General features: G+C 64.1%; 52 protein-coding genes (2 of these 52 running past the window's edge). 31 read left to right on the top strand and 21 right to left on the bottom strand.

All coding sequences use genetic code 11. From position 1 onward, the window contains the following. The 3 genes from uraD to G486_RS0101430 all read right to left on the bottom strand — a co-directional run. On the bottom strand, positions 1-523 hold the beginning of the coding sequence (uraD, locus tag G486_RS0101440; protein WP_027013923.1) for a 2-oxo-4-hydroxy-4-carboxy-5-ureidoimidazoline decarboxylase. The gene continues 1,331 nt to the left of window position 1, outside the view; only the first 523 of its 1,854 coding nucleotides appear in the window; the start codon lies at positions 521-523; the stop codon falls past the left edge of the window. A gap of 64 nt (positions 524-587) precedes the next feature. Beyond that, on the bottom strand, positions 588-1,547 hold the full coding sequence (puuE, locus tag G486_RS0101435; protein WP_027013922.1) for an allantoinase PuuE: 960 nt from the start codon (positions 1,545-1,547) through the stop codon (positions 588-590). After that, positions 1,544-2,221, bottom strand: coding sequence for a GntR family transcriptional regulator (locus G486_RS0101430; RefSeq protein ID WP_027013921.1), 678 nt, complete (start codon positions 2,219-2,221; stop codon positions 1,544-1,546). The genes puuE and G486_RS0101430 overlap by 4 nt, the downstream gene beginning before the upstream one ends. Before the next feature lie 122 nt (positions 2,222-2,343). Between G486_RS0101430 and G486_RS0101425 the strand changes: the two genes are divergently transcribed. From G486_RS0101425 to G486_RS0101410, 4 genes are all read left to right on the top strand, one after another. Further along, complete coding sequence (locus G486_RS0101425; protein ID WP_027013920.1) at positions 2,344-3,714, top strand: glycerate kinase type-2 family protein; 1,371 nt, start codon at positions 2,344-2,346, stop codon at positions 3,712-3,714. 160 nt (positions 3,715-3,874) lie between these two features. Next, entirely contained in the window at positions 3,875-4,501 is a 627-nt protein-coding gene (locus G486_RS21290; RefSeq protein WP_034386245.1) for a TetR/AcrR family transcriptional regulator, read from the top strand. A 249-nt stretch (positions 4,502-4,750) separates the two neighbouring features. Then, entirely contained in the window at positions 4,751-6,583 is a 1,833-nt protein-coding gene (locus G486_RS21285) for an acyl-CoA dehydrogenase (protein WP_051302981.1), read from the top strand. After that, the gene (locus tag G486_RS0101410; RefSeq protein WP_027013919.1) at positions 6,580-7,356 is read left to right on the top strand and encodes an SDR family NAD(P)-dependent oxidoreductase; all 777 of its coding nucleotides are present in this window, start codon (positions 6,580-6,582) and stop codon (positions 7,354-7,356) included. Before G486_RS21285 ends, G486_RS0101410 begins: the two co-directional genes overlap by 4 nt. A 108-nt stretch (positions 7,357-7,464) precedes the next feature. On the opposite strand, the gene ggt is transcribed toward G486_RS0101410, so the two are convergent. After that, positions 7,465-9,249, bottom strand: a complete 1,785-nt coding sequence (ggt, locus tag G486_RS0101405) for a gamma-glutamyltransferase (protein ID WP_027013918.1) — start codon at positions 9,247-9,249, stop codon at positions 7,465-7,467. A 240-nt stretch (positions 9,250-9,489) separates the two neighbouring features. On the opposite strand from ggt, the gene uraH reads away from it, so the two are divergent. Next, complete coding sequence (gene uraH / locus G486_RS0101400) at positions 9,490-9,840, top strand: hydroxyisourate hydrolase (RefSeq protein ID WP_027013917.1); 351 nt, start codon at positions 9,490-9,492, stop codon at positions 9,838-9,840. Positions 9,841-9,893: 53 nt separating this feature from the next. Here uraH and G486_RS0101395 read toward each other — a convergent pair whose 3' ends face one another. After that, positions 9,894-10,283, bottom strand: coding sequence for a DoxX family protein (locus tag G486_RS0101395; protein WP_027013916.1), 390 nt, complete (start codon positions 10,281-10,283; stop codon positions 9,894-9,896). 407 nt (positions 10,284-10,690) lie between these two features. Between G486_RS0101395 and G486_RS0101385 the strand changes: the two genes are divergently transcribed. Then, positions 10,691-11,275, top strand: coding sequence for a BPSL1445 family SYLF domain-containing lipoprotein (locus G486_RS0101385; protein ID WP_027013915.1), 585 nt, complete (start codon positions 10,691-10,693; stop codon positions 11,273-11,275). A 125-nt stretch (positions 11,276-11,400) separates the two neighbouring features. Here G486_RS0101385 and G486_RS0101375 read toward each other — a convergent pair whose 3' ends face one another. Beyond that, positions 11,401-11,811 carry a hypothetical protein gene (locus tag G486_RS0101375; protein WP_342667313.1) on the bottom strand — a complete coding sequence of 137 codons (411 nt, stop codon included), beginning with the start codon at positions 11,809-11,811 and terminating at the stop codon, positions 11,401-11,403. A 448-nt stretch (positions 11,812-12,259) separates the two neighbouring features. Here G486_RS0101375 and G486_RS24755 point away from each other — a divergent pair, with 448 nt between their 5' ends. The 10 genes from G486_RS24755 to G486_RS0101325 all read left to right on the top strand — a co-directional run bounded on the left by G486_RS24755 (position 12,260) and on the right by G486_RS0101325 (position 24,707). Further along, positions 12,260-12,688, top strand: coding sequence for an XdhC family protein (locus G486_RS24755; RefSeq protein WP_342667315.1), 429 nt, complete (start codon positions 12,260-12,262; stop codon positions 12,686-12,688). A 206-nt stretch (positions 12,689-12,894) separates the two neighbouring features. Beyond that, positions 12,895-14,118, top strand: a complete 1,224-nt coding sequence (locus G486_RS0101365) for a urate hydroxylase PuuD (protein ID WP_027013913.1) — start codon at positions 12,895-12,897, stop codon at positions 14,116-14,118. A gap of 110 nt (positions 14,119-14,228) precedes the next feature. Continuing rightward, positions 14,229-14,864, top strand: coding sequence for a Crp/Fnr family transcriptional regulator (locus G486_RS0101360; RefSeq protein ID WP_027013912.1), 636 nt, complete (start codon positions 14,229-14,231; stop codon positions 14,862-14,864). 82 nt (positions 14,865-14,946) lie between these two features. Beyond that, positions 14,947-17,070: a sensor domain-containing diguanylate cyclase gene (locus tag G486_RS0101355; RefSeq protein ID WP_027013911.1), complete on the top strand. Its 2,124-nt coding sequence runs from the start codon at positions 14,947-14,949 to the stop codon at positions 17,068-17,070. Between the two features lie 348 nt (positions 17,071-17,418). Beyond that, complete coding sequence (locus G486_RS0101350; RefSeq protein WP_027013910.1) at positions 17,419-18,972, top strand: ABC transporter ATP-binding protein; 1,554 nt, start codon at positions 17,419-17,421, stop codon at positions 18,970-18,972. Next, a complete protein-coding gene (locus G486_RS0101345) occupies positions 18,959-20,050 on the top strand; it encodes an ABC transporter permease (protein WP_027013909.1) in 1,092 nt (363 codons plus the stop codon). Before G486_RS0101350 ends, G486_RS0101345 begins: the two co-directional genes overlap by 14 nt. Further along, the gene (locus G486_RS0101340) at positions 20,050-20,967 is read left to right on the top strand and encodes an ABC transporter permease (protein WP_027013908.1); all 918 of its coding nucleotides are present in this window, start codon (positions 20,050-20,052) and stop codon (positions 20,965-20,967) included. Before G486_RS0101345 ends, G486_RS0101340 begins: the two co-directional genes overlap by 1 nt. Positions 20,968-21,124: 157 nt before the next feature. Continuing rightward, the gene (locus tag G486_RS0101335) at positions 21,125-22,267 is read left to right on the top strand and encodes a BMP family ABC transporter substrate-binding protein (RefSeq protein ID WP_027013907.1); all 1,143 of its coding nucleotides are present in this window, start codon (positions 21,125-21,127) and stop codon (positions 22,265-22,267) included. Positions 22,268-22,395: 128 nt separating this feature from the next. Then, positions 22,396-23,544 (top strand): BMP family ABC transporter substrate-binding protein, encoded by a 1,149-nt coding sequence (locus G486_RS0101330; protein WP_027013906.1) that lies wholly within the window; start codon positions 22,396-22,398, stop codon positions 23,542-23,544. A 113-nt stretch (positions 23,545-23,657) separates the two neighbouring features. Next, positions 23,658-24,707, top strand: coding sequence for an adenosine deaminase (locus G486_RS0101325; RefSeq protein WP_027013905.1), 1,050 nt, complete (start codon positions 23,658-23,660; stop codon positions 24,705-24,707). 102 nt (positions 24,708-24,809) lie between these two features. Here the strand turns inward: G486_RS0101325 and G486_RS0101320 are convergent, their stop codons facing one another. Beyond that, entirely contained in the window at positions 24,810-25,250 is a 441-nt protein-coding gene (locus G486_RS0101320; protein WP_027013904.1) for an HIT family protein, read from the bottom strand. Positions 25,251-25,426: 176 nt separating this feature from the next. On the opposite strand from G486_RS0101320, the gene dcd reads away from it, so the two are divergent. Then, on the top strand, positions 25,427-25,993 hold the full coding sequence (gene dcd, locus G486_RS0101315; protein WP_027013903.1) for a dCTP deaminase: 567 nt from the start codon (positions 25,427-25,429) through the stop codon (positions 25,991-25,993). Positions 25,994-26,056: 63 nt separating this feature from the next. On the opposite strand, the gene G486_RS0101310 is transcribed toward dcd, so the two are convergent. Beyond that, complete coding sequence (locus G486_RS0101310; protein WP_027013902.1) at positions 26,057-26,998, bottom strand: delta(1)-pyrroline-2-carboxylate reductase family protein; 942 nt, start codon at positions 26,996-26,998, stop codon at positions 26,057-26,059. 146 nt (positions 26,999-27,144) lie between these two features. Here G486_RS0101310 and G486_RS23865 point away from each other — a divergent pair, with 146 nt between their 5' ends. The 3 genes from G486_RS23865 to G486_RS0101295 all read left to right on the top strand — a co-directional run bounded on the left by G486_RS23865 (position 27,145) and on the right by G486_RS0101295 (position 29,924). Next, positions 27,145-27,477 carry a hypothetical protein gene (locus tag G486_RS23865; RefSeq protein ID WP_169728564.1) on the top strand — a complete coding sequence of 111 codons (333 nt, stop codon included), beginning with the start codon at positions 27,145-27,147 and terminating at the stop codon, positions 27,475-27,477. Positions 27,478-27,499: 22 nt separating this feature from the next. Beyond that, on the top strand, positions 27,500-28,366 hold the full coding sequence (ypfJ, locus tag G486_RS0101300; protein ID WP_027013901.1) for a KPN_02809 family neutral zinc metallopeptidase: 867 nt from the start codon (positions 27,500-27,502) through the stop codon (positions 28,364-28,366). Positions 28,367-28,499: 133 nt separating this feature from the next. Continuing rightward, positions 28,500-29,924, top strand: a complete 1,425-nt coding sequence (locus G486_RS0101295; protein WP_027013900.1) for a DEAD/DEAH box helicase — start codon at positions 28,500-28,502, stop codon at positions 29,922-29,924. Between the two features lie 70 nt (positions 29,925-29,994). Here G486_RS0101295 and G486_RS0101290 read toward each other — a convergent pair whose 3' ends face one another. Continuing rightward, a complete protein-coding gene (locus G486_RS0101290; protein ID WP_027013899.1) occupies positions 29,995-30,843 on the bottom strand; it encodes a symmetrical bis(5'-nucleosyl)-tetraphosphatase in 849 nt (282 codons plus the stop codon). Between the two features lie 24 nt (positions 30,844-30,867). Here G486_RS0101290 and G486_RS0101285 point away from each other — a divergent pair, with 24 nt between their 5' ends. The 3 genes from G486_RS0101285 to G486_RS0101275 all read left to right on the top strand — a co-directional run bounded on the left by G486_RS0101285 (position 30,868) and on the right by G486_RS0101275 (position 33,901). After that, positions 30,868-32,163, top strand: coding sequence for a hemolysin family protein (locus G486_RS0101285; protein ID WP_027013898.1), 1,296 nt, complete (start codon positions 30,868-30,870; stop codon positions 32,161-32,163). 120 nt (positions 32,164-32,283) lie between these two features. Continuing rightward, the gene (locus tag G486_RS0101280) at positions 32,284-32,571 is read left to right on the top strand and encodes an H-NS histone family protein (protein ID WP_027013897.1); all 288 of its coding nucleotides are present in this window, start codon (positions 32,284-32,286) and stop codon (positions 32,569-32,571) included. Between the two features lie 121 nt (positions 32,572-32,692). Next, entirely contained in the window at positions 32,693-33,901 is a 1,209-nt protein-coding gene (locus G486_RS0101275; RefSeq protein WP_027013896.1) for an FAD-dependent monooxygenase, read from the top strand. Here the strand turns inward: G486_RS0101275 and G486_RS0101270 are convergent. The 3 genes from G486_RS0101270 to G486_RS0101260 all read right to left on the bottom strand — a co-directional run bounded on the left by G486_RS0101270 (position 33,896) and on the right by G486_RS0101260 (position 37,186). Then, complete coding sequence (locus tag G486_RS0101270) at positions 33,896-35,101, bottom strand: MFS transporter (protein WP_027013895.1); 1,206 nt, start codon at positions 35,099-35,101, stop codon at positions 33,896-33,898. The two genes, G486_RS0101275 and G486_RS0101270, sit on opposite strands and share 6 nt — an antisense overlap. A gap of 123 nt (positions 35,102-35,224) precedes the next feature. Next, entirely contained in the window at positions 35,225-36,100 is an 876-nt protein-coding gene (gene kynA / locus G486_RS0101265; RefSeq protein WP_034386237.1) for a tryptophan 2,3-dioxygenase, read from the bottom strand. A 51-nt stretch (positions 36,101-36,151) separates the two neighbouring features. Beyond that, positions 36,152-37,186: an AraC family transcriptional regulator gene (locus tag G486_RS0101260; RefSeq protein ID WP_027013893.1), complete on the bottom strand. Its 1,035-nt coding sequence runs from the start codon at positions 37,184-37,186 to the stop codon at positions 36,152-36,154. A gap of 209 nt (positions 37,187-37,395) precedes the next feature. Between G486_RS0101260 and G486_RS0101255 the strand changes: the two genes are divergently transcribed. The 3 genes from G486_RS0101255 (at position 37,396) to G486_RS0101245 (ending at position 40,710) form a co-directional block, all read left to right on the top strand. Then, positions 37,396-38,673: a M24 family metallopeptidase gene (locus G486_RS0101255; protein WP_027013892.1), complete on the top strand. Its 1,278-nt coding sequence runs from the start codon at positions 37,396-37,398 to the stop codon at positions 38,671-38,673. 94 nt (positions 38,674-38,767) lie between these two features. Then, entirely contained in the window at positions 38,768-39,667 is a 900-nt protein-coding gene (locus tag G486_RS21275) for a methylated-DNA--[protein]-cysteine S-methyltransferase (RefSeq protein ID WP_051302977.1), read from the top strand. Between the two features lie 101 nt (positions 39,668-39,768). Beyond that, entirely contained in the window at positions 39,769-40,710 is a 942-nt protein-coding gene (locus G486_RS0101245) for a DNA-3-methyladenine glycosylase 2 (protein ID WP_084454966.1), read from the top strand. A gap of 8 nt (positions 40,711-40,718) precedes the next feature. On the opposite strand, the gene kynU is transcribed toward G486_RS0101245, so the two are convergent. The 8 genes from kynU to G486_RS0101205 all read right to left on the bottom strand — a co-directional run bounded on the left by kynU (position 40,719) and on the right by G486_RS0101205 (position 49,736). Then, positions 40,719-42,026, bottom strand: coding sequence for a kynureninase (gene kynU, locus G486_RS0101240; protein WP_027013890.1), 1,308 nt, complete (start codon positions 42,024-42,026; stop codon positions 40,719-40,721). Positions 42,027-42,168: 142 nt separating this feature from the next. Next, on the bottom strand, positions 42,169-42,798 hold the full coding sequence (kynB, locus tag G486_RS0101235; RefSeq protein ID WP_027013889.1) for an arylformamidase: 630 nt from the start codon (positions 42,796-42,798) through the stop codon (positions 42,169-42,171). Then, positions 42,795-44,204, bottom strand: coding sequence for an amino acid permease (locus tag G486_RS0101230; RefSeq protein ID WP_027013888.1), 1,410 nt, complete (start codon positions 44,202-44,204; stop codon positions 42,795-42,797). The genes kynB and G486_RS0101230 overlap by 4 nt, the downstream gene beginning before the upstream one ends. A 97-nt stretch (positions 44,205-44,301) precedes the next feature. Beyond that, positions 44,302-45,474: an ABC transporter permease gene (locus tag G486_RS21270; protein WP_051302975.1), complete on the bottom strand. Its 1,173-nt coding sequence runs from the start codon at positions 45,472-45,474 to the stop codon at positions 44,302-44,304. Further along, the gene (locus G486_RS0101220; protein ID WP_027013887.1) at positions 45,474-46,673 is read right to left on the bottom strand and encodes an ABC transporter permease; all 1,200 of its coding nucleotides are present in this window, start codon (positions 46,671-46,673) and stop codon (positions 45,474-45,476) included. Before G486_RS0101220 ends, G486_RS21270 begins: the two co-directional genes overlap by 1 nt. A 34-nt stretch (positions 46,674-46,707) precedes the next feature. Further along, entirely contained in the window at positions 46,708-47,766 is a 1,059-nt protein-coding gene (locus G486_RS0101215) for an HlyD family secretion protein (protein ID WP_027013886.1), read from the bottom strand. After that, a complete protein-coding gene (locus G486_RS0101210) occupies positions 47,763-49,214 on the bottom strand; it encodes a TolC family protein (protein WP_027013885.1) in 1,452 nt (483 codons plus the stop codon). The genes G486_RS0101215 and G486_RS0101210 overlap by 4 nt, the downstream gene beginning before the upstream one ends. 201 nt (positions 49,215-49,415) lie before the next feature. Next, positions 49,416-49,736: a YkgJ family cysteine cluster protein gene (locus G486_RS0101205; RefSeq protein WP_027013884.1), complete on the bottom strand. Its 321-nt coding sequence runs from the start codon at positions 49,734-49,736 to the stop codon at positions 49,416-49,418. 312 nt (positions 49,737-50,048) lie between these two features. Here G486_RS0101205 and G486_RS0101200 point away from each other — a divergent pair, with 312 nt between their 5' ends. The 3 genes from G486_RS0101200 to G486_RS0101190 are packed head-to-tail and all read left to right on the top strand — an operon-like array spanning position 50,049 to position 52,508. Next, positions 50,049-50,381, top strand: coding sequence for a FeoA family protein (locus tag G486_RS0101200; RefSeq protein WP_084454952.1), 333 nt, complete (start codon positions 50,049-50,051; stop codon positions 50,379-50,381). After that, positions 50,378-52,306 (top strand): ferrous iron transporter B, encoded by a 1,929-nt coding sequence (gene feoB, locus G486_RS0101195; RefSeq protein ID WP_027013882.1) that lies wholly within the window; start codon positions 50,378-50,380, stop codon positions 52,304-52,306. The genes G486_RS0101200 and feoB overlap by 4 nt, the downstream gene beginning before the upstream one ends. Positions 52,307-52,319: 13 nt before the next feature. After that, on the top strand, positions 52,320-52,508 hold the full coding sequence (locus G486_RS0101190; protein ID WP_027013881.1) for a hypothetical protein: 189 nt from the start codon (positions 52,320-52,322) through the stop codon (positions 52,506-52,508). Positions 52,509-52,617: 109 nt separating this feature from the next. Here G486_RS0101190 and bfr read toward each other — a convergent pair whose 3' ends face one another. Next, the gene (bfr, locus tag G486_RS0101185; RefSeq protein WP_027013880.1) at positions 52,618-53,094 is read right to left on the bottom strand and encodes a bacterioferritin; all 477 of its coding nucleotides are present in this window, start codon (positions 53,092-53,094) and stop codon (positions 52,618-52,620) included. 424 nt (positions 53,095-53,518) lie between these two features. On the opposite strand from bfr, the gene ahpC reads away from it, so the two are divergent. Together ahpC and ahpF are read left to right on the top strand one after the other, a co-directional pair. Beyond that, positions 53,519-54,082 carry an alkyl hydroperoxide reductase subunit C gene (gene ahpC, locus G486_RS0101175; protein WP_027013879.1) on the top strand — a complete coding sequence of 188 codons (564 nt, stop codon included), beginning with the start codon at positions 53,519-53,521 and terminating at the stop codon, positions 54,080-54,082. 233 nt (positions 54,083-54,315) lie between these two features. Beyond that, positions 54,316-55,470: the 5' portion of an alkyl hydroperoxide reductase subunit F gene (gene ahpF / locus G486_RS0101170; protein WP_027013878.1), read on the top strand. 402 nt of this gene lie beyond the right edge of the window; the window shows 1,155 of its 1,557 coding nt (coding positions 1-1,155); it begins with the start codon at positions 54,316-54,318; the stop codon falls past the right edge of the window.

Genomic DNA, 55,470 nt, shown 5'->3' with positions numbered 1-55,470 from the left:
AGTCGAACTTGTCGTTCAGGCGGATTTCGGCAATGCGGTGGATGTTGCGCAGCGCCTCGGCGCGTTCAAAGTCGGGGTGGTTGGCCAGGCGGCGCGCAAAGCTGTCGATGATCTCCTGCTTGGCCAGGCCTGTACCGCGCGGGCCGCGCACGGCCAGGATGAAGGGGAAACCAAAGCGGGCGTTGTAGTCTGCGTTGAGCTGCTGGATGCGGGCGAACTCCTCGGGCGTGCAGGCCGTCAGCCCGGCCTTGTTCTGCTCATTGGTGGATTCGGCCGTGAGTGCCTGGGCCACCATGGCCTTGCCCGCCAGCTCCGGGTGGGCGCGGATCAGCTCCAGCTGCGACTGTGCCGAGGCCTGGGCCAGCACCTGCACCATGGCGTGTTTGAGATGGGCCAGCGATTGGAAGGGGCGCTGGGCCAGCGCGGCGGCGGCAATCCAGGGGGAATGTTCGTACAGGCCATCGAGCAGGGCCACGGCCTGTTCTGCGGGCGCAGCGTTCAGTTGTTCCAGGGTCAAAGCCATGGTGTCTCCTATCAAAATATGAGCATTCAGCGCTTATGTAGAAAGCGCTGGAGGCTGTTTTTATTCAAATCGCCGGAGCGGGAAAGCGCTGGGCCCAGTGGCGGGCCAGGTCGATGCGGCGGCACACCCAGACCTGGCTGTGGTTTTGGATATGGTCCAGAAAGCGCTGCAGCGCCGTGATGCGGCCGGGCCGGCCCAGCAGGCGGCAGTGCATGCCTATGCTCATCATCTTGGGGGCGTTGTCCCCGCTGGGGTCGCCCTCGGCATACAGGGTGTCGAAGCTGTCCTTCATGTACTGGAAGAACGGGTCGGCATGCGAGTAGCCCTGGGGCAGGGCAAAGCGCATATCGTTCACGTCCAGCGTATAGGGCACGATGAGCTGGTGGTGCAGGCTGCCATCGGTTTTTTCCTGCTTCATCCAGAAGGGCAGGTCGTCGCCGTAGTAGTCGCTGTCGTAGACAAAGCGGCCGTCATCGGCCACCAGGCGGTGGCTGTTGGGGCTGTCGCGGCCGGTGTACCAGCCCAGGCCGTGGTCGCCCCCATGACCGTAGAGGTCTGCAAAAATCTCCATGCACTGCGCCATGTGCGCACGCTCGATTTCTTCGGGCACGTTCTGGTAGTGGATCCACTTCAGACCGTGGCAGGCCACCTCGTGGCCCAACTGGTCAAAGGCCTGGGCCAGCTCGCGGTGTTTTTGCAAGGCCGTGGCCACGCCGAATACGGTCAGCGGCAGGCCGCGTTTTTCAAACTCGCGCAATATGCGCCACACGCCAGCGCGGGAGCCGTATTCATAAATGCCATCCATGCTCATGTGGCGGGCCGGGTAGGCGGCCGGGTTGAACAGCTCGGACAGAAACTGCTCGCTGCCCGCATCGCCGTGCAGCACATGGTTTTCGCCACCTTCCTCGTAGTTCAGTACAAACTGCACGGCCACGCGGGCCTGGCCCGGCCATTGGGCATGGGGCAGTTGGCGGCCGTAGCCAACAAGATCACGGGGATAGGGTGCGGTGGCGTCGTAGGTCATGGGGTCAGACTTGACAAGGCCATGGATAAATCGCTGCTGGGCATGTCCCGGTCGAATGTCAGGCCGGCTTCCACATGGACCAGGTGCTGCTGCATGAGTCGCACGGCATGCTCGACATCGTCGCCGGCCAGCGCGGCCACGATCAGCGCGTGCTCCTCGTGGGAGTGTTCTGCGGCGCTGCTGCTCTGGTACATGAGCGTGATGAGCGCGCAGCGCGAGATCAGCTCGCCCAGCAACTGGGCCAGGACCTCGTTGCCCATGAGCTCGGCCATGCGCACGTGAAAGTCGCCCAGCAGCTCGGTGCGCTGGCCCACATCGTTGCGCTCCATGGCTTTCTTCTCGGCTGCCACATGCTGCTTGAGCCTGCGCATCTTGGCCGATGTGCGCTGGGCCATGAAGGCGCGCACCATTTCGGCCTCGAGCATGCGGCGCACTGCAAACACCTGGCGTGCCTCTTGTACCGAAGGTGTGGCCACGAAGGCGCCGCGCGCAGGCTCCAGGCGGATCAGGCGGTTTTGAGAGAGCTGGAACAAGGCCTGGCGCACCAGTGTGCGCGAGACGCCAAAGTGATCGGCCAGCTTTTGCTCGGCCAGCTTGGTGCCTGGCAGAAGCTTGTGCTCGACAATCGCCCGGGTTAGATGTTCGACGATGTAACTGGTGGCTGAGGATTCCATGTTTTTCATGATAGTGTTTGCAGCTGCTATTTGTATACAAAATCTGTCGACTGATTTTGGGGTTTTTCCCTAAAAAACCCTGCGGCCCTGCGCCGTGGGGCGTTGGCACAATGACAGGCATCATGCAAGTCCAGAAATCCGCTTCGGGTACGCGCCAGCCCGCATGGCAAGCTTCTTCGGTGCGCGATGACCCCGCAGGTTTTCTGCGCCATCTGTTCCAGGTGGCCGTGGATCAGGCCTCGCCGGCCCAGGGTCTGGCAAGGCATTTGCCCCAGCCCCCGAAGGGGCGCACGCTGGTGCTGGGGGCGGGCAAGGCTGCCGCTTCCATGGCCCAGGCGCTGGAGGCCTTGTGGCCTGCGGATGCGCCCTTGTCCGGCCTGGTGGTCACGCGCTACGGCCATGTGCCGCCACGCGAACCGCATGTGCGCCAGCACATCGACGTGCTCGAAGCCGCCCATCCCGTGCCCGATGCCGCCGGGCTTGGCGCTGCGCAGCGCATGCTGGAGCTCGCCCAGGGGCTGGGTGCAGACGATTTGGTGCTGTGCCTGATCTCGGGCGGCGGCTCGGCGCTCTTGAGCCTGCCGGCCGAAGGCATGAGCCTGGAGCATAAGCAGGCCGTGAACCAGGCGCTGCTGGCCAGCGGCGCCAGCATTGCGCAGATGAATTGCGTGCGCAAGCACTTGTCACGCATCAAGGGCGGGAGGCTGGCCGCGGCCTGCCATCCGGCGCGCGTGCTCACGCTGGCGATCAGCGATGTGCCCGGAGACGATCCCTCCATCATCGCCAGCGGTCCCACGGTGGCCGATGCCAGCACCTGCGAGGAGGCGCTGACCATACTGCAGCGCTACGGGATTGCGCTGCCCGACAAGGTGCACGCGGCGCTGCAGGCCGGGCAGCTGGAGACGCCCAAGCCCGGCGATGCGCGCCTGGCAGGCCATGAGCTGCAACTGATCGCCACGCCCATGCAATCGCTGAAGGCTGCGGCCGCTGCGGCGCGCAGCGCGGGGCTGGCCGCTTATATCCTCTCGGACGCCATTGAAGGAGAGTCGCGCGAGATCGGCAAGATGCATGCGGCCCTGGCGCGCAGCGCGGCCTGCGAGCAGGCCTGTGCCGATCTTGGCTTCATCCGGCCTTGCGTGCTCCTGTCGGGCGGCGAGACCACGGTGACCCTCAAGCCCGTCGCGCCCGGCAGGCCAGCGGGACGCGGCGGGCGCGCAGGCGAGTTCTGCCTGGGCCTGGCACAGGCGCTGCAAGGCCAGCCCGGTGTCTGGGGCCTGGCTGCGGATACCGACGGCATGGACGGCGTGGAGGACAACGCCGGTGCCAGCGTCAGGCCCGACACGCTAGCCCGTGCCCGGGCCCTGGGGCTGGACGTGGCCGAGCACCTGGATCGCAACAACGCCTATGACTTCTTCGAGGCTCTGGGCGATCTGGTGATCACCGGCCCTACGCACACGAATGTGAACGACTTCAGGGCGATATTGATTTTGTAGCTGGTAGCGCTTGCTATGGCTTGATTACAGGGCTGAATATGTATGAAATCGAGATAGGGCAAGCGCTAGCTGCTCACAAAAAAGAGAATTCCGGTTTCCGGGCAAGGTCTGTCCTGCGGCGGCCCGGTCTGGCGCGGGCTGGCTCGAAAGCGCGGCGGCCATGAGCCTGACCGCAGCCGGGATCCGGCCGCGCCGCAAGCCTTCGCAATCGCGTGCCTGGGCCACCTCCCAGGCGATACAGGATGCGTTTCTGATCCTGCTGCTGGAAAAGGGCTACGAGTCGGTATCGATACGTGATATCGCCGGCGTGGCCGGGGTCGGCATAGGCACGCTGTATCTCTACTACCCGAACAAGGAATCCATTGCCGCCGTGACGGTGCGCAGCCGGGTGCGCCAGCTGGCCAGCGCGCTTGTCAGGGCGCGCGATGCGCACGGGCCGCGCACGGTGCGGGAGATTGCCACCGCCCTGGTCGCGGCCCATGTCGGTTTGATGCTGGGCCAGCCTGCGCACTGGACGGCCCTGATCCTGCTGGAGCGCCGGCTGTCCTCGCTGGAGTCCTATCGCCAGCTCTATCGCCACCATGTGGACATCACGCATGAGGCCCTGGCCGCAGCCATCGACTGGCCGGACGGGCAGCAGCCCGCCATGGCGGCATTTTCGGTCTTCACCATGGCCGACGGGCTGGTGCGCAACGCCTTGCTCACATGGGCGGTTGAGCCCAGGGCGGGCGAGATCGAGGCGCAAGTCCTGCAGGCCGTCTGCGGCTATCTGGCATATCGCGGCTGAAGACTGCCGCAGCGCTGATGGGCGAGCCGGGGCCTGGCTCCAGGTTCTGGGGGACAGCCGAACCTGAACAGCCGCAGGCCGGGGCGGGGCTCTCTTCATGGAGGTGAGTGCACAGCCCCGCTGTCCGCACTTTGCAGGGCTGGCTGGAAACATGAACATGCGGCGGGCCGAAGATTCCTAGACTGAAGCCTTGCCAAGGCCTTGGGCAGGAACCCCGAGGCGGAGCGAATTTTCCGGATCCATACAGCCATGCCACAAGACAAAGACCACGCTGCGCCTGCGTATGCGGCGCCCATCCACGAGCTGATGTTCGTGCTTCACGAATGGCTGGGTGTCGAAGCCGGCCTGCGCGCCCTGCCGCCCCATGCCCACATCGGCGCACAAGACATGGACAGCCTGCTGGTACAGCTGGCGCGGTTCGCGCAGGATGAGCTCGCCGCGCTGAACCTCAGCGGCGATCAGCAGGGCTGCCGCTACGAGGACGGGCTGGTGCATGCGCCAGCAGGGTTCGCACAGGCCTATCGCGACTTCTGCCGGCGCGGCTGGCCGGGCCTGGGTGCGGCGAAAGAGTATGGTGGCCAGGCCTTGCCCACCGTGCTCACCCATCTGGTGACCGAGCTCATGGGCTCGGCCAACCACGCATGGCTGATGTACACCAGCATGTCGCGCGGCGGCTATGCCTGCATCGAGGCCAATGGAACCACTGCCCAGAAGGCCAGGTACCTGCCCCCGCTGACCAGTGGCCACTGGACCAGCAGCATGTGCATTACCGAAGACCAGGCCGGCACCGATGTGGGCCTGCTGCAGACGCGCGCCGTGCCGCAGCCCGATGGCAGCTATCGCCTGTGGGGCCACAAGCGCATGGCGACGAATGCCGAGCACGACCTGTCCGACAACATCCTGCATCTGGTGCTGGCACGCATAGAGGGTGCGCCCGAGGGCGTGCGCGGCCTCTCGCTGTTCATCGCGCCCAAGTTTCTCCCCGATGATGCGGGCCGGCCCGGTGTGCGCAATGCCGTGCGCTGCACCGCACTCGAGGACAAAATGGGCATTCGCGCCACGCCCACCTGTCGCATGCAGTTCGACGGGGCCCGGGCCGAGTTGCTGGGCCAGCCCCAGCGGGGCCTTCAGGCGATGTTCGTGATGATGAACATCGCCCGCCTGGCCACCGGCATGCAGGGCGTGAACCAGGCCGAGCGTGCCTATCAGCTGTCATCGGCCTATGCGCAGCAGCGTCTGCAGGGACGCAGTGCACGTGGGCCGGCGAATCCGCAGGCCGCTGCGGATCCCCTGGTGGTGCATGCCGATGTGCGGCGCATGCTGCTGACCCAGCGGGCCTGGCTGGAGGCCGGCCGCGCCTTTGGCTATTGGGTGGCGCTGCGCGTGGACCAGTCCCTTTGTCATCCCGATGCGCAATTGCGCGATGAGGCCGCAGCGCAAGTGGCCCTGCTCACGCCCGTGCTCAAGGCCTTTGCCACGGACAACGGTTATGCATGCGCCACGTTGGCCCAGCAGGTGCTGGGCGGCTGGGGATATCTGAATGCAAGCGGTGCCTCCCAGTTCATCCGCGATGTGCGCGTGGGCCAGATCTATGAGGGCGCCAACGGCATACAGGGCCAGGATCTGCTGGGGCGCAAGGTGCTTGGCGATGGCGGGCAGGCGCTGCGCTCCTTCGTGGACATGGTGCGCAGCGCGCTGTCGCGTGTGCCGGCGGATTCGGCACTGCAGGCGCATGTGCGGGCCGTGGATGATTTGTGCGAGCGGCTCAACGCCCTGACCGAAGACCTGGCCGCGAGGGTGGTGCAAGACCCGGACCAGCTCGGTGCCAGCGCGAGCAGCTATCTGCGGCTGCTCGGCCATCTGGTCTATGGCTGGATCTGGATAGACATGGCCCGCGTGAGCGAGGCGGCGGCCGGCAGCTCGGTCTTTCATGCGGGCAAGGTCTCGTGCGCGCATTTCTATTTCGCCCATCTGTTTCCCGAAGTCGAGCATCTGCTTCGGGCCGCCATGGCTCCTGCCGGTCTGCTGGCGCTTGCCGGATGTGCAACACAGGAATTCACTCACCCAGGGCAGAACGCATGAACTCCATCGCATCAGATCTCTTCGACCTCGGCGGCAAGGTTGCCGTCATCACCGGTGCCAGCCGGGGCATAGGGCGGGCCAGCGCCTTGCAGCTTGCTGCGCGCGGCGCCTCGGTATGCGTATCGAGCCGGCACCTCGGCGCTTGCGAGGAAGTGGCGGCGGTCATACGCGCCGCAGGCGGGCAGGCCATGGCCTGCGAGGCGAATATCTCCAGCCAGGAGCAGCTCGCGCACCTCATGAGGCAGGTGAACGAGAAACTGGGGCGCATCGACATTCTGGTCTGCAATGCAGCCACCAACCCGTATTACGGGCCGATGGAGCAGATGGACGACGAGATCTTCCTCAAGATACTGCGCAACAACGTGCTCAGCAATCTGTGGCTGATCAAGCAGGTGGCACCGCAGATGCGCGAGCGCCGCGATGGCAGCATCATCATCATCTCCTCGATCGCCGGGCTCAAGGGCTCGTCCACCATAGGCGCCTACGGGGTCTCCAAGGCAGCCGACATGCAGCTGGCGCGGGATCTGGCCGTGGAGCTGGGCCCGCACAACATCCGCGTGAACTGCATTGCGCCGGGCCTGATCGAGACCCGGATGGCTCAGGCCTTGGTCGACGATCCCAAGATGCAGGCCTTTACGCAGGGCAAGTTGCCGCTGCGCCGCCTGGGCCAGCCTGACGATATCGCGGGCGTGGTGGCTTTTCTGGCCTCGCGTGCGGGAGCCTTCGTCACGGGCCAGACGCTGGTTGCCGATGGCGGAGCCGTGATCGCATAGTCTGGCGCCAGCGGCGGCATGGGGCCGGATGTGCGGCAGCCATGAGCGCGAAAAAAAGCCGTGGCCAGGGCCACGGCTTTTGCATGGGCAGGCTTTTGCGCGGGCCGGTCAGTACCCGAGCGTCTGTCCGTCGGGGTTGCGCGGATCGGATGCGCCATACAGCTTGCCGTCGCGGATCTCAATGGTCTGGGTGCGGCCCATGGCCGGCTTGACGGCAACGTGGTGGCCGCGCGCCTTGAGCAGGTTGATGGTGTCCTGGCTGAAGCCCTTTTCCAGGCGCAGCTCGTCGGGCGTCCACTGGTGGTGAAAGCGCGGCGTGGCCGCAGCCTCGGCAGGGTTCATGCCGAAGTCGATCACATTGCTCACGGTCTGCAGCACGGTGGTGATGATGCGCGCGCCGCCGGGGCTGCCGGTGACCAGCACGGGCTTGCCGTCCTTGAGCACCAGGGTCGGGGTCATGGAGGACAGCGGGCGCTTGCCCGCAGCCACGGCATTCGCCTCGCCGCCCACGAGACCGTAGGCATTGGCCACGCCGGGCTTGGCCGAAAAGTCATCCATCTCGTTGTTCAGCACAATGCCCGTGCCCTTGGCGACGATGCCGGTGCCGAAGTTGGTGTTCAGCGTATAGGTCACGGCCACGGCGTTGCCGGCCTTGTCCACCACGGAGTAGTGCGTGGTCTGGTCGCTCTCGTAGGCTTGCGGCTTGCCGGGCTTGATGCTCTGGGCCGCACGCGCCTTGTTGCCGTCTATGCCGGCCGCGAGCTGGTCGGCATAGGGTTTGGAGACCAGGCCCTTGAGCGGAACCTGCACGAAATCCGGGTCGCCCAGGTATTCGGCGCGGTCGGCATAGGCGAGCTTCATGCTCTCGGCCATGTAGTGCACGCTCTGGGCGCTGTTCACGCCCCACTGGTTCATGGGCCAGCGCTCCATCATGTTGAGGATCTGGATCAGATGGGCTCCGCCCGAGGACGGCGGCGGCATGGTCGCGACCTCATAGCCTCGGTAGCTGCCGCGCACGGGCTGGCGTTCTATGACCTTGTAGCTCTTCAAATCGGCCAGCGTGATGGCGCCTTTGTAGGGGGCCATCTCGGCAGCAATCTTCTGGGCGATGGCTCCTTCGTAGAAGGCCTTGGCACCCTGCTCGGAGATCAGGCGCATGGACTGGGCCAGGTCTTTTTGCACCAGCAGATCGCCGCGCTTGAGTGGCTCGCCATTCTTCCAGAAGATGGCCTGGGTGGCAGGCCAGCGGCCCATGCTCTGCTTCTCCTGCTGCAAGGTCTTGGCCAGGGTCTCGCTGACCGGATAGCCCTTGTCGGCCAGGGCAATGGCCGGCGCGATCACCCTGGACAGCGGAAGGCTCCCCCATTTCCTGAGCGCGTGCTCCATGCCGGCCACGGTGCCGGGCACTCCCACGGCGTAATGCGTGTACAGCGACTTGCCGTCGATGAGCTTGCCCTGGGCGTCCAGGTACATGCCGCGAGAGGCCTGGGAAGGCGCGACCTCGCGAAAGTCCAGCGCCACATCCTTGCCCGACCTGGCGTCGTGCAGCAGCATGAAGCCGCCGCCGCCGATGTTGCCCGCATTGGGCAGGGCCACGGCCAGCGCAAAGCCCATGGCCACGGCTGCATCCACGGCATTGCCGCCCGACTTGAGGATCTCCAGGCCGATGCGCGAGGCCAGCTCCTGCTCGCTGGCGACCATGCCGTTTTCGGCGACCACGGGGTGGAACACGTCCATGTCGAAGTCATAGGCCGCGCTGGCGGCCTGCGCGGCGCTGCTTTGCTCCACAGCCGGTGCGGCAGCGGCCGGGTTGGAGGGGGGATGGCCGCAGGCGGTGAGGCTGAGAAGGGCCAGGGCCAGGCTGCTGGCCAGCAAGCTTGAGCGAAACGGCATCGATACTCCTTGGCTGGTAAAAATTTCGGCCCCTAGTTTAGAAGCTGAAAACACCATGGAGAATCTGAGCTGGAGAAGAGAAAACGGGTATTTTCAGCCCTCCGGTCTCAGGCATGGGGCAGGGACTGTATACACTTTGTCTGCAAGAGTCCTGCATGATGGCTTCGACGACAGGCCCGGTTGCAGGGCGATTGTCAATCCCGCCGGCAGTCTTGCCGCCGCCGTACAGGAGAGAAGCTCATGGGCTTGAGTACCCACGTTTTGGACACCATGCACGGATGCCCGGCCGCCCGTATGGCCGTAGCCTTGTATGCGACCGAGGGTGAGCAGGCCAGGCTCATCAGGCGCTTGCTGCTCAACCACGATGGCCGGGCCGATGAGCCGCTGCTGGACAGCCAGACCCTGAAGTCGGGCACTTATCGTCTGAGCTTCGATGTCGCGGGCTACTTCGATGCCCGTGGCGTGGATCTGCCGCAGCCGCGTTTTCTCAACTGGGTGCACCTGGATTTCGGAGTGGCCCACGAAGGGCGGCACTACCATGTGCCACTGCTGGTCAGCCCCTGGAGCTATTCGACTTACCGAGGCTCTTGAGCCAGGAGTGCATGCCTGCAGGCCAGGCACCGCAACAGGCCCGCTGCAGCTTGCTACTTCCCCGGGGAGTGGCTCATGGCCACGACCAGGGCGCAGACAAAGAAGAAGGCCTGCAGCTCCAGCATCCAGCCGCCGGAGCTGTTGAGCTGGAGGACCTGGCTGGTGTGCACGAGCACGAAGGCCACCAGCATGTTGCCGGCCACGACCAGGGCTGCAGGGACGACCCAGAGGCCGACGAGCAGCAGCAGGGGAGCGACGACTTCGCCGATGTAAACCCCGTAGGCCAGCCAGCCGGGCAGGCCCGTGGCGGAGACCATGCTCTCTATGCCGCCGATGCCATGGCGGATCTTGGCCCAGCCATGAAAGAGCAGCAGTATGGCCAGAGTGGCGCGCAACAGTGCGAGTGCGGCCTTGGGGTGATGAAAGTGGCTCCAGATTTTCATGGGCTGTCTCTGTGTCGATGCGGCAAGTGGCCTGTGCCTGATTTTTGGGTGCGGCGAAAACCTTGAGCATGCATTGTCTCGCTGAATGCTCGCAGCTACCTGTGGCAAGGCGCTTGATCTTGGTCACATGCTTTGCAGCGGGGGGCTGGTACGCTGCTCCAAGTGCCTGTGCAAGAGCCTTGGGTAGGGCAAGATTTCCAGAGTTTGGCGCCTGCTCTTGTAGGCCTGCTTCCCGAGTTGCGCGATATGCGTGTTCAACCATGGGAAACGATCTAGCATGAATACATGTCGCTCAATGGCCTGTGCAACCGCAGGCCCTATCAGCAGGCAAGACGCCGATGACTGGAAGTGACGTCAAAAGAGTCAAACAAGGGGCTTTCCCAAGAACGATAGAAAGGTAGGTTTTCATGCGCACAACTCCTATTCGTACCGTGATCGTGGCGGCAACCCTCGCCGCTGGCAGCCTGGCCATGGTGGGATGCACGACCACCAAGCCCAGCACCACCTCCGCCCCCAAATCGGACAGGACAACGGTCGATGCACGCGCCACAACGGCGCTGGAGCGCCTGTACCAGACGGCGCCGGGCTCCAAGGACATGGTGGCGCGCGCCAAGGGCGTGCTGGTCTTCCCCTCGGTGATCGGTGGCAGCTTTGTGCTGGGCGTGGAGCACGGTACGGGCGTGCTGCGTGTGGCTGGCAAGAACCATGGCTACTACAGCACCACCGGGGCTTCCATAGGCTGGCAGGCCGGCGGCCAGTCCAAGGCCGTGATCTATGTATTCAACACCCAGGAGGCACTCGACAAGTTCAAGGCCAGCAATGGCTGGTCCGTTGGGGCAGATGCCAACGTGACCGTGGGCAAGGTGGGGGCCAATGGCAGCGTGGACACCACCACCGCCCAGGGGCCGGTGACCAGCTATGTGCTGAGCAATGTGGGCCTGGAGGCCGGCGTTTCGCTGCAGGGCTCCAAGATCACCAAGATCGTGGATTGAGCGCAGAGCGTTTTTACGTCAGAGGAACCGGCCACGAGGCCGGTTTTTTCATGGATGCGGCCTCGCTGCCCATCCATGGCGCTGTGCGTTCAAAGCGCTGAAACAGCGAAACGGCTCAGGCGAGGCTAGTTCTGCCCCTCGCTCAGGGTATCGAGTTGAAAGCGTCCCGACTCGTCCCAAAGCCAGGTATCGGTATAGCTGACCCTGGCCAGCCCATGGGGAACAGGGTAGGGGGCGGCCGAGCGGACCGTACGCTCGATTTCGGCCACAACCTCGGGCGCATGGCGCGGCGCACGTATCCAGTGCAGGCGCTGGACACGGCCGTTGCGGTCTATGTCGACCTGCAGCACACCTATGGCGTAGAGCATGGGGGGCAGCTTGCCGGGGTAGATGCGCGATGCGTTGCGCGCATACAGGTGACGTGCGGCTTCGAGGCGGTAGCCTTTGTCCGCGCCGGGCACCGAAGAGGGGGACGTGCCTGTTCCACGGCCCGGAAGCCCTGAGGGGGTGGTGCAGGCGCTGATCAGCGACGCCATGCCCAAGGCCAGGCAAGTCCAAAGCCATGGCTTGCGGTTTGGGCGAGGAGCGTTATGGTTGCAGGGATTGCGTGGGTCCATCATGGGCGAGAGCGTATCCTGAAATCCAAGACCATTCGAGCTGACTTGAACGCAAAGACGCAGCCCGCTCCAAAGCACCGTGGCCCGCGTCTGGCGCGTGATGAAAAAGGGCCTCATGTGGCGTGAGACGCTTCAAAGAATCCGCCAGGAGCTGGCCCAGGCATCCATGTGCTGGGTCCAGGTGCTGTTGGTTCGAGGCTCAGGGTCGCGAGAGCCCGGGGCCTGGTCTTGGCCAGTATTGCGGCGGTGAGGCCGTGCTTGGTTTTGACTGCTTGCTGCAAGGACGTCTGGGCTTGCTGGCGCAGTGTCTTCTGTCGCCCGAAAGCTGGGTGGCGGTCTTCGGGCGGGTCATGAGGGAAGGGCCTTGGTGCGCGTGCTCTCAAGCCTTTCTTATCGGCTGCTCTGGATAGACAGCCGTGAAAGCGTGTTCGAAGAAGGGCAGCGGTCTGACCTACTGGTGCGGTGTGAATACTCGGACCCAGTGCAGTCTGCGGTGGCTGATCTGCCGGCAGGCTCCCAAGTTTTGATCATGAGCTTCAGTCACGCCGAGGAACTGGAAATCCTGATCCAGTGTCTGAAGCGCCAGCGCCTACATGCGGATCTGCCCTTTATCGGTCTCATAGGCAGTGCCAGCAAGTGGAAGGTGTTTCAGCGGCGTCTTGTGCAGCGCGGGTTTGCCGAGCAGGAGCTCGCCCGGGTGACATGTCCGGTAGGTCTGCCCGGCATTGCAGGCAAGGGGCCCGAAGTCATCGCCGTGGCCGCGGCGGTTCAGTTGTTGCAACGGCGGACTTTTTGAGCGAATCAGGGAAAGTTCTAGGCCGGAAAATGAGCTCGCCAACGCTCGATGCAGGCAGTTTTGCATACACTTTGTGCTTACAGACAGGTCGCAGCGGTGCCCCGGCTCATCAGGTCGGAAAGCGTGGCCATGGTTTCTGCTCAGAGTGCCCGCCGTGGTGAGCAGTTTGTAGAAGGCGGTCCTGAAGACCCCCAGGGCGGAGCACCATGGAAAGCTATCTACTGGACTGGGCCAGCCTGCTGCTGCGCTGGTTGCATGTAATCACTGCCATTGCCTGGGTGGGCTCCTCGTTTTACTTCGTGTTTCTCGACAGCAGTCTCACACCGCCGGTGAACGAGGACTTGAGAAAGCAGGGTGTCAATGGCGAGCTCTGGGCCGTGCACGGCGGAGGCTTCTACCATCCCGTGAAGTTCAATGTGGCGCCACCCAGGCTGCCAACGCATTTGCACTGGTTCTTCTGGGAGAGCTACAGCACTTGGCTTTCGGGTTTTGCGCTGCTCACGGTGTCCTATCTGTGGAATGCCGATGTCTATCTGGTGAATCCGGCCAACCCGCTGATGTCGTCGAATCTGGCAATTGCGGCGGCGCTGGCTTTTTTGCTGCTGTTCTGGCTGCTGTATGACGGCATTTGCCGTATCTTTGGTCAGCGTGAAAAGGGCGAGCCCATTGTTGCTGCCCTGGTGCTGGCCCTGGTCTGTGTTGCCACCTACCTGGCCTGCCATCTCTTTCCGGGTCAGGCTGCATTCCTGCTCATGGGGGCCATGCTGGCCACGTCCATGAGCGCCAACGTGTTCTTCTGGATCATTCCCGGTCAGCGCACCGTGGTAGCGGACCTCAAGGCCGGGCGGACTGTGGATCCTATACATGGCAAGCGCGGCAAGCAGCGCAGCGTGCACAACACGTACTTCACCCTGCCCGTGCTGTTCGCGATGCTTTCCAATCACTATGGCTGGCTCTACAGCCACGAGCTCAATTGGCTGGTGCTGATTCTCATGATGTTTGCCGGTGCGGCCATACGCCAGTTCTTTGTGATGCGCCATGGCTATCTGCTGGGGCGCAACTCCCATCCATGGCCTTATGCCCTGGCCGGGGTGCTGGTGCTGCTGGGCACGATTGCCTGGCTCAGACCCATGCCTGTCGAGAGCTCGGCACGTCCTGCCCCGGTGGAGACGGCCGCCGTCGGGCCTACAGGCTATGCGCAGCTGGCTGGCCTTTTTGCGCAGCATTGCGTGGTTTGCCATGGTGCGGCCGTACAGCAGAAAAACGTGCGCCTGGATTCGCCACAGGAGGTCAAGGCCCACGCTGTCCAGATCTACCAGCAGGTGGTACAGCTCAGAAAAATGCCGTTTGGCAATCCCGATGCTCTGAGCCAGGAGGAGCGCCAGATGATCAGGCAATGGTTTGAAAGCGGTGCCCGGGTGGGACCATAGGGCGTACGTGCTCTTGCCAGAGGCCGGGAGGTGATTGAGAAAGTCAATGTGACACGGGTTTTTGATATTCCTCAAGGTCGGAGGTCGTAACAGCCGGCAAAGTAAGCCTCATGTTTGCCTTGCCCTCCTTGAAGCCTTTTGCTTCCAAGACTGGAACATCCCAGGTGTTTGCTGCAGGCACCTGGTTGAGACAGCGTCGCCAGGTCGCTGAGACCGCAATGTACCTGGAGCGCGGTCGCGTGCTGCTCGGTGTCGGTCAGGATGGGCAACTGCGCCACCAACTGGGCGTGGTGGAAGGGCCGGCCTGGCTGGATGCTGCTTTTGCGTTGCAGGGACGCAGTTGCTGTCTTGACATGCTGGCTGACACTGAAGTGCGCGTTCTACAGCAATCCCAGTCGGAGCTCGCTTGTGCCGTATCCGAGCTGCCGCATCAGGCCCAAGCCTTGCTGCAGGATGTGTCCAAGGTGTATTGCACACAGATCGAGCTTACGGTCAGTCGCCTGTCCAAGGACGCCGAAGCGCGGTGCGCCCAGTGGCTTTTGCACCACGCAAAGCCCAGCGAGCAGGGCGGACTCAGAGTCATTCTCCATCTGCGCAAGCGTTTGATAGCAGCTCAGCTGGGCATTGCGCCCGAGACCTTTTCGCGTGTGCTGCGCCAGTTGCGCGATCACGGCCTGATCGCCGGCAGGGGCAGCGTCATCGACCTGCCCAAACCTGCTGCTCTCGAAGTGCTGGCTGTAGGCTGAGAGCGCAATGTGACGAGGCCCGTACCTCGCTGCGGGTTCGACCCATTGGCGGCATGATCCGTATGCATATATTGAACGGGCCATGTCGACTGACGCCCGTCAACCCTTGCTCCCGCAGCCGCCTGGACCTCGCTGGTCGAGGTCTGCCCTCTGGCCGTTCGGCCCCATAGTCGCCAAGCTGCTGGCGCTGGTGGCGGCTGCCGTGCTGATCCTGGGCGGGGCTCTTTCCTGGTGGGTTTCGCACACGGTGCAGCAGCAAACCCTGGCCCGTGCCATTCCCCTTCAGGCCGATGCCGTGGACCTCGTGGCGCGCCTGCTGGCCGCGCGCCTGGATCAGCAGCAAAAGCTCGCGCAGACTCTGGCCCAGGGACTGTTGTCCCGCAATCTCGATCCCGCCTGGCTCTTGGCCCAGCGTGGCAGTGCTTCGTTGTTGAATCTGTTCGATGGGTTGCTGCTGGCGGATATGCAGGGCCGGCCCCTGCTTCAACTGGGGGGCTCCAGGCTGGAGCCGTACACCCAGGCTCAGCCTGAGATGCTGGCTCTGGCACGCCAGAGTCTGAGTGAGGGAAAGCCCATGCTCATGGCCCAGGCCCACAAGGGCAGCGAGCCGGGGCAGATGGACATTGTGCATGCCATGCCGCTGCGCCTGGAGGGGGGCGAGGTTGGCGGAGCGCTGCTGCTCTCCTCCCATATGTCGACCCAGCCCTTGCTGCCTCCAAGCACGGAGGCAGCGAACGCCCATAGCCGCTTTCTGGTCCTGGCACGCGATGGTCAGGTGCTGGCCCCGGTGGAAAATGGTTCCCGCTTTGCAGGTCTGGCGTCGGAGCCTGGGCTCGGAGGCGATTGGCCGAGCAGTGTTGCGACGAGGGCCATGCAGACCCGCGTCATGAGCGAGCAGCGCGACGGCTATCTTGTGACTTCGGTGGGCATGCCCTTGCCGCAGTGGCTGGTGGTCAAGATCACGCCCATGGAGCGGCTGGTTCCGGGACTGTCCCAGCGTGAGCAATGGCAGATTGCGCTGATCTTGCTGGTCGCAGCGGTGGTGCTGGTGCTGGCCCTGGTGTTTCTCACTCACCCGTGGAGCACCTTGTTCAGGCGGGCGCGGCTTTGGCTCGCGGGTGATTCCCATGCCTTGGCAGGCATGGCAAGAGTGCAGACCGAAGGTGCTGTGTGGCCGGCCTCATGGGGTGAGGCTGGCGTACTATGGCAGGTCCTGCAAAAGCTGGAACTGCAGGGCGGCGAGCTCAGGCGCTCGCTGGACCAACTGCAGGCCCTGGTCGATCATGCGCCGCTGGGCCTTCTGGTTACGCGCGAAGGGCGGCTCGACCAGGTCGGGCTGCAGGCCGCGCGCATGCTCGGCTATCAGCCGCAGGAGCTGCTGGGCCAGCACTTGAGCCTGCTGTGCCTGTCCGGCGAGATGCATGCCAACCTGCAGGAGCAGGTCAGCAAGGACTTGAAGATGTATGGGCACTTCGACAGCGAACACCGTTTTTTGCGCAAGAACGGCAGCCCTGTCTGGGTGCGCATGCACGGCCGGAGCATGCAAAGCCTGCAGCGCAGCGCCAGACCGCTGGCCGCTGCGGCGGGAGATTCCTCCCTGGTCTGGGTGGTGGAGGACGTGACGGTACAGCGCATGGCCCGCGGGCAACCGGGCTGGAAGGCCTTGCACGATCCCTTGACCTGCTTGCCGAATCGCGAAGCCTTCTTGCTGCATCTGCATGACTGGCTGCAGGAGTGCGCGTTCGCCGATGCCCAGGCCCAGGCCCAGGCTCGGGGGGACGGGGTGAGCATGCAGAGTCCGGGTATTTTGCTATATCTGGATCTGGATCACTTTGCCCATGTGAACCAGAAGGATGGTCATGAGGCCGGGGACCTGATGCTGTGCCATATGGCCACAACCATAGACAGCGTCGTGCGTCCTCACGGCTGGGTGGCGCGCCTCGGAGGGGACGAATTCGCCGTACTGCTGGCCGATGTGTCGGGTGAACAGGGCATGGGACTGGCCCAGAGCCTGTGCATGGCTGTGCAGAACTGGCGGGGGCTGCACGAAGGCCAGCCTTATCTCATGGGCGTGAGCATAGGCATGGTCGTGCTCGATGCAAGCCTGCATACGGCGGCGAGTGCGCTGCGGGCCGCCGACATGGCCTGCTATACGGCCAAGCGCAGGGGCCGTGGCTGCGTAGAGCTGCACTCCTTGCATTCCTGATTGAGATCTCTCGGCGTCGCAATGCGGCTGGCACGCTGGCGCCAGCCGCTCGCGCAGCAGGGGGCATCCGGTGCGGCTGGGCGGGGCGATGAAAGACGCTCTTACAATCTCTGCCTTTTTCATGTGGCTTTTTGCGCCTTCGCCTGTTGGTCGTCTCTCTCCGTCCTGACGAAGGCAGGTCTGGGGTGCTGCGCACCTTGCCTCGGGCTTTGTTGCGGCCAATCCGGGCGCCGGCCAGTGGCCGAGAGCGCTTTGCAGCAGATGCAAGAGCATGTGAAACAGCCGGGTCCGAGCCTGAGGTAAGTGGTTGGCAGCAGTGGGCTGCGAAAATTGAAAGACAATTCAGCGATGAATCCCTCAGAACCTGCTTCTGCGCCGCATTTGCCTGCACCCAGGCTGCGGCTGGAAGGCATTTCCAAGCGTTATCCGGCCGTGATCGCCAACAATGGCGTCTCTCTGTCGGTGGGCGCTGGCTCCGTGCACGCCATCTTGGGCGAGAACGGGGCCGGCAAGTCCACGCTGATGAAAATCATCTACGGCGCCGTCAAGCCCGATGAAGGCCGTATTCATATCGACGGCAAGCCGGTGCAGATCCGCAACCCCCAGGAGGCGCGCCAGCTGGGGATTGCCATGGTGTTCCAGCATTTCAGTCTGTTCGATACGCTGTCCGTGGCCGAGAACGTCTGGCTGGGCCTGGACAAAAGCCTGCCACTGTCCGAGGTCGTGGAGCGCATCCAGACCACGGCCAGCGACTATGGACTGGAAGTCGATCCCCATCGACCCGTACATACGCTGAGCGTGGGCGAGATGCAGCGCGTGGAAATCATCCGCGCCCTGCTCACCCATCCGCGCGTGCTGATTCTGGACGAACCTACCTCGGTGCTCACTCCCCAGGCCGTGGAAAAGCTGTTCGTGGTGTTGCGCCGCCTGGCTTCCGAGGGCTGCTCCATCCTCTACATCAGCCACAAGCTGCACGAAATACGCTCGCTGTGCACGGCCTGCACGGTGTTGCGCGCGGGCGAGGTCACGGGCGTCTGCAATCCGGGCGAGGAGAGCAATGCCTCGCTGTCGCGCATGATGATTGGCGCGGAGCCGCCGCAGCTCGGCGCCCGCAAGACCCGGGCTGGGCAGAGCGTGCTCAAGGTCGAGGGGCTGGGCCTGCGAAGCAGCGATCCCTTTGGCGTGGACCTGCAGTCCATGAGCTTTGAGGTACGCGCGGGCGAGGTCGTGGGCATTGCCGGGGTTTCGGGCAATGGCCAAAAGGAGCTGCTGTACGCGCTTTCGGGCGAGGACACGCGAGCCGCTCCCTCGATGATCCAGATGCAGGGGCAGAACGTAGGCCGCATGGGCCCGGCCCGGCGCCGCGCCCTGGGCCTGCACTTCGTACCCGAGGAACGACTGGGCCGGGGCGCCGTGCCCAGCATGGGGCTGGCCCACAACCTGCTGCTCACGCGCAAGACGGCCCTGGGGCCCTGGGGCTGGATCCGCATGGGGCGCCTTCAGGAGCAGGCCCAGGGCATCATCGAGCGCTTTAACGTCAAGGCCGGCGGGCCGCATGCGCCGGCCCAGTCGCTGTCGGGCGGCAACCTGCAGAAATTCATTGTCGGCCGCGAGATCGATGCCAGGCCCAGTCTGCTCATCATCTCCCAGCCCACCTGGGGCGTGGATGTGGGTGCGGCTGCGCAGATCCGGGATGCGATATTGCAGCTGAGCGACGAAGGCTGTGCCGTGCTCGTGCTCAGCGAGGAGTTGGACGAATTGTTTGAAATCAGTGACCGCCTGCATGTGGTGGCCAAGGGCCGGCTGTCGCCTTCGGTGGCGCGCGAGCAGGCCAGCGTGCAGCAGATTGGCGAATGGATGAGCGGCCTGTGGGATACGGGAGGCACGCATGTTCAAGCTTGAGCAACGCCCCCAGGCCTCCAGGCTCTGGACCTATGGCTCGCCGCTGCTGGCCCTGATCGTGACCGTGCTCGTCGGCGTGGGGCTGTTCGCACTGCTGGGCAAGGATCCCATGAGCGGTCTGCAGGCCTTCTTCTGGGAGCCCATCAAATCCGGCTATGCCCTGGGCGAGCTCGCCGTCAAGGCCACGCCGCTGCTGCTCATCGCGCTGGGCCTGGCCGTGTGCTTTCGCTCCAATGTCTGGAACATCGGCGCCGAAGGCCAGTTCGTCATCGGTGCCGTGGCTGCGGGCGGCATGGCCTTACTGGCCGACAAGAATACCGGGCCCTGGATCGTGCCGGCCATCTTGCTGGCAGGCATGCTGGGCGGCATGGTCTGGGCAGGGCTCGTGGCCTTGCTGCGCGACCGCTTCAATGCGAATGAGATTCTGGTCAGTCTGATGCTGGTCTATGTGGCCACCTTCTTTCTGAGCTTTCTGGTCTATGGGCCCTGGAAGGATCCCATGGGCTACAACTTCCCCCAGACCAAGACCTTTGAGCGCGTCACGCAGATTCCCCGGCTGGTCCAGGGCATGCGCGTCAACATCGGCCTGTTGCTGGCCCTGGGCTCGGCGGCTTTGCTGTGGGTGTTTCTATTCCGCACGCGAGCGGGATTTGCGCTGCAGGTCGGCGGTCTCGCGCCGGCAGCGGCCCGCTATGCGGGCTTTTCTTCGCGCAGCGCGCTGTGGACGGCCTTGCTGATCTCGGGCGCTGCAGCCGGTCTTGCGGGCGCACTCGAAGTGGCCGGTCCCCTGGGCCAGCTCACGCCCCACGTGCCTGCTGGCTATGGCTTTGCAGCCATCATCGTGGCCTTTGTGGGCCGCCTGCATCCCGTGGGCATGATTTTTTCCGCGATTCTCATGAGCATGTTCTATATCGGGGGGGAACTGGCCCAGTCGCGCCTGGGCCTGCCCAAGGCGCTGACCGGCGTGTTCCAGGGCCTGCTGCTGTTCTCCCTGCTGGCCTGCGACACCCTCGTGGCTTACCGCCTGCGCTGGGTGACACGCAAGACCCCGGCTGCTGCCGCCAGGAAAGGCCTGTGATGGAAACCTATGCTCTGCTTTTGGGCTCCACGCTGAGCGCAGGCACGGTGCTGGCGCTGGCGGCCCTGGGCCTTTTGATCAACGAAAAGGCCGGCATCGTCAACCTGGGCGCCGAGGGCATGATGCTGTGCGCGGCCATTGCAGGCTTTGCGACCGTGGTCCACACGGGCAGCACGGCCCTGGGCTTTGTGGCCGGCATGGCAGCAGGCGCCTTGCTGGCAGCCCTGTTTGGCTGGCTGGTGATCTGGCTCAACACCAACCAGTATGCAACGGGGCTGGCGCTGACGCTGTTCGGTGCAGGCTTTTCGGCCTTCGTGGGCCTGGGCTATGTGCAGGCGCAGATGCCCGAGCGCCCGAAGTTCGCGGTTCCCTTTTTGGCCGATCTGCCCGTGGTCGGCGATGCCCTGTTTCGCCTGCATCCGCTGGTCTATGGGGCTGTGGTCCTGGCTGCGGTCATGGTCTGGTTCCTGTACCGCACGCGTGCGGGGCTGGTGCTGCGCGCCGTGGGCGAGTCGCCCCAGTCGGCCCATGCACTCGGCTATCCCGTGCGCGGCATACGCCTGGCGGCCGTGATGTTCGGCGGGGCACTGTGCGGGCTGGCCGGCGCCTATATCTCCACGGTCTACACGCCCATGTGGGTCGAGGGCATGGTCTCGGGCCGGGGCTGGATTGCGCTGGCCCTGACCACGTTTGCGACCTGGAGGCCTGCGCGCGTGCTGCTCGGGGCCTATCTGTTCGGCGGCGTGACCATGCTGCAGTTCCATCTGCAGGCCACGGGAGTGCAGGTGGCGAGCCAGTTGCTGTCCATGCTGCCTTATCTGGCGACCATCGTGGTGCTGGTGCTGATTTCGCGCAATCCGGCCTGGATTCGCGCGAACATGCCGGCTTCGCTGGGCAAGCCGTTCTATCCTGGATGAGGCATGCCCTCTGAGTCGCTGCGCGCGCCATCCCCCCGGAGCGGGACGACAGCCTCGCTGCGGGGCTGTCCGCCATGACACCGGGCCTGATTTCAGGCACAAGTCTTGCGACGCCAAAACAATTGATTGACTTGAAACAACCAAAAGAGGATTTGAGATGACGACAAAGCGTGCCCTGATCAAGATGATCGGCCTGTCGGCTGTTTCCCTGGCCGCGCTCACGGCCTGCGGCAAGAAGGACGATGCGCCCGCAGCACCTGCGGCCGAGGCGCCCGCGCCTGCAGCAGCGGCCGAAAAGCTCAAGATCGGCTTCATGTACGTGAGCCCGGTGGGTGATGGCGGCTGGACCTTCCAGCATGAGCTGGCACGCAAGGCGATCCAGGAGAAGTTCGGCGACAGGATCGAGACCGCGATGGTCGAGTCCGTGCCCGAGAGTGCGGACTCCGAGCGTGTGATGCGCGACATGGTGGGCCAGGGCAATGGGCTGATCTTCGCGACCAGCTTCGGCTATCAGGAGTTCGTGCAAAAGGTCGCGGCCGACATGCCCCAGGTCCGCTTCGAGCATGCGACGGGCTACAAGCAGGCCGACAACGTGGCCATCTACGATGCCAAGACCTTTGAGGGCGCGTATCTGGCCGGCATCGTGGCCGGCGGCATGAGCAAGACCAAGACCGTGGGCGTGGTGGCCTCGGTGCCCATCCCCGAAGTGGTGCGCAATATCAACAGCTTTGTGCTGGGCGCGCAAAGTGTGGACCCCGCGATCAAGGCCAAGGTGGTCTGGGTCAACGAATGGTTTGCCCCGCCCAAGGAGTCCGAGGCTGCAGCCACGCTGATCAATGGCGGCGTGGACGTGCTCTACCAGAACACCAATTCGCCGGCCGTGCTCAAGACGGCCGAGGAGCGCGGTGCGCGCGCCTTCGGCAAGGATGGCGACATGAGCGCGTTTGCGCCCAAGGCCCATCTGGGCTCGGCCGTGATCGACTGGACGCCCTATTACAGCAAGGTGGTGCAGGACACCCTGGACGGCCAGTGGCCTGCGGGCTCGTTCTGGTGGGGCGTGAAGGAGGGGGCCATGGACCTCGTGAAGATCGCCGACGATGTGCCCCAGGACATCCTCGACAAGGTGGGCAAGGCGCGCGATGGTCTCAAGGACGGCAGCTTTGCGGTCTGGACCGGCCCCATCAAGGACAACAGCGGCAAGGAGGTGCTGGGAGCAGGCCAGGTCGCCGATGATGCCTTTCTCACGGGCATCAACTTCTACGTGAACGGCGTCGAGGGCAAGGTGCCCGGCGCCCAGTAATCCACACGACCCGGGCCGCGACAATACCAAAAGCAATGGCGAGGGCCAGTGCTTTGTGTCTAGATTGGCGGGCCTTTGTGCCCGGCCATGGCGGCCATCTTTTCGACCCATCCATCCAAGGAATCATGATGACCGATCTTCAAAAACGCTCCATGCTCAAGGCTGCGGCCCTGAGCGCCGTGGCCGCCGCAGCCCTGGTGGGCTGCGGGAAAAAGGACGAGCCTGCAGCGCCTGTGGCCGCTCCCGAGGCTCCGGCCGCTGCTGCCGCCGAGCCCTTGAAGATCGGCTTTTCCTATGTGGGCCCCGTGGGCGACGGCGGCTACTCGTTTGCCCACGACCAGGGCCGCAAGGCGCTGGAGGCCGAGTTCGGCGACAAGATCAAGACCACGTTCGTCGAGAGCGTGTCCGAGGGTGCGGATGCCGAGCGTGTGCTGCGCGGCATGGCGGCCGACGGCAACCAACTGATCTTTGGCACGACCTTTGGCTACATGGAGCCCATCCAGAAGATTGCGCCGGACTTCCCCGATGTGAAGTTCGAGCATGCCACTGGCTACAAGACCGCAGCCAATGTGAGCACCTACGACAGCCGCACCTACGAGGGCGCGTATCTGGCCGGCATCGTGGCCGGTGCGATGACGCAAAGCAATGTGCTGGGCGTGGTGGGGTCGGTGCCTATCCCCGAGGTGCTGCGCAACATCAACAGCTTCACGCTGGGCGCCCAGTCCATGAACCCGAACATCAAGACCCGCGTGGTTTGGGTCAATGAATGGTTTGCGCCTCCCAAGGAGACCGAGGCTGCGACCTCGCTGATCAATGGCGGCGCCGACATCCTGTTCCAGAACACCGACTCGGCGGCGGTGATCAAGACTGCCGAGGAAAAGGGCAAGCGCGCCTTCGGCTGGGACTCGGACATGAAGGCCTATGGGCCCAAGGCCCACCTGGCATCGGCCGTGATCAACTGGGGTCCGTACTACATACAGACCACGCGTGAAGTCATGGAAGGCAAGTGGAGCAGCCGCCAGACCTGGTGGGGTGTGAAGGAGGGCGCGATCGACCTGGTCTCGCTGGCCGACGATGTGCCCGAAAACGCCAAGGCGCGCATCGAGGAGGTGAAGAAGGGCCTCAAGGACGGCAGCTTCCATATCTGGCAGGGCCCGATTGCCGGTCAGGATGACAAGCCCGTGGTCGAGGCCGGCAAGGTCGCGGACGACTCGTTCCTCACCAGCATCAACTTCTTCGTCAAGGGCGTGGAAGGCACGGTTCCGGGCTCCAAGTAAGCCCGACCCAGCTGAGCAATGCGGGCTGTCGGAGCCAGGCAGCCCACCGCACCGGGTGGATCGTCTGCCCGGCGCAAGATCTTTGGAGCCCGTCCATGAATTCCATGCCCGACATGGCCTCCATTCCCCCGGTTCCCCGCGAGCGCCTGCCGGCGCTGCTGCGTGCCATGCCCAAGGCCGAGCTGCATCTGCACATCGAAGGCACGCTGGAGCCCGAGCTGATCTTTGCGCTGGCGCAGCGCAACCAGGTGCGTCTGCCCTATGCGAGCGTGCAAGCGCTGCGCGAGGCCTATGCGTTCACCGACCTGCAGAGCTTTCTCGACATCTACTACGCGGGCGCCAGCGTGCTGTTGCACGAGCAGGACTTCTACGACATGGCGCGCGCCTATCTGGAGCGCGCAGCGCGTGACAACGTCGTCCATGCCGAGATCTTCTTCGATCCCCAGACCCATACCCAGCGCGGCGTGGCCATGCAGGCCGTGGTCAACGGCCTGTACCGCGCCTGCCGGGATGCAGAGCGCGAGCTGGGCATTTCCTCGGCGCTGATCCTGAGCTTTCTGCGCCATCTGAGCGAAGAGGATGCTTTTGCCACGCTGCAGGCCGCGCTGCCGCTGCGCGAGCGCTTCATCGGCGTGGGCCTGGACAGCAGCGAGCTGGGCAATCCGCCCGAAAAGTTCGAGCGCGTGTTCGCACGCTGCCGCGAGCTGGGTCTGCATGTGGTGGCCCATGCGGGCGAGGAGGGGCCGCCCGCCTATATCCGGGACGCGCTGGACAGGCTCGGGGCCGAGCGCATCGACCATGGTGTGCAGGCCATCCAGGATGCGGCACTCATGCAGCGCCTGGCGCGCGAGGCCGTGCCGCTCACGGTCTGCCCGCTGTCCAACCTCAAGCTGTGCGTGGTCGGCGATCTGGCCCGGCACCCGCTGCCACAGCTGCTGGCGCAAGGCCTCAAGGTCACGGTCAACTCCGATGATCCCGCGTACTTCGGTGGCTATGTGAACGACAACTTCGTGCAGCTCTTCGAGGCCACGGCCATGGACGCAGGCCAGGCCTGGCAGCTTGCGGTCAACAGCTTCGAGGCCAGCTTTGTGACGCCCGCCCAGCGCGCGCCATGGATGCAGCAGCTGAGGGCCGTATTCGAGCGCTTTGCCCGGGCTGCATAGGCTGCTCAATCAAAAAAGGAGCTGCTAGCGCTTGCTATATATGGGTTTCAGATGCTTTCATGCCTGAAACCTAATGTTGGCAAGTGCTTGCAGCTCTCTTTTTTATTGCAATACTTCGCGCAGACGCTGGGCATAGCCAGCCAGCGCCTCGGGGCCGGGCTCCTTGCGCGGCCAGCCCAGGGATACGCCATCGTTCTCATGGCGCGGCAGCACATGCAGGTGAAAGTGAAACACCGTCTGGCCGCCGGCTGCGCCATTGGCCTGGAACAGGCTGATGCCGTCGGGGTCGAAGGCTTTTTGCACGGCGGCGGCCACGCGCTGGGCCGTGCGCATCACGGCGCCAGCCTCCTCGGGTGTGAGATCGAGCAGGGTCACGGCATGGCGCTTGGCCGCGACCAGCACATGGCCGGGGTTGACCTGGCCGATGTCCATGAAGGCAATCGTGAGTTCGTCCTCATACACCTTGGCGCTGGGAATCTGGCCTGCGACCAGGCGGCAGAAAATGCATTCGCCGGGCGGCGAGGTGTCTACGAACATGGGCATGGAAGTCTCCTTTTTCTGGGGGAATGGTGCAATCGACCGAGCATCTTATGCATGTTCAGCCCTTGCCTGCATGACGCAAGCTTGTCCCATGCGAGCGCAGCTTTGTTTCTCGCTCACAATAGAGGCTTTGCGCCAGGGCCCGGGCTTTGGTGCGGCACTGAAAATTAGGACTGCCCATGAGCATTAAGAGCGACAAATGGATTCGTCGCATGGCCGAGCAGCACGGCATGATCGAGCCCTTCGAGCCGGGCCAGGTCCGCGAGGTTGATGGCAAGAAGATCATCAGCTACGGCACCAGCAGCTACGGTTACGACATACGCTGCGCGCCCGAATTCAAGGTCTTCACCAACATCCACAGCACCGTGGTCGACCCCAAGAACTTCGACGAGAAGAGCTTTGTCGACTTCGAGGGCGACAGCTGCATCATCCCGCCCAACAGCTTTGCGCTGGCGCGCACCGTGGAGTACTTTCGCATTCCGCGCAACGTGCTCACCATCTGCCTGGGCAAGAGCACCTATGCGCGCTGCGGCATCATTGTCAACGTCACGCCCTTCGAGCCCGAATGGGAGGGCTATGTGACGCTGGAGTTCTCCAACACCACACCGCTGCCTGCGCGCATCTATGCGGGAGAAGGCTGCGCCCAGGTGCTGTTCTTCGAGAGCGACGAGGTCTGCGAGGTCAGCTACAAGGACCGCGGCGGCAAATACCAGGGCCAGCATGGCGTGACCCTGCCCAAGGCCTGAGCCAGCACGGTTTTCTTGATGCGACAAGGCCCGCTGCTGGCGGGCCTTGTCGCATCTGCGGGCTCAACCGCCCTGGGCCTGGCGCAGCGCTAAACGGGTCGCCGCGAGGTCCCAGCCGCCCCAGCCGCAGTTCTTGAACAGCACGGGCCTGGTGGGGCGCGGCCAGGGCTTGCGTACCACATCGCCCAGCGTGGGCAGGGGCGGCACATCTATGCCGGCCTGCAGCAGGTCGCCGGCCTCATGAGCAGCGTCGGCCGTGTCCACCACGATATGGCCCCGGGCCTGGAGGTCGCGGCACAGCTCGGGCGAGAGCTCCACCATGCGCGGCGTAAACGCTCCCACGGCCGAGATGAAGGCGTCCTCGCGTGGCGCATGGCGCAGCACCACGGCCTGGGCCGGCGTGCAGGTCACGATCAGCGGGCAGTGCCGGGCTGCGTCATCGGCGTCATCGGCCACATGGGCGCGCAGCCCCAGGGCCTGGGCCTGCTTCGCAAGCGCCTGGGCGCTGCTGCGGCTGCGCGAGGCGATCCAGACCTCTTCAAGCTCCAGCCCCGCCGCAAAGGCCTGCAAATGGGCGGCTCCCTGAACCCCGGCGCCCACGATAAGCAGCGGCCCGCGCGGATTGGGCGCCAGGCGCTGGGCTGCGAGCAGGGAGACTGCGGCCGTGCGCCTGGCCGAGACCACGGGGCCGTCCAGGATCAGGCAGCGCTCGCCCGTGAGCACGTCGAACACCACCACATCCCCCTGGATGACGGGCCTGGCCGACCCTGCGTTTGCCGGCGTGAAACTGATCAGCTTGGTCATGGCGATACGCGTGTCGCTGGCCGGCATGCAAAAAAGGCAGGCCCCTTCGGGCAGGGGCATGATGATGCGCGGCGGCACCTGGACCTCATGCACCTGCATCAGCAGGGCGGCGATTTCCTCGGCCAGAGGGTTCCAGGGCAGCAGCCCAGCCGTGGTCTGGGCGCAGGATGCGGCGAGAGGCGGATGTGTGATGGTGCTCATGAGCGGGGAATGTACACAAGGGCCGTGGTCCAGGAATGGGTGTCAGTGCTTGCCATGGCAATAAGTCATGGAGGGCGCGGGCATTGAAGGCACAATGCGGGGTTGGCACTGCCTGCCATTCATTTTGTTCAGATCCGTGCCCAGACATGCCTCATCCAGAACCACCCTTGAATCCAGCTCCTGCGCGCGTAGAGCCGCGCTGGAGAGAGGCCACCATACCAGCACCTGCTGCGGCGCCTGTCGCCGTTCGGCCTGCGGCTTCGCCGCCCCAGGCTCGTGCCGACGAGTCCCGCTCGCTGCAGGCGTCGGCTGCCGCTTCGGCCAGGCGCATGCCGCGCTGGCTGGTCTGGCTGGCTGCTGTCCTGGGCCTTTGCCTGGTCGCACTGCTGCTGGGGCTGATGGCCCAACTGGCCACCGATCAGGTCCGGCGCAACACGGCTGTAGCCATGATCGGGCACAGCGGTCCTGGCGCCCTGTGAGCAAGCAACAAGGAAACGCAGCATGAGATGGGATGGCAATCGCGAGTCGGAGAATGTGGAGGACAGGCGTTCGGGAGGCGGCGGCTCGCCCGTCTTCGGCGGGCGCAGCATAGGCATTGGCACCGTGGTCATCGCCTTGGTCGGCGGCTGGGTGCTGGGGGTCAATCCCTTGACCATTCTGGGGTTTCTGAGCGGTGGCAGCCCGGCCCAGGTACAGCAGGCGCCGGCCCGCAAGCCCCCGGTGGATGATCGCCTGGCGCGCTTTGTCTCGACCACACTCGCGGATACCGAGGATGTGTGGCGTCAGCTGTTTCGCGAAGGTGGCGCCCAGTATGTGGACCCCAAGCTGGTGCTGTTTCGCGGCAGCACGCCCACGGCCTGCGGTGCAGGCCAGGCCGCCATGGGGCCGTTTTATTGCCCTGCGGACCGCAAGGTCTATATCGATCTGGGGTTTTATGAAACCCTGAGAAACCAGCTCGGAGCGCCCGGAGAGTTTGCCCAGGCCTATGTGATTGCACATGAGGTCGGCCATCATGTACAGAACCTGCTGGGTATCAGCGGCAAGGTGGATCAGGCCAGGGGCCGGGTAAGCAAGGTGGAGTACAACCGCCTGTCCGTCAAGCTGGAGCTGCAGGCCGACTGCCTGGCCGGAGTCTGGGCGCACCACGCCCAGGAGGCGCGCCAGATCCTGGAGAATGGCGATGTGGAATCCGCAATGAATGCGGCTGCCAAGATCGGTGACGATGCCTTGCAGCGCGCCCAGACCGGCCAGGTCGTTCCCGACAGCTTTACCCATGGCACGAGTGCCCAGCGCCAGCGCTGGTTCGGCACGGGGCTGCGGACTGGTACCATCAAGTCCTGCGATACTTTTTCCGCAGCTTCTCTTTAAACTTCAAGGCGTTTGCTGATCGGGGTTATCAGGTTTTGGCAGGGTTGCACGGGCGCAACGCCTCGTGCGTTTCCTGGTCAATTCAGGGCATTGCACTGCACAAATCACGCTCAGTGCGACAATATCGCGCTCAATGACTAGTTCTTTTTCCAATCTCCATCTCTCTGAACCCCTGGCACGTGCCGTGGCCGATATGGGCTATGAGTCCATGACTCCCATCCAAGCCCAGGCCATTCCGGTGGTGCTGACAGGCAAGGATGTGATGGGCGCTGCCCAGACCGGCACAGGCAAGACAGCGGCTTTTTCGCTGCCACTGCTGCAGCGGCTCATGTGCCATGAGAATGCCTCGGCCTCGCCTGCACGCCACCCCGTACGCGCCCTGGTGCTTTTGCCAACGCGCGAGCTCGCCGACCAGGTGGCACAGCAGATTGCTCAATATGCCAAGCACACCAAGCTGCGCAGCACCGTGGTGTTTGGCGGCATGGACATGAAGCCGCAGACGGCCGAGCTCAAGAGGGGCGTGGAGGTGCTGGTTGCCACCCCGGGCCGCCTGCTTGACCACATTGAGGCCAAGAATGTGGTGCTGGGCCAGGTCGAGTACGTGGTCCTCGATGAGGCGGACCGCATGCTGGACATAGGCTTTCTGCCCGACCTGCAACGCATTCTTTCCTACCTGCCCAAGACGCGTACCACGCTGCTGTTCAGCGCCACCTTCTCACCCGAGATCAAGCGCCTGGCCGGCAGCTATCTGCAAGACCCCGTGACCATCGAGGTTGCGAGGCCGAACGAGACCGCATCCACGGTGGAGCAGCGCTTTTTCAGCAGCAGCGATGAGGACAAGCGCCATGTGCTGCGCCGCCTGCTGCAGGAGCGCGGAATACGTCAGGCCTTTGTCTTTTCGAACAGCAAGCTCGGCTGCTCGCGCCTCACGCGCGCACTGGAACGTGACGGCCTGCGTGCTGTGGCCATGCATGGCGACAAGAGCCAGGATGAGCGTCTGAAGGCGCTGGAGGCCTTCAAACAGGGTGAGGTCGACCTGCTGGTCTGCACCGATGTGGCTGCGCGCGGTCTGGACATCAAGGATGTGCCGGCGGTCTTCAACTACGACGTGCCTTTCAATGCCGAAGACTATGTGCACCGCATAGGTCGTACAGGGCGTGCCGGCGCTTCGGGCCTGGCCGTGACCCTGGTGACCGGTCATGATGCGCGCTTGGTGGGCGAGATCGAAAAGCTGATCAAGAAGAAAATCGAAGTCGAGCCGTGCCCTGTGCAGGAGTCGTCGCGAGGCCATCGCCCGCGTTATGAGGACTCGCGCCCGGGACGCGAGCGCGAGGCTGGTGGCGTGCGTGGTGGCTCGGTCCATAGAAGCTCGCGTCTGCAGCGCCCCGCACATGCCGACCCATTTTTCGACAAGCCCTATGAGCCGTCTCAGGGCAATGAAGCTCCTTCCTGGGAAAGCCAACAAGCGGCTCTCAAGGGTGGCACAGGCAGTAACATCAAGCCCAAGCGCAAGATCGCGGCCTTGTTTAAGGCCCCCATCGTGGCCAGCGAGAGTTGACCCAGTCCATTGACCCAGTCCATAAAAGCGCCTGCCCTACAGGCGCTTTTTTCTTGCGCTGGAACCGTGCCTACTTGCCAGGGGCCTGAGCTTGTGGGCATGGCACCTGGATGAGCTCGCGTTCGTCCAGCGTGCTGCCAAAGCGCATCATGCTCAGGCAGCCACCCCAGACGCAGCCAGTGTCCAGGGCCACGAGATCGGGGCGGTTGAGGTGGCCCAGGGTGGACCAATGGCCAAAGGCAATGACTTGGCTGGCAGTGGCACGGCCGGGTACATCGAACCAGGGCATGAGTCCGGCAGGTGCCTGTTCGGCCGATTCCGTGCTCTCGAAATCCATGACGCCTTGGGCGCTGCAAAAGCGCAGCCGCGTCAAGGCGTTGACGATGAGCCGCAGCCGATCGGGCCCTTCAAGCTCTGATGACCAGTGATCGGGCTGGTTGCCATACATGGCCTGCAAAAAGGCTGACAGTCCTGGGCCGCGCAATACATCGTGGACCTCGGCGGCCAGATCCAGCGTCTGCTGTGCACTCCACTGCGGCAGCACTCCGGCATGGACCATGAGCAGGCCCTGGCCGTCCGCCATGCGGTGCTCACGAGCCAGAGGCTGCTGGCGCAGCCAGTCAAGCAGAGCGGGGCGGTCGGGTGCTTCGAGCACCGTGTCCAGCGTGTCGCGTCGACTGCTGCGTCGCAGGCCGTGAGCGGCAGCCAGCAGGTGCAGGTCATGATTGCCAAGGAGAGAACGCATGGCGTCACCCGCCTCCATGCAGGTGCGCAGCACCTTGTCCGAGGCCGGCCCCCGGTTCACAAGATCGCCAAGTACGTACAGGATGTCGCGGCTGGGTGAAAAATCAACGCTGGATAGCAGGCGCTCAAAGGCGTCGTGGCAGCCTTGGATATCGCCAATACAGTAAAGTGCCATGGTGTTCTTTCTGATTATCGAATCATGGATTTTCTGCTGATCGCGTTGCTTACGCTGCTCAACGGGGTGTTTGCAATGTCGGAATTGGCATTGGCCTCCAGTCGCAAGGCCCGCCTGGTTGCTCTAGCCGAAACAGGAGACAAAGGAGCCATGGCAGCGTTGGCGCTGCTGGAAAATCCCACGCAGTTTCTTTCATCCGTGCAGGTGGGCATCACCTCCATCGGCATGCTCAACGGTATTTTGGGTGAAGCGGCTTTCAGCCAGGGGCTGGCTGTCTGGCTGCAGGCCATGGGAGTGCCTGAACGTGCTGCTGGAATTTCGGCAACGGCCGTGGTCATTGTGGTCATCACTTTCGTGACCATTGTTTTTGGTGAGCTGGTGCCCAAGCGTATTGGGCAACTGTACCCCGAACTGGTATCCAAGCTAATTGCCAGACCCATGACCTGGATGGCGTCCGTAGCCAAGCCTTTTGTGCATCTGCTCGCTCTTTCCACGCAGGCAGTTTTGACCTTGCTGCGCATTAATAATGCTGCAGGCCGAGCGGTGACCGAAGAGGAGATTACGGCAAGCCTGGATGAAGGGCGTGATGCAGGTGTAATCGAGGCCAGTGAACACAGAATGGTCAAGAACGTTTTTCACTTGGATGACCGCCCTTTGACGTCGATGATGGTTCCGCGCTCGGATGTTCAATGGCTGAGTGCGGATTTTACCGTGGCTCAGGCTTTGCAAGCCGCGGCCGATGGTCATGAAACTGGAGGCCACTCCTGGTATCCAGTGTGTCGAGATTCGCTGGATGACGTGGTGGGTATCGCGAGTGTGGCTCATTTGCTGGCTTTGGGAGAGGCAGCGGGCCAAACACTGATCCGTGAGCACGTGCAAGCAGCATCGTTTCTACCTGAAACGCTCAGTGGCATGGAGTTGCTGGAGCAATTGCGAGCACGTTCCGGCCGTATGGTATTCGTGGTTGATGAATATGGTGTAGTACAAGGCATCATGACACCCAGGGATTTATTGGAAGCGATTACGGGCGAACTGCAGCCCTTGATGGAAGCCGAAGCCTGGGCTAAATTGCGTGAGGATGGCTCTTGGCTCCTGGATGGCCAGATGCCAATATCCGAGCTCAAGGCCAGACTTGATATTCGTGAGCTTACTGATGAACATCGAGGCCTTTACAATACGCTTGCAGGCTTTTTGATGGCTGAAAGCGGTCATTTACCAGCTCTTGGTGAGCGTATTGTTTTTGCAGACTGGATCTTTGAGGTGATTGATCTCGACGGAAAACGTATCGATAAGGTTCTGGCGTTACGTGAAATTACTTAGAGTAGGAGTTATCAATAGGCAATGTCTATATTGTGGATATTGCGTACAAAATAACTCTGTCAATTGTAATTTTGATTTTTATAATAGAATCTCCCCCATCAACTTTTGCAAGCACGTACCATGAGCACTTACAAGGAACTATTGAAGCAGCGGGAAGAGCTGGAACAGCAGATTCAGGATGCCCGCAAGCGCGAGCTGACTGATGCAGTGGCCAAGGTTCGCGGTTTGATCGCTGAACATGGCTTGACCGCTGAAGATGTTTTTCCTCCGACTCGTTCACGCGCCAGCAGCGCCGGAACCAAGGTCGCCCCTAAATACCGCGATCCTGCAACTGGTCAAACCTGGACCGGTCGTGGCAAACCGCCAAAGTGGATCCAGAACGAGGACCGCGAAAAATTCGCCATCTAAGGTTTGTTTCCGCCTATTGGCGCAGATCAAAAAGCCCGTTGCTCAACGGGCTTTTTTGTTTTTGAAATTGATTTTGGGCTGGCTTGGCGAAAAAACCTGTAACCGCCGGCACAATGCACGCATGAACAAGCAGGTGTTAATAGCCGGTGGTGGTATTGGCGGCCTGGCCGCAGCCATCGGAGCCTCGCGTGTAGGCTGGGATGTGCGGCTTTTTGAGCAGGCATCGCAGTTCAGCGAAGTCGGCGCAGGCATACAAATGGGACCGAATGTGGTGCGGCGTCTGCAGGCCTGGGGCTTGCAAAAGCCTTTGCAGCAGGTTGTGGCCTTGCCGGGGTATTTGCGGGTGCGAAGCGCTATGACGGGAGGCGAGCTCGGTGCGATGGCGCTGGGCAGCGAGGCGGTGAACCGCTACGGGGCGGCCTATGCAACAATCCATCGCGCAGACCTGCATCAACTACTGCTTGATGCCTTGCTGACTTATCCCAGTGTGCATCTGAACCTCAATCAAGGCCTGGACAGCTTTTCCGAAGCGGATGGCGTGGTCACCGTGCGTACGCGGGCGGGCAAGCTCATAGAAGGAGATGCGCTGATCGCGGCCGATGGCGTGCGCAGCCAGTTGCGTCAGCAACTGCTGGGCGATGGCCCGCCGCGCTTCAGCGGCCATCTGGCTTACCGAGCCTTGGTGCATCAGGCACAACTGCCCAAGCGCCTGCGTGCCCACGATGTCACGGCCTGGTTGGGGCCACGCCTGCATGGCGTGCAATATCCGGTGCGGCGTGGAGAAATGCAAAACCTCGTGGTCATCATCGAAGGGGCCATCCCGGGTGATATGGCCACCTGGGATCACGAGGCCAATCTCGACGACTTGCAGCGGGCGCTGGCCGGCAGTTGCAGCGAGCTGCTGGACCTGATCGGGCATGTGCCCGAAGCCGGGGGCGAATGGCGGCTATGGCCACTCAGCGCGCGCATGCCCGTGAGCTCATCGTCCCAGATGGCGCATGGCGTGGTGGCTTTGCTGGGCGATGCAGCCCATCCCATGCTGCCCTACCTGGCCCAGGGCGCGGGGATGGCGATAGAGGATGCGGCCGAGTTGCAGCGTGCGCTGGCCATGGACGACCTTGAGGTCAGCCTCAGGCTGCGTCGGTATGCACTCAACCGTTGGCAGCGCAACGCACGTGTACAGGCGCGCTCTCTGCGTAATGGGCGCATCTTTCATGCCACGGGGGTGATGCGCTGGGGGCGTGATCTGTCCATGCGCATGCTGGGGGAAAAGCTGCTGGATCTGCCCTGGCTGTACCGTGGAGATGGGTCCAGCGCGAGCTCGCTATGAGTTGTTGCTGGCCTGGTGTAGCAAGGGAGAGGCTGGCAGCAGCCTGAATGCCATGGAGGCGGCGAACAGCGTGGCTGCAATGGCCACCAGAACGGCTCTGTAGGGATCGATTCCCCAAGTCTGGGCCCAGGCCGCAACCCAGCCTGTAAACCATTGGACCATGGCCACGCCCAGGAACATGGCCATGGTGAAGAGCGACAGCGCACGGCCCGTGAGCTCCGGCGAATAGGAGGAGCGCACGTCGGCATATTGCAGCACGCCATAGCCTGAGAACAGGCCAATCGCCAGCAGCAGGACCACCGTGGCCCAGGCATGGCTCAGGAAGGCCGTGGCCAGAAACAGACCGCCTACAAGCAGCGAGTAATTCATGATCCAGCGTCGCCGCCTGGCGGGGCCGGGGTCCATGCGCCCGAACAGTGCAGGGCTGAACAATGAGATCAGCGACATGACCAGGGCCACGTTGCCGCTTTCGACCAGGGAAAAGCCGTGACGGTGTATGAGCAGCGGCCCCAGCCACAGCCCGCGCAGGGCCAGGAAGGAGGCATAGCAGGCCATGGCCAGGATGATGATGCCGAATGTGTGCGGCAGCGTGAACAGCTCCAGCATGCGGCCTATGGCCTGGCTCCAGCTTTCTCGCCGGGCCGGCTGCTGCGCCTGCTCGCTGGCGGGTTCGTGCACACGCCACAGGATGAGCAGCCAGGACAGCAAGGCCATGACGGCCATGAGTGCAAAGCCGCTGCGCCAGCCCCAGTGCTGCACCATCCAGGCCATGGGCGTGCCTGTGAATAGCAGGCCTAAGCCCCCCACGCCCATGCCTATGCCCGAGATGAAGGCAAAGCGGTCCAGGGGAAAGTGGCGGGAGATGAAGACCGTGCAGGCCAGAAAGGCGGGCGAGCAGCCCACGCCTATGAGCAGTTGCCCGAGCATGAGCCAGCCATAGCTGGGTGCGGCAGCCGAGAGAATGGCGCCGCCAATCGCCAGCGGAAAGGCATAGAGCACGGTGCGACGCAGCCCGTACAGGTCCATGCCTATGCCCATGAGCAGCTGTGCCACTCCGAACGACAGGCCGAAAAGACCGGCAAAGGCGCCCAGCGACTGGGCATTGAGGCTGAAGTCCTGCTCCAGCCCCGTGGCCATGACCGAGGCGATGCTGCGAAACGCCTGGCTCAGCGCAAAGGCGGAAAGCAGGCTCAGCAGCATGACCCAGAGCAGGCCGGGGGGCGGGTTGTTTTTGGTTGATGGCAAGGCGCGTCTCCTGGCGCCAGAGCATAGCTGCAGAGCGCAAGTTCTGCTGTCGCGGGGGCGCGGCCTCGCTCGGGGCGTCTATAAATCCGTGCGCAGTGCCCAGATTTCGGGGAACAGCACTATATCCAGCATCTTGCGCAGATAGCTCACGCCGCCCGTGCCGCCCGTGCCGCGCTTGAAGCCGATCACGCGCTCCACCGTGGTCAGATGGCGAAAGCGCCAGAGGCGGAATGCGTCCTCGATGTCGGCCAGCTTTTCACCGAGCTGGTAGAGGTCCCAGTAACGCTGGGGATCGCGGTAGACGGCGATCCAGGCCTGCTTCACGCCTTCGCTGGCTTCATAGGGCTGGGTCCAGTCGCGTTCGAGCCGGTCGGCGGGCACGGCAATGCCTTCGCGCGCGAGCAGCTGCAGCGACACATCGTAAAGAGAGGGAGCTTCATAGGCTGCGCGCACCTGGGCCAGCAGGTCGGCGCGGTGCGCATGCGGCGTGAGCATGGCCGGGTTCTTGTTGCCCAGCGCAAACTCTATGCAGCGGTACTGGTAGCTTTGAAAGCCGCTGGAGTTGGCCAGGTAAGGGCGCATGGCCGAATATTCGGGCGGAGTCATGGTGGACAGAACGCTCCAGGCGTTGACCAGCTGCTCCATGATGCGCGAGACGCGGGCCAGCATCTTGAAGGCATCGGCGCGTGTGCTGCCCGAGGCGTCGGCCAAAGCCGCCGTGGCCGCGCGCAATTCGTGCAGCATGAGCTTCATCCACAGCTCGCTGGTCTGGTGCTGGATGATGAACAGCATCTCGTCGTGGGCTGGCGACAGCGGGTGCTGGGCACTGAGTATGGGGTCCAGATGCAGATAGTCGCCATAGCTCATGGCCTGGCTGAAGTCCAGTTGTGCGCCTTCTTGTCGAACGATGGATGCGCCGCCATGCATGGGGCAGGCCGAGGATGGGTTGCTCATGTTTCTTGACTTTGAGAAAGAGGTGCAGCCTAAACCAAACCATGCGGGCCGTCATGTTCCGCGCAGGCTTGAGGCCCTGAACTCCGAAGGAGTCATACCCGCCTTGGCCTTGAAGCTGCGGCTGAAGTTGGCCAGCGTCGCAAAGCCCAGCTTGTGGGAGATCTCGCCCACGGAGAGCCCGGACTCGCGCAGCAGGGCTTCGGCCCGCCTTTGACGCACTTTTTGCGAAAGATCGCCAAAGCTGGTCTGCTCGCGAGCCAGGTGGCGCGCCAAGGTCTTGCTGGAAATGAGCAGCAAGCGTGCCACGCATTCCTGAGTCAGCTTTTGATCTTCCACATGGGTGAGCGCGTATTCCACCCAATCTGTAACACTTTGTTCTTTCTTGAGCTTCTGCAGGCTGGATTTGGCCAGGCTCAGGGCCTGGTACAAGGTCTTGGCGTCGGCCAGAGGCAAGGGGCGGTCCAGCACTGCAGCGGGGAAGCTCAGGCTGGCCCTGGGCTGACCGCCCAGGCCAAAGCGTGCGTGCACGCCACGCAGCCGACGGTACTTGTCTGCATGGGCGGGAGCAGACCAGGAAAACTCCATTTCGCAATGCAGCTCTTGCACTTGCAGCGTGAACAGCAGTTGACGGTGGCAGCTCAGGGCCGCTGTCTCCAGTGCCATGATGCTGCTTTCGTAGGGCAGGGGGCGGGCCAGGGTCAAGTCCAGCCAGGCGTTGCCGGATTTTTCCGTTTCCTGGCGCAGCTGCATCTGAATGATGGGGGAGATCAGGGCGACATAAGGGCTCAGCGTCTCCAGTGCCTGGCGCAGCGTGCCGGCGCTGAGCAGCAACTGGGTGGCCACATCGCTGGTGCCCACCTTGGTGACCAGACCTCGAACAAAGCCCAGGTCGCTGCGGCCCGTGCTCAGGGCCAGCTCCTGGGTGGCCCTGAGGTTGCTTGCGATCGGAATGCGTTGTTGCCTGAGCATGGCGCGTGTGATTCCGGCCTTGCTCAGGGCCTGGCTGCAGTTGTGGCCGCCTTGCTCCAGATGGGTGACCAGAGACAGGAGATAGCGCGGATCCACGGAATCAAACAGCGAGGGCATGGTTATGTCCTTTTATGAATCACGGTTGTCCATAAATGAATTCTGTGCATTCTGTTCATTTATTAACAATTACTTTGGTGTAAGGGTTTTAGGTGGTGTATAGCTGCGGCCGTGGTGTTTGAGGCTGCCATGACAAGACCCTTGACTTGCTGCGTGCCCGCACGGGCCCTGGTTTCGGCTGCAGCAGGGCGCTGGGCGCGGAGAAATGAATGCGACATGGCTTTGCAGAGGCCCTGGTGGCCGATTTTCGAAGGCGGCATGAGCAACTGGTCCGGGCAGTGAACCGGCATGGGCTGGACCACTATGTGGTGAGCAGCCCGGAGAATATTTTTTATCTGACTGGCGTGGCCTTCGAGCCCCAGGGGCACGCTTTTTTTCTGGTCATCAGCGCCCAGGGGCAAAGGCGCATGCTGGTCCCCGAGCCCGAGCTGGAGAGCGTCAGCCAGGCCTGGGGGGTCGAGCAGACCCTGACATACCGCGAATATCCCGCACCTCTGGGTCAAGGCTGGGGCGATGGACTGTTCGGGCAGATCAGGCTGGGCCTGCGCTTCGGTTTCGAAAGCGGTGTGCCCTGGGCCCAGGCCCAGTCCTTGCTGGCGGCCGGAGGCCAGTCGCTGGACTTGCTGGAGAACATCCGCATGCTCAAGTCCGACTGGGAAGTCGCCCAGATCGAGCGCGCCGCACGCTATGCCGACTGGGGCGTGGGCGAAGTGCTGCGCCGGGCCTGGCAGGGCTGCAGCGCAGCCGAGACCTTGATTCCCATGCAGTCCCTGCAGCAGAAAATCATGCGCGAGCTGCCTGATTGGGATCCCTTGTCCACCAAGGTGCAGGCCGCGGCCTGGCCGGCACCGCTCAGCGCTCAGCCATGCGGCGCCCCTCCGCTGGGGGCCAGGCTGGGGCAAGGCCCTCATGTGGCCCTGGTGCTCACCAGGGTCAATGGCTATGCGGCCGAGTGCGCGCGCACCTTCTTCACCAGCCGGCCCGATGCACACGAGCGCGAGCTGTTCGGGCTCATGGGCGAGGCCAGGAAGATTGCCTACTCCATGCTGCGCCCCGGTGTGGCCTGCGGCGAAATCGATGCCGCCGTGAACCGCTTTTTCGGTGCAGGCGGCCATGCCGACCATCGCACCCGGCTGCACCGCTGCGGCCATGGCTTCGGACTGGGTCATCATGAGCCGCCATGGCTTGCCCAGGGCAGCGGCCATGTGCTGGTCCAGGGCATGGTGATCTCCATAGAGCCAGGCATCCAAGCGCCGGGCAGCGGCGGCTATCGCCACAGCGATACCGTGCTGATCACGGAGGACGGCTATCGCATGCTGACCCATGCGGCCTGCGGTCTTGAGAGTCTGGTCCTGCCCGCGGCCAGCATGCGCCAGCGCATTTCGGGCTGGCTGGTGCGGCGCAGCCTGAACCTGGTCAGCGAGTCCGTGCCGGAGGCCGCTGCCAGCCATGGGATGTGCAAAAAGGTGGATGCACTGCAGGTCTGAGCTGCGTACAGTCTGGCCTCAGAGCGTGAACACGTTCTGAGGAAAGGGGCGGCCTGCTTTCAGGCTGCTTCCCATCAACAGGAAAGACTTTGCCGTGACCGCTGTCTCCACTCCCGCCACTGCCGCAGCCGCCGTGGCCCAATGCTGCCGCTGGCTTGAAAGCGAAGAGCCTGCGCCCACGCTCGCCAGCCTGGCCCGGCGCCTGGCGCTCAGCCCCTGGCAGTTGCACCGAATGTTCAAGCAGGCCACGGGGCTGACGCCCAAGGCCTATGCCATGGCCCATCAGGGGCTGGCCTTGCGCCAGGCGCTGCAGCCGGGGCACAGCAGCTCGGTCACCGATGCTGCCTATGCCAGCGGCTATGCGGCCGCCAGCAGTTTCTACAAGAATGCCCAGGCCATGCTGGGCATGGCGCCCAGCGATTATCGAAACGGCGGCGCGCGCCAAAGCATCCGCTTTGCGCTGGCCGAATGCTCGCTGGGCAGCATTCTTGTGGCCAGCACGGCGCGCGGCGTGTGCTGCGTGCTGCTGGGCGACGATGCCCAGGTCTTGATCGAGGATTTGCAGCGGCGCTTTCCCCGGGCTGAACTGCTGGGCGGCGATGCGGGCTTCGAGGCCACGGTCGCCCAGGTCGTGGCCCTGATCGAGCAGCCGCGCCTGGGCCTGTCCTTACCGCTGGACGTGCAGGGCACGGCCTTTCAGCAGCGCGTCTGGCAGGCGCTGCGCGCGATTCCTGCAGGGCAGACGCTGAGCTACTCCGAGCTCGCGCGCCGCCTGGGCATGCCCAGCGCCACGCGCGCCGTGGCCAGTGCCGTGGCCGCCAACCCCATCGCCGTGGCCGTGCCCTGCCACCGCGTGCTGCGCAACGATGGCAGTATTTCGGGCTATCGCTGGGGGGTGGAGCGCAAGCGCGCCCTGCTGCTGCGCGAGGCGCGACAGGCCGGCGAAGCATTGAAGGAGGCGCCCGCCGGAACGCCCGCTGAAACGCTCTCTTAATAGAAGCTGTTAGCGCTTGCTACATAAGGATTCCAGCTTGATATATATCTGAAGTCGTGATGCAGCAAGCGCTGGCAGCTATTCAATTGTTGGAACACAGCATGCCTCTTGAGGTTTCCATGGCCCTGCCCGGGCATTATCGATTCGAGGAGTTCGTGCACTTTCACGATCGCGATGCGCAGCAACTGGCCGAGCGTGTCGATGCCGGTGGGCGCCAGCTGTACAAGGCCATCACCTGGAAATCCAGGCCGGCCCTGCTGCAGCTGCAATGGCAGAGCGCATCGGTGCGAGCCTGTCTGCATGGGCCGCAGGGCGAGCCTGAGCTGCAGGACGAGCAGGCCTTGCAGGCCATGCTGGGCCGCATGCTGGGGCTGGCCTATCCGGCTGCGGGGCTGGAGCAGGCCCATGGCGCCCATCCCGAGCTGGGGCCGCTGCTCAGGCGCCAGGCGGGCCTGCATGTGCCGGGATCGCCCACGCCCTTCGAGGCCCTGACCTGGGCCATCACCGGCCAGCAGATCACGGTGGCCGTGGCCGTCGCCCTGCGGCGCAAGCTGATTGCGCTTGCCGGACAGCCGCTGGATGCGGGCGGGGGCTTGCCGCTCCTGCACGCCTACCCGGATGCAGCCAGGGTGGCCCGGCTGGAGCTGCAGGCGCTGCGCAGTGCAGGCTTTTCCCAGGCCAAGGCCCAGACCCTGCTGGCCGTGTCCCGGGCCGTGGAGCAGGGCCTGCTGCCGCTGGACGACTGGGCCGCACGCAGTGCAAGCGGTGCCTGGAACGAGGGCGATGTGGGTCAGGTCACGCAGCAGTTGCTGGCCATCAAGGGCATAGGCCCATGGACGGTGAATTACACCTTGCTGCGCGGCTATGGCTGGCCCGACGGCAGCCTGCATGGCGACGTGGCCGTGCGCCGCGCCATCGCGCGCCTGACCGGCGAGGACAAGCCCGATGCGCGCGCCGCCAGCGCCTGGCTGGCGCAGTTCAAGCCCTGGCGCGCGCTGGTGGCCGCGCATCTGTGGGCTTCGCTGGCCGACAGCGCCTACTGACTTGCGCTTCAGGTCACGGGATTCACCTGGTTGAACTGCGGGCCTTGCCACTCGCCCGACTCCAGCACCTGGCGCAAATGCTCGACGGCGTTCCACACGTCCTCGAAGCCCACATACAGCGGGGTGAAGCCGAAACGCAGAATGTCCTTGTGGCGGCCCGTGCCGCCATCGCCCTTGCGGAAGTCACCGATCACGCCGCGCGCGATCAGCGCCTGGATGATGGCGTAGGCGCCGCTGTTCCTGCCCTCCACGCCCAGGCCTTCCTCGCGTGTGAGACAGACCTGGGAGCCGCGCTGCTCATGCGCGCGTGGCGTGGCCAGGCCCAGGCCATGGCCTGCGCAGCGCTGCTCGACGAGGGCGATGAACAAATCGGTGAGCGCCAGGGATTTTTCGCGCAGCGCAGCCATGCCGCCGAGCTTGCCGGCCTCGGTGAACACATCGAGCCCGCATTCCAGCAGGCTCATGCTGATCAGGGGCTGGGTGCCGCACAGATAGCGGCCTATGCCCTGGGCCGGGCGGTAGTCGGGCACGAACTCGAAAGGTTTTTCATGGCCGAACCAGCCCGACAGCGGCTGCCAGAAGCGGTTGATGAGGCGCGGGTGCGCCCAGACAAAGGCCGGCGCGCCCGGGCCGCCGTTCAGGTATTTGTAGCTGCAGCCCACGGCGAAGTCGGCATTCGCGCCCTTGAGGTCCACGGGCACGGCGCCCGCGCTGTGGCACAGGTCCCAGACGCACAGAATGCCCCTGGCATGCGCGGCCGCCGTGAGGGCTGCCATGTCGTGCATGGCACCCGTGCGGTAGTTCACATGGGTGAGCATGGAGATCGCCACCTCTTCGGTGAGCGCACCGGCGATCTCTTCGGGCTCGAGCAGCACCAGCTCCAGCCCGTACTCCTGGCAGACCGACTGGGCGATATAGAGGTCGGTGGGGAAGTTGCTGCGCTCGCTGATGATCTTGGTGCGCCCAGGCGCGTCCTCGCGCGCCATGCGGGCTGCAGCCGTGAGCACCTTGTAGAGGTTGATCGAGGTGGTGTCGGTAAACACCAGCTCGCCTGCGTCCACGCCTATCCAGGGCGCGAACTGGTCGCCCAGGCGCGTGGGCAGCGTGATCCAGCCCGCGTCGTTCCACGAGCGTATGAGGCCCTGACCCCATTCCTGCTGCACCACCCGGGCCGCGCGCGCGGCGGCGGCCTTGGGGCTGGCGCCCAGGGAGTTGCCATCCAGATAAATCACGCCCTCGGGCAGCGCGAAATGCGCGCGCAGCGAACGCAGCGCATCCTTGGCATCCAGGGCCCGGCAGTCTTGCAATGTGATCATGGTTTCCTTTTTTGATAGCTGCCAGCGCTTGGCTGGCAAGCGCTGCAGCGGGTTTTGTTGAGGGTGTGGCGCCCCAAACCGGCAGAGCCCAGCTCAGAGACACCGAGCAAAAGCTGCCCCGCGGCGAAGGCACCGTTCCCCTTCAGGGGGTGTGTCTCAAGATCGCGCGCACCGGCGAAGCATCCGCCTGCATGAGCTTGAGCGGCAGGGCAATCAGCTCGTAGTCTCCCTCCTCGACCTCGTCGAGCACCAGGTTCTCCAGCACGCGCAGGCCGCGTGCGCGTATCACCTGGTGGCTGTCCAGGGACTTGCTGCTCGCGGGGTCGATGCTGGCCGTGTCGATGCCGATGAGCAGCACGCCCAGGTCGGCGAGGCGGCTCACGGTCTCGGGCGCATAGGCGGTCAGATCAGGGTCCCAGACCCTGGGCGCATGCGCATAGGTGCGCACCAGCACGCGCGCAGGCAGGCCTGGGCCCGCCGCATGGGCGATGTGCTGCCACTCGATCAGCGGCCCGCAGCCTATGGCGTGGATCACGCGGCAGGGGCCGAGAAAGGGCACAAGATCCACGGCACCGATTGCCGCGCCGGCGTTGTCATAGTGCAGCGGTGCATCCGCATGCGCGCCCACATGGGGCGACAGCGTGATGGCGCTCACGTTCACGGGGCAGCCCGGACCCAGCGTGGCACACCATTGCTGGCTGTAGGGCGTGTCGCCAGGAAACACGGGGCTGGCCGTGTCCAGGGCAGGGGAGATGTCCCAGATGCGGCTCATGCGTCCTCCCTGGATGTTCTTGCGCTGCGCGGCCGGTACCAGAGCAGATAGGCCAGGGCAAGCACGATGAGAAACGCCAGGCCAATGGGCAGCGTCATATGGAAGGCCTGGGTGAAATACGTGGTCACGATCACGCCCAGCATCAGGGCTGCGCCCAGGAGCGTGAACAGCGGATAGCCCCACATGCGAAACTGCAGGCGCTGGCCCGGGTGCTCGCGCGAAAAGCGCGCGCGAAAGAACAAATGGGTCACGAAGATCATGAACCAGGTGAACATGGCGCCGAACATGGAGATCGACATCATCCACAGCAGCGACTCATCGGGGCGCCAGAGATTCACGCCCACGGCCACGGCAATCCCCGTGCAGGAGATCGCGATTGCGGCCATGGGCACGCCGCGCGCGTTCAGGCGCCCGAAGACGGAAGGCGCATAGCCGCCGCGCGAGAGGCTGAACATCATGCGCGAAGTCACGTAAAGCTGGCTATTCATGGCCGACAGCGCGGCCACCAGCACCACGAAGTTGATGATGTCGGCCGCGCCCCCGATGCCGATGATCTCCATGACCTTCACGAACGGGCTCTTGTCCGTGCCGGCCTGGTTCCAGGGAACAATGGCCAGCATGAGCATCAGGGTCAGCAGGTAGAAGATCACCAGCCGCGCCATGGTGGTGCGAAATGCCTGGGTGATGGCGCGCTTGGGGTCCTCGGCCTCGCCGGCAGCCACGGCTACGGCTTCCAGGCTCAGGTAGCTGAAGATGGCGATGATCACCGCCACCCAGGTGCCCCACAGGCCGTTGGGAAAGAAGCCGCCGTGGGACGTGTAGTTGAAAAAGCCGATGCCGGTTCCGCTGGCATCGGGTGCGGGCGCACCGTAGATGACCCAGGCACCGATCAGGATGAAGGCCACGATGGCCACGATCTTGACCATGGAAAAGCCGTATTCGACCTGGCCGAAGGCCTTGACGCTGCTGGCGTTGACGAGGATGAGCCCGCCCGAGAACAGCAGCACCCAGATCCAGCGCGGCACCTCGGGAAACCAGTAGGCCATGTAGATGCCCACGGCCGTGACCTCCATGCCCACGGCCAGCACCACGGCGGCCCAGTAGGCATAACGCACCATGAAGCCGGCCATGGGGCCGATGTAGTGCTCGGCATAGGCGCCGAACGAGCCCGAGGTCGGATGGGTCACGGTCATCTCGGCCAGGCAGCCCATGAGCAGCAGCGAGATCAGCGCGCCTATGGCGTAGCTCAGCAGCACGCTGGGTCCTGCAAAGCCGATGGCAAAGGCACTGCCCATGAAAAGGCCGGTGCCGATTGCGCCGCCGATGGCAATCATCACCATCTGGGCCGCCGAAAGCTGCTGGCGCAGTCCGGTCTCGCGCTGTTGAATGTCTTGAAAAGAGGCCATGGAGTCTAGAAAGCTATCAAAGGCAGGGGCATAAGTATCAGCGCTTTGGTCCGACCCCTGTGTGTGCAGACATTGCCCGCCGGGCTGCGGCGCGGCGCTATCGGGCTAAGGGAGCAGGCCTGCTTCCACGGCCGCGCCAGGCACCAAGCCACAGTGCGCCCAGCCAGCTGATCAGCGCCAGCACCAGCAGCACCAGCAGATGCGGCAGCACGGCCTGCAAGGGAGCGCCCAGCTGGTTCAGACGCAGCGAGGCCTGGATGGCTGCCGTGCTCGGCGAGAGCCAGCGCAGATCCTGCAGGAGCGCGGGCAGGGCTTCGGAGGGCCAACTGAAACCCCCGACGAAGGCCAGGGGAATCGAGGTGAACAGCACGACCTGCATGGCGCGCTCGCGGTTGGCCAGCCACCAGCCCAGCAGGGCTGAGAGCCCGGCAACCGCGGGAATGAACACGGCCAGCAGCGCCAGGGCCGCCCCAGGGTTGCCGCCGCGCGGATAGTCGTGCATCACGAACACCCAGCCAAAGTAGTAAAGCCCCGAGGTCCAGCCCACACAGCACAGGGCCAGCAGGCGCGCAAGCCAGATGCGCGCCGGTGCCTGGGCCAGGCCCTGCTCGCGCAGGGTGCCGAACAGCAGGGCTCCGCCCATGAGCAAGGTCTGCTGCAGGATCAGGACGGCCACGGCCGCGACCACGAAGCTGCCATAGCCCTCCGTGGGGTTGAACAAGGCCTGCTGCTGCAGGTTCACGGGCGAGCGGCTGGCCTGGGCCTGCAGACTGCTCTGGCCGCCGGCCATGAGGCGCTTGATCTCGATCCCGGCCGAGACCGTGCCGACGGCTTCGGCAAAACCGTATTGCACCTGCTTGGCCACCAGTGGATAGGCGCCATTCGCATAGACGGGAATCACGGCTTCCTGGCTGCGCACCACCTGGCGCTTGAGCCCGGCGGGCAGCAGCGCATAGCCCATGATTTCGCCCTTGAGCAAGGCCGCGCGTGCCTGACCTTCATCGCCTGTGACCAGGATCACGTCGATGCGCGGGCTGGCCTGGGCAAAGCGGAGCATTTGCCGCGCCAGGTTGCTGTGCTCCTGCTGGACCACGGCGACGGGCACGCGCTGCACGGCTTCCTGTGTGTAGAACCAGGGGTAGAAGAAGCTGTAGAGAATGGGCGCGCCCACAAGCAGCATGACGGCGCCCACATCGCCGAACAGGGTGCGCAGGGCCTGAAGAAAGGCCGTGCCAAAGCGGCTGGGAGCGGGGGGCTGCAGGTCTGCCATCAGCGGCCTCCCCATTTGTCGGGACGTGCGAGGCCGCGCAGCAGCCCGGCCGTGCTCAGCGCGAGCAGGATCAGGGTCGCCAGCAGCAGTCCGGCCACGATGGGCAGGCTTTGCACCAGCGGAGCGCCCATCTGGAACTGCTGCAACTGCAGCTTGGCGTAATGCGTGTAGGGCATGGACAGCGCCCAGGTGCGCGAGCCCTCGCTCATGGCCATGAGCGGAAAGCCCACGCCGCTGAACGCAAACGCGGGGGCGGAGAGCAGGCCGGCTCCCGAGAGGGCCGTGCGCAGCGACAGCGTCAAGGCTGCCAAAAGTGCGCCTGCGGCCAGGCTTGCGGCGATGAGGGCGGCCTGGCCCACGAGCACCCAGCCCAGGCTGCCCGCCACCTGCCAGCCCCGGCCCGAGGTCAGCCACAGCATGGCGATGACGGCGCAGGCCAGCAGGCTGGTCCAGGGAAGAAAGAGCTTGCCGGCCAGCGCGGCAAGGGTGGCGCTCCAGCGACCCTTTCCGGCTGGGCCCAGCCAGGCGCCCAGGGTGCAGTCGCGCAGCTCGCGTCCCACGCACCAGGCGCCGGCCGTCATGGCCAGAATGTGCAGCAAGGCCGGAATCAGTGCCGCAGCCAGAAACTGCTCGTAGTTGGTGGAGATGTTGAACAGCGATACCAGATTGGTGCGCACGGGCTCCATGCGCACGGCCACGGCCTGGGCGGGATCGCCACGCTTGACCCTAGCCTGCATCTCGATGCCGGCCGACAGCGTGCCCACCACCTGGCGCAGGTCGCGCTGGATCAGGCTGGAGTGCGAGGCCATCTGGGCGTTGTGCAGCAGCACCACATTGGCCGCACGGCCTTGCTTGACGTCGCGCGCAAAGTCCGGCGGGATCTGGACCACGCCATACACCTCCATGGACTGCAGCGCCCAGCCGGCCTCGCCGGCGTTGAGCACCTGCTGCTCCACGGCCAGGCCGGGCGTGGCCGCCAGCATGCGCACCAGCTGGCGCGACAGGCTGCTGTGATCCTGGTCCCAGACCGCAATCGGCAAGCGCTGGGCGAGTCCGGCAGAGAAGATCCAGACCATGAGCAGCAGGGTGAGCAGGGGTACCCAGCTGATCATGGCCAGATCCCAGGGGCGGCCGCGCAGCAGTCTTGCCTCCCGCAGCAGGCTGGCTGAAAAGGCCGGGCGGCGTGGTTGCGTGTTCACAAATTTCCCAGCAGACCGTGAGGGCTGCTGCCCATTACCTGGCGCCTTCCACGACCACGCTCATGCCGGGGCGTGCGCCGTCTATGGCTTCGGCCGGACGGGCGCGCACTTCGAAGGTGCGCGCGTCAAATCCCTGGCCTGCGCGCGTTGCACGCCAGGTCGCAAAGTCGGGCAGCACCCCCAGGTAGTAGACCTCGAAGCTGGCTTCGCGGTTGTCCAGGGCCGGCAGCCGGCCCGTGAAGCGGCTGCCCTTGGCAAAGCGCGCCAGCTGCTCCTCGCGCACATTGAGCACCACCCACTGGTCGCTCAAATCGACCACGGTGACCACGGCCACGCCCTGGGGAGAGAGTTCGCCCTGCTTGGCCATGACCTGGGTGATCTCGCCGCCCACGGGGCTGCGCAATTCGGTCTCGGCCTGGGCGGCCTCGACTTCGGCGACCACGCCTTGCACCTGGCGTGCCTGGGCGGCGGCCGCGCTCTTGTCTTCGCGGCGCGCACCCGAGGCCGCCATGTCGTACTGGGCCTTGGCGGCCAGGGCCTGATCGCGCGAGGCGCGCCAGTTGGTTTCGGCCTCGTCGCGCTTCTGGGCCGAGACCAGTCCCTGGTCGTAGAGACTTTGCACGCGGCGCAGCGAGGTCTGGGCCAGATCGGCTGCGGCCTGGGCGCGCTGCCAGCTCAGGCGCGCCATGCTGACCTCTTCGGGGCGGGCCCCGGCCTCGGCCTTGTCGGCCACGGCCTGGGCCGCGTCGCGTGCTGCCTGGGCCTGAGCCAGCTTGGCGCGGACTTCGGGACTGTCCATCTCCACGAGCAGGTCGCCAGGCTTGATCTGCTGTCCCTCGGTCACCAGCACCTTGGCGATACGGGCCGTGACCTTGGGTGCGACATCGACCTCATGCGCCTCCATCTGGCCCTGGAAGTACAGCGGCGCGGGCTGGGCCGCGCGCCAGAAGCCCCAGGCCACAAAGCCCAGCACGGCCAGGCCGGCGGCTGCCGCGAGCAGGCGCTTGCGCGATGCGGAGGGCGGCGCAGAAGAGGCCGGGACGTCCGGGGCTGCGGATTTGTCCTGCGAAGGCTGAGACTTGTCTGTGCTCATGGTACTGATGAAGAAATCTGGATATCGGCCTGGGCCATGTAGTTCTCGAATTCCTGGCTGCGGCCGCTGCTCTCGAGCAGGGCCGCCAGGGCCTGGACATACTGGTTGGCCTGCTCGGCGCGCTGGGTCAGCACCTTGGCCAGATTGAGCTGGGCGTCGATGAGCTCCAGGGTCGTGCCCGTGCCCTCCTTGAGCGCGGCCTTGCGCAGGCGCAGCAGCTCGCGTGCCAGATCCTCCTGGGCCTGCTGCGCCTGGTACTGGCTCTGGGCCTGGGACACGGCAAGCCAGTTCTTTTCCACCAGCAGCCCGATGTCGGTGCGTGCCTGGGCATCGAGCAGGCGTACCTGGTCGATCTTGCTTTGCGAGGCTGCGGCCAGGGTGTCGCGGTCCGTGCTGCTCCACAGCGTCCAGCGCACGGTCAGGCCGGCAACCCAGTTGGCCTTGCCACTGGTGTTGAGGTCGCGCGAGCCAAAGGCCAGCAACTGGGGCTTGCGCAAGGCTTCCTGCGCGTCGTGCATGGATTCGGCCTGACGCTGCTTGGCCGCGACCTTGCCCAGCGCCGGGTGACCGGCCTCGGCGGCAGTGATGAAGTCCTGCAGCGGCGGCAGGGGCTTGCTGTTCACGAACAGCGGCGTGCTGGGCCGCAGGGGCTGGTGTTCCTTGAGGCTGCGCGCCAGGGCCGTGGCTGCCAGATGCGCATCATCGCGCGCCTTGCTTGCCTGTTGCCGGGCATCGGCCAGGGCGGCTGCGGCCTGCAGGCGCTCCAGCTGGGAGATCACGCCGGCCTTGAGCATGCTTTGCGCGGCCGTATCGTGCTCGCGAATGCCCTGCACGGCGTCCTCGCGCAGCCTGGCCGCACGCTCGGCGAGCTGGGCGCCGAAGTAGCGCTGCACGAGCTGGGTCTGCAGGCTGTAGTTGCTACCGTCGGCTTCCGACTGGGCTTCGTCGGTTGCGGCATCCAGCCCCTGGCGCACGGCATTGGAGAAGCCGCCCATATAGACCGGCCAGAGCATGAGCATGCTGGCCGAGCCCGTGGTCTTCTTGTGCTGCAGATCGTAGTTGTCGGGGAAATAGGGCAGCGAGGGAACAGCCTGGCCCAGGGGCGGGGGCAGCATGCCGCCCATGCCGTCCAGCGCGTTGCGCGCGGGGTCCAGGCTGATATCGGCGTTCATCGAATAGTGATAGCCCCGGCCCGACAGCATCACCTGGGGCCCACCCAGCCCTTCATTGCCCTGGCGGCGCAGTCTGGCGCTTTCCACGGCCTTGGCCGAGGCGGCCAACTGGTCCGAGCGCTCCATCAGGGTCTGCCTGGCCTGCGAGAAGCTGAGCCCGGGCGCAGGCTGCTCGGCCACTGCCTGGTGCAGGCCCGCACTCAGCAGGAGAGCGTACAGGGCCAGGGGGCGCAGGGCAGCGACGAAAACAGATCTGGAGGAAAAAGAGGCACTCAAAGGCATGAATCGCAGGCGGTTTGCCATGGCTAAGCGGTTTTTTGGGGCAGGGCTCCTGGGGGCAGGCGGCTGAAAAACCCCGGAAAGGTAACACAAGCTGTGCCTGCTTCGGAGTCGGACGCGAGCCAGACCTGCTGGCGGCTGAAAAGCAGGGGCTGCGGTTTGAACTGCGCCGGAAAAGAGCGCAGCCATTGCGCTGCATCAGAAAATCAACCCGTCCAGCGGAGCCAGCCCATGGCGCTGGCGTACACGGTTGCAGGCATCGCTGGCGGCCTCGAATTCGCGGCAGGGCGAGGGGCGCCACTCGTAGATGCCGCAACGCGCCTGTTTCCCGACCTCGCCGACCAGGGCCGCACAACGCGGCCTGGCCCAGTCCGTGCCGCGCATGCGGCACACATGCGCATTCACCTCTTCCAGAAGGCCTGCAGGAACCCGGCCTCCATGTTCGTCGGATTCGTGGACGGAGCAGTCCACGCGGAACGAGGCGCAGCAGGCGCCGCAACTGAGGCAGGGATGAGACATGGGTGGGGCTGGCAAAACGGGCCAGAGCGCATTTTGCGGCGGCCGGGGCCTGTCTCAGACCTGGGTTCACAGATTTTTTTGTGCAGGGTGCGGGGCGCAAAACAAGGCTCCACGTTTGTCCACTTGCGTATGACTGTGAACACGCTCTGAGGGCGGGGGTAGCCCGGTGATAAAAAGCAAAGCAAGTGCCGTGAAAACCCAGTCTGGGACGCGGGAAATGGGCGCGCATTCTCCTAATACCATGAGCTTTGCTCAAGGTTGGGTTTCAGTGAAAATGAGAAGGATGAGAATAAAAATCAGTTGAAAACAACCATGCATCCAGACCACGCACGCCAAGGCCCGGCACAGCCCGAAGGCAGGATTTCCGATCAGCTGCCCACCCTCAATCTCGATGCCTTGCCTGGCGCCACGCCTGCCCATGTCGTGGGTCTGAACGAGGCGGCGAATGCCGGGCAGCAGGAGCTTGTGCTGCGGCTCATGGAAATCGGCTTTTTGCCGGGCGAGCCCGTGAGCATCGTGGCTGCGGGCTTTCCCGCGCGCGATCCCCTGGCCGTGCGCATAGGTCAGGCCACGTTTGCGCTGCGTCGGCACGAGGCGGCCCTGGTTCGGGTCCGCCCTGGTGTTTTCAACGGGGAGAAGGCATGAGCGCACAGGAGCAAGTCCTGCAGCCCCTGGGACGATCCGCCGATGCCGGCGTGCTGCGCCTTGCGCTTTTGGGCAATCCCAATTGCGGCAAGACCGCATTGTTCAATCTGCTTACGGGCGCGCGCCAGAAGGTTGCGAACTACGCAGGCGTGACCGTGGAGCGCAAGGAAGGCTGGCTGAGCACGGGCAGCGGCCGCCGCGTTCGCGTGCTCGACCTGCCGGGAACCTACAGCCTGCATGCGCACAGCGAGGATGAGCGCATCACGCGCGACATCGTCTCGGGCCGGCATGCGAGTGAGGCGCCGCCCGAGCTCCTGGTCTGCGTGACCGATGCCACGCACTTGCGCCTGAATCTGCGCCTGGTGCTGGAAGCCCGGCAACTGGGCTTGCCCATGGTGCTGGTGCTCAACATGAGCGATATGGCGCAGCGCCAGGGCATAGAGATCGACCGTCAGGCCCTCGAGCGCGAACTCGGCATGCCTGTGCTGGCCTCGGTGGGGGTGCGCGAGGGCGGGGCAGGCGAGATCCTGGCCTGGCTCGACGCCCTGGACCCAGGCCGGCTTGCACCTCCTGCGCCTGCGGGCGACAAGACCTACGCGCAGGACGGCGATGCACGTGCCCAGGTCATGGCCCTGCACCAGAAAGTGGCCGCCATCGTGTCCAGGTGCGTGAACGAGCCCCAGGTGGATACGCGGCGCGACGACCGCATCGATGCCGTGGTTCTGCACCCTCTATGGGGCATGCTGCTGCTGGCGGCCACGCTGCTGCTCATGTTCCAGGCTGTGTTCAGCTGGGCCGAGCCATTGATGGAGGGCATAGAGGGCGGCATGTCCCAGCTCTCGGCCCTGGTCGCGCGCAGCCTGCCCGAAGGCATGCTCGGCAGCCTGATCGCCGACGGCATGATTGCCGGCGCTGGCAGCGTGCTGGTGTTCCTGCCGCAGATCCTGATCCTGTTTCTCTTCATCCTCGCGCTGGAGGACTCGGGCTATCTGCCGCGTGCGGCTTTCCTGCTGGACCGGCTCATGGGCCGCGTGGGCCTGTCGGGGCGTTCCTTCATTCCCTTGCTTTCGAGCTTTGCCTGCGCCATACCCGGCATCATGGCAACGCGCTCCATTACCAGCTGGCGCGACCGGCTGGTGACCATCATGATCGCGCCGCTGATGACCTGTTCGGCCCGCCTGCCGGTCTACACGCTGATCATCGCCGCCTTTGTGCCGCGCCAGGATGTGGGCTGGTTCAATCTGCAGGGCCTGGTCATGTTCGGACTGTATGCGGGCGGCATTCTCAGCGCGCTGGCCGTCGCGGGCGTTGCCAAGCTCATGGGACGCAGCGCCGGGCCTACGCCGCTGCTCATGGAGCTGCCGACTTACCGCTGGCCCAGTCCGCGCAGCCTGGCCCTGGGGCTGTGGGAGAGGGCCTTGATCTTTCTGCGCCGCGTGGGCGGCATCATCCTGGCCGTGAGCATCGTGCTGTGGTTTCTGGCCACATATCCTGCACCGCCGGACGGTGCGACCGAGGCCGCGATTCGCTACAGCTTCGCAGGCCGCATCGGCAACTGGCTAGAGCCCTTGCTGGCGCCCATTGGCTTTAACTGGCAGATCGCCATTGCGCTGGTGCCGGGCATGGCTGCGCGCGAGGTCGCGGTAAGTGCGCTTGGCACGGTGTATGCGCTGTCGGCCGCAAGCGAAGAGGCCATGGCCGAGCAGCTCGGCCCTTTGATCGCGAACAGCTGGTCGCTGGCCACGGCCTTGTCGCTGCTGGCCTGGTTCGTGTTTGCGCCGCAGTGCATATCCACACTCGCGGCCGTCAAGCGCGAGACCAATGGCTGGCGCTATCCGCTGCTGATGACGGCCTACCTGTTTGGCCTGGCCTATCTGGCCAGCTTCATCACTTACCGCGTGGCCCTGGCCCTGGGGGCCGGATAGGGAGGGCGTTTGCATGTGGCAGAACATCATTGTCGGCATCATCGTGATCTTGGCCGCAGCGTTCTTGCTGTGGCGCTATCTGCCCATGGCCTGGCGTCAGAGGGCTGGACGACTGCATCCGGCGCTGGCACCCAAAGGAGGCGGCTGCGGCGGCTGCAGCGCCTGTGAAGGCGACAGCTGCGCGCCCGATGGCAGACGCTGAGCATCCTGGTGCCTGCTACCTTCAAAGCCTTGTGATGGAGGCCGTCACAAGGCTTTGAAGGTAGCAGGCAGGGGAACGCTCGAAGAGCTGCGTTCTACGAATCTTTGCCCTAGGAGTCCTCGCCCATCTGGGACTGCAGATAGTTCTGCACGCCGACCTTTTCTATGAGCTCGATCTGGGTTTCCAGGTAGTCGATGTGCTCCTCGGTGTCGTCCAGGATCTTCTGCAGCAGATCGCGCGAGACATAGTCGCGCACGCTTTCGCAATGGGCCATGCCTTCCTTGATGGTCTGCTGGGATGCGAGCTCCAGGCGCAGGTCGCAGGCCAGGGCTTCGGGCACATCCTCGCCGATCTGCAGCTTGCCCAGGTCCTGCAGGTTGGGCAGGCCGTCGAGCATGAAGATGCGGTCCATGAGCCAGTCGGCGTGCTTCATCTCGCCGATCGACTCCTTGTATTCCTTCTTTGCGAGCTTGTCCAAGCCCCAGTGCTTGTACATGCGGTAGTGCAGAAAGTACTGGTTGATGGCAGTGAGCTCGTTCTTGAGCTGGGCTTGCAGCCAGGCTATGGCCTGTGTATCGCCTTTCATGGGGGCTCCTTTTTTGATGGGTACGCGTCGACGATTATCCCGTGGGTTTGCTCGGCCTCATGAAAACCCTTGCTTTGCCGGATTAGTTGCATATAAGGTGCGTTCTCGTTCGCAAATCGCTGGGTCGAGAACGTGTTCATGGTCTTCAGGCTGGGTGGCATTCATGAGCCCGCAAACCTGCTTCCAAGCCCGGGAGGTGGGCTGATGGCAGACATGTCCGCCATGGGCAATGCTTGCAATATGTGAATTCGGCCCAAAATAGTCTCTTCTGTCCGGGCTGGAGACAGCTGTGGCGCAGATGAATGAGAGGTTTGAGTTTTAGTTTTTATCAATCGATTTGATTCCATCAATCAATTGGATCAATTGATTGGGGAAACCTACACTTGAGTCTGTTCAATTGATTCACTCAACAAAGGAAACGTCAATGTCCGTGCTTAACACCACTATCAAGCCCTTCGCAACGCAAGCCTTCAAAAACGGCAAGTTCATTGAAGTGACCGAAAAAGACGTGCTGGGCAAGTGGGCCGTGTTCTTCTTCTACCCTGCCGACTTCACCTTTGTGTGCCCCACCGAGCTTGGCGACGTGGCCGACCACTATGACGAGCTGCAAAAGCTGGGCGTGGAGGTCTACTCCGTGTCCACCGATACGCACTTCGTGCACAAGGCATGGCACGACGCTTCGGACACCATCCGCAAGATCAAGTACACCATGCTGGGCGACCAGACCTGGCAGATCAGCCAGAACTTCGACTGCCTGCGCGAAGGTCAGGGCCTGGCCGACCGTGCCACCTTCATCGTCGATCCCGATGGCGTGATCCAGGCCATGGAAATCACGGCCGAAGGCATTGGCCGCAACGCTGCCGACCTGCTGCGCAAGGTCAAGGCTGCCCAGTACGTTCGCAACCACCCCGGCGAAGTCTGCCCCGCCAAGTGGGAAGAAGGCGCCAAGACCCTGGCTCCTTCGCTGGACCTGGTCGGCAAGATCTAAAGATCCCCTGAGCCGCTGAGCGGCTTCCCCCCTGGAGGGGGGACGACAGCCTCAGCAAAGGGGCAGTCCTTGCTTGCTGCCTTTTGTTTTTTGGCCGTGCCGGTTTTGTGTGCGGCGCCAAAAGCTTGGCTCAGCTAAGACAACCACAATAGAACAACTGTTGAAGACGCCCGGGTGCCTGGCGCCCGGGCTTTTTTTATCCAGAATTTTGCATACCAAGAAGGAGTTCCGACATGCTCGACAACAACCTGAAAGCCCAACTCAAGGCCTATCTGGAGCGCCTGCAGCGTCCCGTGGAGCTGGTGGCTGCGCTGGATGACAGCGAAGGTGCGCGCGAGCTCAAGGAGCTGCTGCTGGAGATCCGCGAGCTCAGCGACAAGATCACCGTGGTCGAGAGCAACGAGGCTGATGTGCGCAAGCCCTCGTTCCTGATCACCAACCCCGGCGAGGACACGGGCCTGCGCTTTGCAGGCGTGCCTCTGGGTCATGAGTTCACCTCGCTGGTACTGGCCTTGCTGCAGGTCGGCGGCCATCCTTCCAAGGAGGCTGCGGAGCTGCTCGAACAGGTGCGCAACATCGATGTGCCCCTGCACTTCGAGACCTTCTACTCGCTGTCCTGCCATAACTGTCCCGACGTGGTTCAGGCCCTGAACCTGATGTCCGTGCTCAACCCCAAGATCAGCCATACGGCAATCGACGGTGGCCTGTTCCAGAAGGAAGTCGAAGAGCGCGGCGTGATGGGCGTGCCCACGGTCTTTGTGAACGGCGAGCGCTTCGGCCAGGGGCGCATGGAGCTGGCCGAGATCGTGGCCAAGGTCGATACCGGCGCAGCTGCCCGAGAGGCCGAGAAGATCTCCGCCAAGCAAGCCTTCGACGTGCTCGTCGTGGGCGGTGGCCCTGCTGGCGCCGCAGCGGCGATCTACGCGGCACGCAAGGGCATACGCACCGGCGTGGCTGCCGAGCGCCTGGGCGGCCAGGTGCTGGACACCGTGGACATCGAGAACTTCATCTCCGTCTCCAAGACCGAAGGGCCGCAACTGGCTGCTGCCATGGAGCGTCATGTGCGCGACTATGAAGTGGACATCATGAACCTGCAGACTGCAGCCAAGCTGATTCCTGCCAGCGAGGAGGGCGGCCTGATCGAGGTGCAGACCGAGTCCGGTGCCAAGCTCAGGTCCAAGACCGTGATCCTCTCGACGGGTGCGCGCTGGCGCAACATGAACGTGCCCGGCGAGGACACCTACCGCACCAAGGGCGTGACCTACTGCCCTCACTGCGACGGCCCGCTGTTCAAGGGCAAGGACGTGGCCGTGATCGGCGGCGGCAACTCGGGTGTGGAAGCTGCGATCGACCTGGCCGGCCTGGTCAAACATGTGACGGTGCTGGAG

Origin of the sequence: Comamonas composti DSM 21721 (assembly GCF_000429845.1) — a bacterium.
In the GTDB taxonomy this organism is placed as follows: domain Bacteria; phylum Pseudomonadota; class Gammaproteobacteria; order Burkholderiales; family Burkholderiaceae_C; genus Comamonas; species Comamonas composti.
Note: the sequence above shows the minus strand (reverse complement) of the source record. Positions and strands in the feature narration are given on the sequence as shown.

What these genes read in the sequence shown, in the direction of transcription:
- puuE (WP_027013922.1), bottom strand. Translation starts at nt 1,547, where the DNA reads ATGACCTACGACGCCACCGCACCCTATCCCCGTGATCTTGTTGGCTAC.
- G486_RS0101430 (WP_027013921.1), bottom strand. Translation starts at nt 2,221, where the DNA reads ATGGAATCCTCAGCCACCAGTTACATCGTCGAACATCTAACCCGGGCG.
- G486_RS0101425 (WP_027013920.1), top strand. Translation starts at nt 2,344, where the DNA reads ATGCAAGTCCAGAAATCCGCTTCGGGTACGCGCCAGCCCGCATGGCAA.
- G486_RS21290 (WP_034386245.1), top strand. Translation starts at nt 3,875, where the DNA reads ATGAGCCTGACCGCAGCCGGGATCCGGCCGCGCCGCAAGCCTTCGCAA.
- G486_RS21285 (WP_051302981.1), top strand. Translation starts at nt 4,751, where the DNA reads ATGCCACAAGACAAAGACCACGCTGCGCCTGCGTATGCGGCGCCCATC.
- G486_RS0101410 (WP_027013919.1), top strand. Translation starts at nt 6,580, where the DNA reads ATGAACTCCATCGCATCAGATCTCTTCGACCTCGGCGGCAAGGTTGCC.
- ggt (WP_027013918.1), bottom strand. Translation starts at nt 9,249, where the DNA reads ATGCCGTTTCGCTCAAGCTTGCTGGCCAGCAGCCTGGCCCTGGCCCTT.
- uraH (WP_027013917.1), top strand. Translation starts at nt 9,490, where the DNA reads ATGGGCTTGAGTACCCACGTTTTGGACACCATGCACGGATGCCCGGCC.
- G486_RS0101395 (WP_027013916.1), bottom strand. Translation starts at nt 10,283, where the DNA reads ATGAAAATCTGGAGCCACTTTCATCACCCCAAGGCCGCACTCGCACTG.
- G486_RS0101385 (WP_027013915.1), top strand. Translation starts at nt 10,691, where the DNA reads ATGCGCACAACTCCTATTCGTACCGTGATCGTGGCGGCAACCCTCGCC.
- G486_RS0101375 (WP_342667313.1), bottom strand. Translation starts at nt 11,811, where the DNA reads ATGGCGTCGCTGATCAGCGCCTGCACCACCCCCTCAGGGCTTCCGGGC.
- G486_RS0101365 (WP_027013913.1), top strand. Translation starts at nt 12,895, where the DNA reads ATGGAAAGCTATCTACTGGACTGGGCCAGCCTGCTGCTGCGCTGGTTG.
- G486_RS0101360 (WP_027013912.1), top strand. Translation starts at nt 14,229, where the DNA reads ATGTTTGCCTTGCCCTCCTTGAAGCCTTTTGCTTCCAAGACTGGAACA.
- G486_RS0101355 (WP_027013911.1), top strand. Translation starts at nt 14,947, where the DNA reads ATGTCGACTGACGCCCGTCAACCCTTGCTCCCGCAGCCGCCTGGACCT.
- G486_RS0101350 (WP_027013910.1), top strand. Translation starts at nt 17,419, where the DNA reads ATGAATCCCTCAGAACCTGCTTCTGCGCCGCATTTGCCTGCACCCAGG.
- G486_RS0101345 (WP_027013909.1), top strand. Translation starts at nt 18,959, where the DNA reads ATGTTCAAGCTTGAGCAACGCCCCCAGGCCTCCAGGCTCTGGACCTAT.
- G486_RS0101340 (WP_027013908.1), top strand. Translation starts at nt 20,050, where the DNA reads ATGGAAACCTATGCTCTGCTTTTGGGCTCCACGCTGAGCGCAGGCACG.
- G486_RS0101335 (WP_027013907.1), top strand. Translation starts at nt 21,125, where the DNA reads ATGACGACAAAGCGTGCCCTGATCAAGATGATCGGCCTGTCGGCTGTT.
- G486_RS0101330 (WP_027013906.1), top strand. Translation starts at nt 22,396, where the DNA reads ATGACCGATCTTCAAAAACGCTCCATGCTCAAGGCTGCGGCCCTGAGC.
- G486_RS0101325 (WP_027013905.1), top strand. Translation starts at nt 23,658, where the DNA reads ATGGCCTCCATTCCCCCGGTTCCCCGCGAGCGCCTGCCGGCGCTGCTG.
- G486_RS0101320 (WP_027013904.1), bottom strand. Translation starts at nt 25,250, where the DNA reads ATGCCCATGTTCGTAGACACCTCGCCGCCCGGCGAATGCATTTTCTGC.
- dcd (WP_027013903.1), top strand. Translation starts at nt 25,427, where the DNA reads ATGAGCATTAAGAGCGACAAATGGATTCGTCGCATGGCCGAGCAGCAC.
- G486_RS0101310 (WP_027013902.1), bottom strand. Translation starts at nt 26,998, where the DNA reads ATGAGCACCATCACACATCCGCCTCTCGCCGCATCCTGCGCCCAGACC.
- G486_RS23865 (WP_169728564.1), top strand. Translation starts at nt 27,145, where the DNA reads ATGCCTCATCCAGAACCACCCTTGAATCCAGCTCCTGCGCGCGTAGAG.
- ypfJ (WP_027013901.1), top strand. Translation starts at nt 27,500, where the DNA reads ATGAGATGGGATGGCAATCGCGAGTCGGAGAATGTGGAGGACAGGCGT.
- G486_RS0101295 (WP_027013900.1), top strand. Translation starts at nt 28,500, where the DNA reads ATGACTAGTTCTTTTTCCAATCTCCATCTCTCTGAACCCCTGGCACGT.
- G486_RS0101290 (WP_027013899.1), bottom strand. Translation starts at nt 30,843, where the DNA reads ATGGCACTTTACTGTATTGGCGATATCCAAGGCTGCCACGACGCCTTT.
- G486_RS0101285 (WP_027013898.1), top strand. Translation starts at nt 30,868, where the DNA reads ATGGATTTTCTGCTGATCGCGTTGCTTACGCTGCTCAACGGGGTGTTT.
- G486_RS0101280 (WP_027013897.1), top strand. Translation starts at nt 32,284, where the DNA reads ATGAGCACTTACAAGGAACTATTGAAGCAGCGGGAAGAGCTGGAACAG.
- G486_RS0101275 (WP_027013896.1), top strand. Translation starts at nt 32,693, where the DNA reads ATGAACAAGCAGGTGTTAATAGCCGGTGGTGGTATTGGCGGCCTGGCC.
- G486_RS0101270 (WP_027013895.1), bottom strand. Translation starts at nt 35,101, where the DNA reads ATGCTGCTGAGCCTGCTTTCCGCCTTTGCGCTGAGCCAGGCGTTTCGC.
- kynA (WP_034386237.1), bottom strand. Translation starts at nt 36,100, where the DNA reads ATGAGCAACCCATCCTCGGCCTGCCCCATGCATGGCGGCGCATCCATC.
- G486_RS0101260 (WP_027013893.1), bottom strand. Translation starts at nt 37,186, where the DNA reads ATGCCCTCGCTGTTTGATTCCGTGGATCCGCGCTATCTCCTGTCTCTG.
- G486_RS0101255 (WP_027013892.1), top strand. Translation starts at nt 37,396, where the DNA reads ATGCGACATGGCTTTGCAGAGGCCCTGGTGGCCGATTTTCGAAGGCGG.
- G486_RS0101245 (WP_084454966.1), top strand. Translation starts at nt 39,769, where the DNA reads ATGCCTCTTGAGGTTTCCATGGCCCTGCCCGGGCATTATCGATTCGAG.
- kynU (WP_027013890.1), bottom strand. Translation starts at nt 42,026, where the DNA reads ATGATCACATTGCAAGACTGCCGGGCCCTGGATGCCAAGGATGCGCTG.
- kynB (WP_027013889.1), bottom strand. Translation starts at nt 42,798, where the DNA reads ATGAGCCGCATCTGGGACATCTCCCCTGCCCTGGACACGGCCAGCCCC.
- G486_RS0101230 (WP_027013888.1), bottom strand. Translation starts at nt 44,204, where the DNA reads ATGGCCTCTTTTCAAGACATTCAACAGCGCGAGACCGGACTGCGCCAG.
- G486_RS21270 (WP_051302975.1), bottom strand. Translation starts at nt 45,474, where the DNA reads ATGGCAGACCTGCAGCCCCCCGCTCCCAGCCGCTTTGGCACGGCCTTT.
- G486_RS0101215 (WP_027013886.1), bottom strand. Translation starts at nt 47,766, where the DNA reads ATGAGCACAGACAAGTCTCAGCCTTCGCAGGACAAATCCGCAGCCCCG.
- G486_RS0101205 (WP_027013884.1), bottom strand. Translation starts at nt 49,736, where the DNA reads ATGTCTCATCCCTGCCTCAGTTGCGGCGCCTGCTGCGCCTCGTTCCGC.
- G486_RS0101200 (WP_084454952.1), top strand. Translation starts at nt 50,049, where the DNA reads ATGCATCCAGACCACGCACGCCAAGGCCCGGCACAGCCCGAAGGCAGG.
- feoB (WP_027013882.1), top strand. Translation starts at nt 50,378, where the DNA reads ATGAGCGCACAGGAGCAAGTCCTGCAGCCCCTGGGACGATCCGCCGAT.
- G486_RS0101190 (WP_027013881.1), top strand. Translation starts at nt 52,320, where the DNA reads ATGTGGCAGAACATCATTGTCGGCATCATCGTGATCTTGGCCGCAGCG.
- bfr (WP_027013880.1), bottom strand. Translation starts at nt 53,094, where the DNA reads ATGAAAGGCGATACACAGGCCATAGCCTGGCTGCAAGCCCAGCTCAAG.
- ahpC (WP_027013879.1), top strand. Translation starts at nt 53,519, where the DNA reads ATGTCCGTGCTTAACACCACTATCAAGCCCTTCGCAACGCAAGCCTTC.